The organism is Bradyrhizobium sp. S3.7.6, from assembly GCF_054061875.1.
This window is the reverse complement of record NZ_JBSSEQ010000004.1, coordinates 438,108-493,597: the sequence shown is the minus strand read 5'-3', so window position 1 is coordinate 493,597 and position 55,490 is coordinate 438,108. Positions and strand designations below refer to the sequence as shown.

General features: G+C 60.9%; 52 protein-coding genes and 12 pseudogenes. 26 read left to right on the top strand and 38 right to left on the bottom strand.

The genetic code is table 11. From position 1 onward, the window contains the following. Positions 1-833 precede the first annotated feature (833 nt). The 8 genes and pseudogenes from tnpC to ACVJ5M_RS48025 all read right to left on the bottom strand — a co-directional run bounded on the left by tnpC (position 834) and on the right by ACVJ5M_RS48025 (position 8,453). Positions 834-2,312, bottom strand: coding sequence for an IS66 family transposase (tnpC, locus tag ACVJ5M_RS48060; RefSeq protein WP_456679822.1), 1,479 nt, complete (start codon positions 2,310-2,312; stop codon positions 834-836). Positions 2,313-2,434: 122 nt separating this feature from the next. Continuing rightward, a complete protein-coding gene (gene tnpB / locus ACVJ5M_RS48055) occupies positions 2,435-2,791 on the bottom strand; it encodes an IS66 family insertion sequence element accessory protein TnpB (protein ID WP_063980520.1) in 357 nt (118 codons plus the stop codon). After that, complete coding sequence (gene tnpA, locus ACVJ5M_RS48050; protein ID WP_085398190.1) at positions 2,788-3,219, bottom strand: IS66-like element accessory protein TnpA; 432 nt, start codon at positions 3,217-3,219, stop codon at positions 2,788-2,790. Before tnpA ends, tnpB begins: the two co-directional genes overlap by 4 nt. 886 nt (positions 3,220-4,105) lie before the next feature. Further along, positions 4,106-4,624, bottom strand: a complete 519-nt coding sequence (locus tag ACVJ5M_RS48045) for a DUF4231 domain-containing protein (protein ID WP_354100744.1) — start codon at positions 4,622-4,624, stop codon at positions 4,106-4,108. Beyond that, a pseudogene (locus ACVJ5M_RS48040) lies at positions 4,621-5,012 on the bottom strand (TIR domain-containing protein). Before ACVJ5M_RS48040 ends, ACVJ5M_RS48045 begins: the two are co-directional and overlap by 4 nt. 375 nt (positions 5,013-5,387) lie before the next feature. After that, positions 5,388-5,702 (bottom strand): hypothetical protein, encoded by a 315-nt coding sequence (locus ACVJ5M_RS48035; RefSeq protein WP_201266096.1) that lies wholly within the window; start codon positions 5,700-5,702, stop codon positions 5,388-5,390. A 1,949-nt stretch (positions 5,703-7,651) separates the two neighbouring features. Further along, positions 7,652-7,915, bottom strand: coding sequence for a hypothetical protein (locus tag ACVJ5M_RS48030; RefSeq protein ID WP_245343917.1), 264 nt, complete (start codon positions 7,913-7,915; stop codon positions 7,652-7,654). Positions 7,916-8,126: 211 nt separating this feature from the next. Further along, positions 8,127-8,453, bottom strand: coding sequence for a hypothetical protein (locus ACVJ5M_RS48025; RefSeq protein ID WP_161495732.1), 327 nt, complete (start codon positions 8,451-8,453; stop codon positions 8,127-8,129). Between the two features lie 348 nt (positions 8,454-8,801). Here ACVJ5M_RS48025 and ACVJ5M_RS48020 point away from each other — a divergent pair. Both ACVJ5M_RS48020 and ACVJ5M_RS48015 read left to right on the top strand, forming a co-directional pair. Continuing rightward, a pseudogene (locus tag ACVJ5M_RS48020) lies at positions 8,802-8,924 on the top strand (DUF6538 domain-containing protein); the annotation flags it as partial. A gap of 50 nt (positions 8,925-8,974) precedes the next feature. Next, the gene (locus ACVJ5M_RS48015) at positions 8,975-9,313 is read left to right on the top strand and encodes an ATP-binding protein (protein WP_144030584.1); all 339 of its coding nucleotides are present in this window, start codon (positions 8,975-8,977) and stop codon (positions 9,311-9,313) included. Between the two features lie 247 nt (positions 9,314-9,560). Here ACVJ5M_RS48015 and ACVJ5M_RS48010 read toward each other — a convergent pair whose 3' ends face one another. The 3 genes from ACVJ5M_RS48010 to ACVJ5M_RS48000 form a co-directional block, all read right to left on the bottom strand. Next, complete coding sequence (locus tag ACVJ5M_RS48010; RefSeq protein ID WP_354100731.1) at positions 9,561-9,971, bottom strand: response regulator; 411 nt, start codon at positions 9,969-9,971, stop codon at positions 9,561-9,563. Positions 9,972-10,339: 368 nt separating this feature from the next. Beyond that, positions 10,340-10,660 carry a hypothetical protein gene (locus ACVJ5M_RS48005; protein ID WP_085398565.1) on the bottom strand — a complete coding sequence of 107 codons (321 nt, stop codon included), beginning with the start codon at positions 10,658-10,660 and terminating at the stop codon, positions 10,340-10,342. Between the two features lie 25 nt (positions 10,661-10,685). Further along, a complete protein-coding gene (locus tag ACVJ5M_RS48000; protein ID WP_085398573.1) occupies positions 10,686-11,783 on the bottom strand; it encodes a DUF1236 domain-containing protein in 1,098 nt (365 codons plus the stop codon). Between the two features lie 199 nt (positions 11,784-11,982). Here ACVJ5M_RS48000 and ACVJ5M_RS47995 point away from each other — a divergent pair, with 199 nt between their 5' ends. After that, a complete protein-coding gene (locus ACVJ5M_RS47995) occupies positions 11,983-12,210 on the top strand; it encodes a hypothetical protein (protein WP_085398566.1) in 228 nt (75 codons plus the stop codon). Between the two features lie 264 nt (positions 12,211-12,474). Here ACVJ5M_RS47995 and ACVJ5M_RS47990 read toward each other — a convergent pair whose 3' ends face one another. The 3 genes and pseudogenes from ACVJ5M_RS47990 to ACVJ5M_RS47980 all read right to left on the bottom strand — a co-directional run. Beyond that, a complete protein-coding gene (locus ACVJ5M_RS47990) occupies positions 12,475-12,987 on the bottom strand; it encodes a PRC-barrel domain-containing protein (RefSeq protein ID WP_456679806.1) in 513 nt (170 codons plus the stop codon). Between the two features lie 137 nt (positions 12,988-13,124). Continuing rightward, positions 13,125-13,424, bottom strand: a pseudogene (locus tag ACVJ5M_RS47985) (glycosyltransferase); the annotation flags it as partial. A gap of 85 nt (positions 13,425-13,509) precedes the next feature. Next, positions 13,510-13,932: pseudogene (locus tag ACVJ5M_RS47980) on the bottom strand (glycosyltransferase); the annotation flags it as partial. A gap of 385 nt (positions 13,933-14,317) precedes the next feature. Here ACVJ5M_RS47980 and ACVJ5M_RS47975 point away from each other — a divergent pair. Next, entirely contained in the window at positions 14,318-14,830 is a 513-nt protein-coding gene (locus ACVJ5M_RS47975) for a phasin family protein (RefSeq protein WP_085398568.1), read from the top strand. A 162-nt stretch (positions 14,831-14,992) separates the two neighbouring features. Then, complete coding sequence (locus ACVJ5M_RS47970; protein ID WP_085398569.1) at positions 14,993-15,952, top strand: alpha/beta fold hydrolase; 960 nt, start codon at positions 14,993-14,995, stop codon at positions 15,950-15,952. Positions 15,953-17,463: 1,511 nt separating this feature from the next. Here ACVJ5M_RS47970 and ACVJ5M_RS47965 read toward each other — a convergent pair. After that, entirely contained in the window at positions 17,464-17,676 is a 213-nt protein-coding gene (locus ACVJ5M_RS47965; protein ID WP_028154346.1) for a cold-shock protein, read from the bottom strand. A 552-nt stretch (positions 17,677-18,228) separates the two neighbouring features. Beyond that, positions 18,229-18,408 (bottom strand): hypothetical protein, encoded by a 180-nt coding sequence (locus tag ACVJ5M_RS47960; protein WP_028154347.1) that lies wholly within the window; start codon positions 18,406-18,408, stop codon positions 18,229-18,231. 572 nt (positions 18,409-18,980) lie between these two features. Here ACVJ5M_RS47960 and ACVJ5M_RS47955 point away from each other — a divergent pair. Continuing rightward, positions 18,981-19,603 (top strand): annotated as a pseudogene (locus ACVJ5M_RS47955) (response regulator transcription factor). 402 nt (positions 19,604-20,005) lie between these two features. Beyond that, positions 20,006-22,015 (top strand): response regulator transcription factor, encoded by a 2,010-nt coding sequence (locus tag ACVJ5M_RS47950; protein ID WP_354100719.1) that lies wholly within the window; start codon positions 20,006-20,008, stop codon positions 22,013-22,015. Positions 22,016-22,861: 846 nt separating this feature from the next. Here ACVJ5M_RS47950 and ACVJ5M_RS47945 read toward each other — a convergent pair. From ACVJ5M_RS47945 to ACVJ5M_RS47930, 4 genes and pseudogenes are all read right to left on the bottom strand, one after another. After that, positions 22,862-23,154: pseudogene (locus tag ACVJ5M_RS47945) on the bottom strand (hypothetical protein). Between the two features lie 218 nt (positions 23,155-23,372). Further along, the gene (locus ACVJ5M_RS47940) at positions 23,373-24,992 is read right to left on the bottom strand and encodes a DHA2 family efflux MFS transporter permease subunit (RefSeq protein WP_085398142.1); all 1,620 of its coding nucleotides are present in this window, start codon (positions 24,990-24,992) and stop codon (positions 23,373-23,375) included. A gap of 227 nt (positions 24,993-25,219) precedes the next feature. After that, positions 25,220-25,423 carry a hypothetical protein gene (locus ACVJ5M_RS47935; protein WP_201266103.1) on the bottom strand — a complete coding sequence of 68 codons (204 nt, stop codon included), beginning with the start codon at positions 25,421-25,423 and terminating at the stop codon, positions 25,220-25,222. Positions 25,424-25,508: 85 nt separating this feature from the next. Continuing rightward, on the bottom strand, positions 25,509-26,153 hold the full coding sequence (locus ACVJ5M_RS47930) for an LLM class flavin-dependent oxidoreductase (protein ID WP_085398619.1): 645 nt from the start codon (positions 26,151-26,153) through the stop codon (positions 25,509-25,511). 82 nt (positions 26,154-26,235) lie between these two features. On the opposite strand from ACVJ5M_RS47930, the gene ACVJ5M_RS47925 reads away from it, so the two are divergent. Together ACVJ5M_RS47925 and ACVJ5M_RS47920 are read left to right on the top strand one after the other, a co-directional pair. Further along, a complete protein-coding gene (locus ACVJ5M_RS47925; protein WP_144030593.1) occupies positions 26,236-26,511 on the top strand; it encodes a hypothetical protein in 276 nt (91 codons plus the stop codon). Positions 26,512-27,044: 533 nt separating this feature from the next. Continuing rightward, positions 27,045-27,605, top strand: coding sequence for an SDR family oxidoreductase (locus tag ACVJ5M_RS47920; protein ID WP_283808539.1), 561 nt, complete (start codon positions 27,045-27,047; stop codon positions 27,603-27,605). A gap of 85 nt (positions 27,606-27,690) precedes the next feature. Here the strand turns inward: ACVJ5M_RS47920 and ACVJ5M_RS47915 are convergent. Together ACVJ5M_RS47915 and ACVJ5M_RS47910 are read right to left on the bottom strand one after the other, a co-directional pair. Continuing rightward, positions 27,691-27,816 (bottom strand): annotated as a pseudogene (locus tag ACVJ5M_RS47915) (SOS response-associated peptidase); the annotation flags it as partial. Then, the gene (locus ACVJ5M_RS47910; RefSeq protein WP_231145702.1) at positions 27,785-28,045 is read right to left on the bottom strand and encodes a PAS domain-containing protein; all 261 of its coding nucleotides are present in this window, start codon (positions 28,043-28,045) and stop codon (positions 27,785-27,787) included. The pseudogene ACVJ5M_RS47915 and the gene ACVJ5M_RS47910, both read right to left, overlap by 32 nt. Before the next feature lie 525 nt (positions 28,046-28,570). Between ACVJ5M_RS47910 and ACVJ5M_RS47905 the strand changes: the two are divergent. From ACVJ5M_RS47905 to ACVJ5M_RS47890, 4 genes and pseudogenes are all read left to right on the top strand, one after another. Further along, positions 28,571-30,781, top strand: a pseudogene (locus ACVJ5M_RS47905) (ATP-binding protein). A gap of 286 nt (positions 30,782-31,067) precedes the next feature. After that, positions 31,068-31,292, top strand: coding sequence for a hypothetical protein (locus ACVJ5M_RS47900; protein WP_212479737.1), 225 nt, complete (start codon positions 31,068-31,070; stop codon positions 31,290-31,292). A 217-nt stretch (positions 31,293-31,509) separates the two neighbouring features. Continuing rightward, a complete protein-coding gene (locus ACVJ5M_RS47895; RefSeq protein WP_085398621.1) occupies positions 31,510-31,872 on the top strand; it encodes a PRC-barrel domain-containing protein in 363 nt (120 codons plus the stop codon). A gap of 77 nt (positions 31,873-31,949) precedes the next feature. Continuing rightward, positions 31,950-32,327 (top strand): response regulator, encoded by a 378-nt coding sequence (locus tag ACVJ5M_RS47890; protein WP_085398616.1) that lies wholly within the window; start codon positions 31,950-31,952, stop codon positions 32,325-32,327. Between the two features lie 482 nt (positions 32,328-32,809). Here the strand turns inward: ACVJ5M_RS47890 and ACVJ5M_RS47885 are convergent, their stop codons facing one another. Then, the gene (locus ACVJ5M_RS47885; RefSeq protein WP_341850589.1) at positions 32,810-33,031 is read right to left on the bottom strand and encodes a hypothetical protein; all 222 of its coding nucleotides are present in this window, start codon (positions 33,029-33,031) and stop codon (positions 32,810-32,812) included. A gap of 151 nt (positions 33,032-33,182) precedes the next feature. Here ACVJ5M_RS47885 and ACVJ5M_RS47880 point away from each other — a divergent pair, with 151 nt between their 5' ends. Beyond that, the gene (locus ACVJ5M_RS47880) at positions 33,183-33,365 is read left to right on the top strand and encodes a hypothetical protein (RefSeq protein WP_144030591.1); all 183 of its coding nucleotides are present in this window, start codon (positions 33,183-33,185) and stop codon (positions 33,363-33,365) included. Positions 33,366-33,531: 166 nt separating this feature from the next. Further along, positions 33,532-33,699 (top strand): hypothetical protein, encoded by a 168-nt coding sequence (locus ACVJ5M_RS47875; RefSeq protein ID WP_212479338.1) that lies wholly within the window; start codon positions 33,532-33,534, stop codon positions 33,697-33,699. A gap of 14 nt (positions 33,700-33,713) precedes the next feature. Here ACVJ5M_RS47875 and ACVJ5M_RS47870 read toward each other — a convergent pair whose 3' ends face one another. Then, positions 33,714-33,950, bottom strand: coding sequence for a hypothetical protein (locus tag ACVJ5M_RS47870; RefSeq protein WP_354100545.1), 237 nt, complete (start codon positions 33,948-33,950; stop codon positions 33,714-33,716). Between the two features lie 54 nt (positions 33,951-34,004). Further along, positions 34,005-34,145, bottom strand: a pseudogene (locus tag ACVJ5M_RS47865) (DUF6538 domain-containing protein); the annotation flags it as partial. A gap of 1,887 nt (positions 34,146-36,032) precedes the next feature. On the opposite strand from ACVJ5M_RS47865, the gene ACVJ5M_RS47860 reads away from it, so the two are divergent. The 4 genes from ACVJ5M_RS47860 (at position 36,033) to ACVJ5M_RS47845 (ending at position 37,863) form a co-directional block, all read left to right on the top strand. Further along, entirely contained in the window at positions 36,033-36,347 is a 315-nt protein-coding gene (locus tag ACVJ5M_RS47860; RefSeq protein ID WP_354100528.1) for a hypothetical protein, read from the top strand. Positions 36,348-36,371: 24 nt separating this feature from the next. Beyond that, positions 36,372-36,620 (top strand): alpha-ketoglutarate-dependent dioxygenase AlkB, encoded by a 249-nt coding sequence (locus ACVJ5M_RS47855; RefSeq protein ID WP_456679821.1) that lies wholly within the window; start codon positions 36,372-36,374, stop codon positions 36,618-36,620. Next, on the top strand, positions 36,620-37,567 hold the full coding sequence (gene ligD / locus ACVJ5M_RS47850; protein WP_162479118.1) for a non-homologous end-joining DNA ligase: 948 nt from the start codon (positions 36,620-36,622) through the stop codon (positions 37,565-37,567). Before ACVJ5M_RS47855 ends, ligD begins: the two co-directional genes overlap by 1 nt. A gap of 116 nt (positions 37,568-37,683) precedes the next feature. Then, positions 37,684-37,863, top strand: coding sequence for a hypothetical protein (locus ACVJ5M_RS47845; protein ID WP_354100529.1), 180 nt, complete (start codon positions 37,684-37,686; stop codon positions 37,861-37,863). Positions 37,864-37,922: 59 nt separating this feature from the next. Here the strand turns inward: ACVJ5M_RS47845 and ACVJ5M_RS47840 are convergent, their stop codons facing one another. Both ACVJ5M_RS47840 and ACVJ5M_RS47835 read right to left on the bottom strand, forming a co-directional pair. Further along, on the bottom strand, positions 37,923-38,459 hold the full coding sequence (locus tag ACVJ5M_RS47840; RefSeq protein WP_354100530.1) for a DUF4142 domain-containing protein: 537 nt from the start codon (positions 38,457-38,459) through the stop codon (positions 37,923-37,925). 342 nt (positions 38,460-38,801) lie between these two features. After that, positions 38,802-38,981, bottom strand: coding sequence for a hypothetical protein (locus ACVJ5M_RS47835; RefSeq protein ID WP_162479121.1), 180 nt, complete (start codon positions 38,979-38,981; stop codon positions 38,802-38,804). Between the two features lie 91 nt (positions 38,982-39,072). Between ACVJ5M_RS47835 and ACVJ5M_RS47830 the strand changes: the two genes are divergently transcribed. After that, a complete protein-coding gene (locus ACVJ5M_RS47830; RefSeq protein WP_354098933.1) occupies positions 39,073-39,327 on the top strand; it encodes a hypothetical protein in 255 nt (84 codons plus the stop codon). Positions 39,328-39,366: 39 nt separating this feature from the next. On the opposite strand, the gene ACVJ5M_RS47825 is transcribed toward ACVJ5M_RS47830, so the two are convergent. Together ACVJ5M_RS47825 and ACVJ5M_RS47820 are read right to left on the bottom strand one after the other, a co-directional pair. Further along, positions 39,367-39,879: an NUDIX domain-containing protein gene (locus ACVJ5M_RS47825; protein ID WP_354098934.1), complete on the bottom strand. Its 513-nt coding sequence runs from the start codon at positions 39,877-39,879 to the stop codon at positions 39,367-39,369. Next, positions 39,880-41,589, bottom strand: coding sequence for a PHP domain-containing protein (locus ACVJ5M_RS47820; protein ID WP_354100531.1), 1,710 nt, complete (start codon positions 41,587-41,589; stop codon positions 39,880-39,882). It lies immediately after the preceding gene. A gap of 168 nt (positions 41,590-41,757) precedes the next feature. Between ACVJ5M_RS47820 and ACVJ5M_RS47815 the strand changes: the two genes are divergently transcribed. The 3 genes and pseudogenes from ACVJ5M_RS47815 to ACVJ5M_RS47805 all read left to right on the top strand — a co-directional run. Then, positions 41,758-42,504 carry an ImuA family protein gene (locus tag ACVJ5M_RS47815; RefSeq protein ID WP_354100532.1) on the top strand — a complete coding sequence of 249 codons (747 nt, stop codon included), beginning with the start codon at positions 41,758-41,760 and terminating at the stop codon, positions 42,502-42,504. Between the two features lie 7 nt (positions 42,505-42,511). Next, on the top strand, positions 42,512-43,930 hold the full coding sequence (locus tag ACVJ5M_RS47810) for a Y-family DNA polymerase (protein ID WP_354098937.1): 1,419 nt from the start codon (positions 42,512-42,514) through the stop codon (positions 43,928-43,930). Further along, positions 43,927-45,536 (top strand): annotated as a pseudogene (locus tag ACVJ5M_RS47805) (PHP domain-containing protein); the annotation flags it as partial. The gene ACVJ5M_RS47810 and the pseudogene ACVJ5M_RS47805, both read left to right, overlap by 4 nt. Here the strand turns inward: ACVJ5M_RS47805 and ACVJ5M_RS47800 are convergent. The 5 genes and pseudogenes from ACVJ5M_RS47800 to ACVJ5M_RS47780 all read right to left on the bottom strand — a co-directional run. After that, positions 45,537-45,668: pseudogene (locus tag ACVJ5M_RS47800) on the bottom strand (SOS response-associated peptidase); the annotation flags it as partial. A 25-nt stretch (positions 45,669-45,693) separates the two neighbouring features. Beyond that, positions 45,694-46,376, bottom strand: a pseudogene (locus ACVJ5M_RS47795) (MEDS domain-containing protein). Positions 46,377-46,530: 154 nt separating this feature from the next. Continuing rightward, a complete protein-coding gene (locus tag ACVJ5M_RS47790) occupies positions 46,531-48,477 on the bottom strand; it encodes a PAS domain S-box protein (protein ID WP_456679805.1) in 1,947 nt (648 codons plus the stop codon). Positions 48,478-48,675: 198 nt separating this feature from the next. Further along, on the bottom strand, positions 48,676-48,990 hold the full coding sequence (locus ACVJ5M_RS47785) for a hypothetical protein (protein ID WP_354098939.1): 315 nt from the start codon (positions 48,988-48,990) through the stop codon (positions 48,676-48,678). Positions 48,991-49,059: 69 nt separating this feature from the next. Beyond that, on the bottom strand, positions 49,060-49,257 hold the full coding sequence (locus ACVJ5M_RS47780) for a hypothetical protein (protein WP_354100534.1): 198 nt from the start codon (positions 49,255-49,257) through the stop codon (positions 49,060-49,062). Between the two features lie 148 nt (positions 49,258-49,405). Here ACVJ5M_RS47780 and ACVJ5M_RS47775 point away from each other — a divergent pair, with 148 nt between their 5' ends. Both ACVJ5M_RS47775 and ACVJ5M_RS47770 read left to right on the top strand, forming a co-directional pair. After that, positions 49,406-50,101: an HAD family hydrolase gene (locus ACVJ5M_RS47775; RefSeq protein ID WP_354100535.1), complete on the top strand. Its 696-nt coding sequence runs from the start codon at positions 49,406-49,408 to the stop codon at positions 50,099-50,101. 153 nt (positions 50,102-50,254) lie between these two features. Beyond that, positions 50,255-50,620, top strand: coding sequence for a hypothetical protein (locus tag ACVJ5M_RS47770; protein ID WP_354100536.1), 366 nt, complete (start codon positions 50,255-50,257; stop codon positions 50,618-50,620). A gap of 657 nt (positions 50,621-51,277) precedes the next feature. Here the strand turns inward: ACVJ5M_RS47770 and ACVJ5M_RS47765 are convergent. Beyond that, entirely contained in the window at positions 51,278-52,177 is a 900-nt protein-coding gene (locus ACVJ5M_RS47765; protein ID WP_354100537.1) for a LysR family transcriptional regulator, read from the bottom strand. Between the two features lie 130 nt (positions 52,178-52,307). On the opposite strand from ACVJ5M_RS47765, the gene ACVJ5M_RS47760 reads away from it, so the two are divergent. Beyond that, positions 52,308-52,814, top strand: a complete 507-nt coding sequence (locus ACVJ5M_RS47760; RefSeq protein ID WP_354100538.1) for an SgcJ/EcaC family oxidoreductase — start codon at positions 52,308-52,310, stop codon at positions 52,812-52,814. Positions 52,815-53,195: 381 nt separating this feature from the next. Here ACVJ5M_RS47760 and ACVJ5M_RS47755 read toward each other — a convergent pair whose 3' ends face one another. From ACVJ5M_RS47755 to ACVJ5M_RS47745, 3 genes are read right to left on the bottom strand one after another with little or no spacing between them, the layout of a single operon-like run. Further along, positions 53,196-54,029, bottom strand: a complete 834-nt coding sequence (locus ACVJ5M_RS47755) for a hypothetical protein (protein WP_354100539.1) — start codon at positions 54,027-54,029, stop codon at positions 53,196-53,198. Then, positions 53,990-54,751, bottom strand: a complete 762-nt coding sequence (locus tag ACVJ5M_RS47750; protein WP_354098946.1) for a relaxase/mobilization nuclease domain-containing protein — start codon at positions 54,749-54,751, stop codon at positions 53,990-53,992. The genes ACVJ5M_RS47755 and ACVJ5M_RS47750 overlap by 40 nt, the downstream gene beginning before the upstream one ends. A gap of 58 nt (positions 54,752-54,809) precedes the next feature. Continuing rightward, entirely contained in the window at positions 54,810-55,211 is a 402-nt protein-coding gene (locus tag ACVJ5M_RS47745; protein WP_456679820.1) for a plasmid mobilization protein, read from the bottom strand. Between the last annotated feature and the right edge of the window lie 279 nt (positions 55,212-55,490).

Sequence of the window (55,490 nt, the reverse complement as noted above, 5' to 3'; positions counted from 1 at the left end):
TGCGGCCGGTAGTGGTTCGGGCCATAATAGTCACCGGCGCTGTTTTCGGGCCGAGGTCCTGACCAGTCGACGACTCGAACCCGCGTGCCGGAAAGCTGTTCGACTTGCTTTTTACACTCTTTGTCCCCCGCTTCGGCCGGCGTTCCTTCGATGGGCCGCAGGGTCAGGTAGCGAGCAGTCCATAGCAGGACGATGGTTGCGCCTTGCTGTGTGGCTCCGCATCTTGGCGAGCCGTATTGCGGGGCCAAGATGTATGACGCCGCCTAGTGCGCTGCTGTGGGGCGGACTGCCTTGCCTCCGCATCGATGCTAGCAGCAAGCTCGCATGGTTCACTGTCGATGGTGTCAACTTCTATTGATCGAGCGGAACGGCGCGGACGGCTGCTAACGTGGCTGCGGGCTCGGACGGCTTTGACTTCGCTACGGCTGTGTCCGCTTCGACGTTTTATGCAGCGGTCGGGGCCATCGACAACACCGAACAGGGCTACACAATCCAAAGCGCGTTGCCGGCGGGTTGGACCATGCCGTCCGTTTATAGGCTGTTGTAGCCACGAGCGTTGGTCCGATCAAACCGATACGCTTCCGGCTGTCACCGGGCCTTGGAGCGGCATTGTCGGGTTTGCCGGAAAGCGACGTGCGGAAACGGCTTTATAGTCTTTGCGACACGGGTCGTAGGCGCGTCTCACTGCTAAACTTAGGCCTTAGGCTCGTCCGGAAAATCGAAGCTGAGAAAAATGAGGGTGACCGCTCCGACGATCAAGAGTACGACGCACAGCGCCGCGATTCCGTAGGGCCACACTTAGGTCTCCGTTGGAAAGAACGTAAGCGTCGTTATCAGGCCACAGCTTTGAGGAACTGAGTGCGGTAGGCCCAAGGCAATAGCTGGTCGATGTCGCGGTTCGGATGACCACTGACGATCCTGGTCAGGACGTCGGTGAGATAGGCAAGCGGATCGACGTCGTTGAGCTTGCAGGTCTCGACCAGGGACGCGACGACCGCCCACTGTTCGGCACCACCGTCGGATCCGGCAAACAGCGCGTTCTTGCGACTGAGCTTGATGCCGCGGATCGATCGTTCGGCCGTATTGTTGTCGAGCTCGATGCGACCGTCATCGATGAAGCGCGTCAGCCCCTGCCAGCGCGAGAGAGCGTAGCGGATGGCGGCGGCGAGCTTGATCTTCTGGCTGATGAGAGCCAGCTTGGCGCGTAGCCAAGCCTCGAATGCATCGGCCAGCGGTCGGCTTTTCTGCTGACGCACGAGACGGCGCTCCTCCGGGCTGCGGCCGCGGATCTCCTTCTCGATCGCGTAGAATGCGGCAATGTGCTTCAGCGCCTCGCTTGCGATCGGCGCGGGGCCCGCCGTCGCGAGTTCGTAGAAGTTGCGCCGCATGTGCACCCAGCAGAAGGCGAGCTCGACCTCGCCGCGCTCGGCAAACTTTGGATAGGCGGTGTAGCCATCGACCTGCAGGACGCCCTTGTAGCCGGCAAGATGGCTGAACAACCGCTCGGCCTTGCGGTCGGGTGCATAGACATAGGCGATGCCGGGCGGATCGAGGCCGCCCCAGGGCCTGTCGTCGGCGGCATAGGCCCAGAGCTGGCCGGTCTTGGTGCGCCCTCGACCGGGATCGAGCACCGGCACCGTCGTCTCGTCGGCGAACAGCTTGGACCTCGCTCGAAGCATCGTGAGAAGGCGCTCATGCAGCGAGCGCAGGTGGAAGGCGGCATGCCCAACCCAGTCCGCCAGCGTCGATCGATCGAGAGCGATGCCCTGGCGGGCATAGATCTGGGCCTGCCGGTAGAGCGGCAGATGATCGGCATATTTGGACACCAGAACCTGGGCGACCGTGGCCTCGGTCGGCAGGCCGCCCTCGATCAGCCGGGCCGGAGCCTCGGCCTGCACGACACCATCCTCGCAGGCACGACAGGCGTATTTGGGACGCCGGGTAACGACAACGCGGAACTGCGCCGGCACCATGTCCAGCCGCTCGCTCTTGTCTTCACCGATCCGATGCAGTTCGCCCTGGCAGCAGGGGCAGGTCTTGTCGTCGATGTCGACGACGACCTCGATCCGCGGCAGATGCGCCGGCAGTGCCCCGCGGTTGACGCGGCGCTTGCGCGCCCGTTCCGCCCGACCTTCCGGGGCGGTCTCGTCCTGACCGGCCTCGGCAGAGGCCGCGACCTGCTCGACGTCCTCGAGGCCCAGCAGCATCTGTTCCTCAGGAAGCGGCTCCGCCCTCCGGCCAAAGCGATGACGCTGCAATTCCTTGATGATCTGGCGCAGCCGCTCGCTCTCGTGCCGCTCGGCAAGCAGCATCGCCTTCAGCGTCTCGGGATCATCAGGAAGGTTATCGCTCACGGGCAAATCAGAGCATATTCGCGCCCGCCTGACGACGTACTCGATGCCTCTGATTCACTTCGCCGCAGCGCGGCCCACAATTATCCGGCTTGCGTCGGGACGACCGTCTCCCGTGCCGCGTGGACACGCCGCCAATCGAGCCCTTCGAGCAGCGCCGACAATTCTGCCGCTGACAAACGCATCACGCCATCCTCGATCTTCGGCCAGCGGAAGACGCCTTCCTCGAGCCGCTTGGCGAACAGGCACAAACCCGTACCATCCCAGAAGATCAGCTTGATCCGGTCCGCGCGCTTGGCACGGAAGACATAAACAGCACCCGAGAACGGATCGGCCTTCATGTGCTCGCGTACCAACATAGCAAGCCCTTCCATTCCCTTGCGGAAGTCGACTGGCTTGGTTGCCACCATCACCCGGACAGTGCCGGACGGGCCGATCACCGGCTTGCCTTCAACGCATGGACGATGGCCGCAATCATCGCCACGTCCGCGCCTTGGCCGACCCGGATAGTGACGCCTTCGGCTTCGATCTCGATGCCCCCAACATCCGGCTTGGCCTTCCGTCGCGCTGTCTTGCGCTCACGGCCCGCAACCGCGACCGGCGCCATGGCGTCTACCACCGCAGGTACAAACTGCGGATCGTTAGCCATCGGCGCCGGCTGCCGGCGCGCTTGCCGGCGCCAAGTGAACACTTGTGGTGGGGTCAGCCCGTGTCGCCGGGCAATCTCGGAAACGACCGCGCCTGGTACCAGCGTCTCCTCGACAATCCGGGCCTTGTCGTCCTTGGAGAACCAACGACGTCGTCCCGTCTCCGTGATCACTTCCAGCCGGCGCGCCGTTACATCCGACTTAAGCGTATGGTCAAACATAGACACAAACCGATCCCTTCAAAGAGATCGTGAAACTCGCCTATCCCATCTGCCCCGAAAAGGTGGGAGCGGAACGACGCTTACGAAAGAACGAAGCCGACGCGCCGAGTATAATGGCACGCCGGCGTCGCCATGCTGAATCCGGACAGGGCAACTCGTCCGGTGACGACAGCGTAATCGGGCAACCGACGAGCGCAATCGAAGGCTGAAATTAAGCTTGAGCGGTAGGGTAAACGCGGACGCTAGGTTTCAAGTGGCCGGATAAGCCAGATCGCCATCCGGATCATCAAATCTCGTCGTCCAGCTCGACGCTAAGCTGGACCAATTCCAAAGCGACATGAATCAGGCCGCCGCCATCGCGCCAGGAGTTTCAAAAGGCGGGCTTTGACCTGATTACCGACGTGGAGAACATAGATCCCGAATCTTATCTGCTGCTGCATGGAAATCCAGCGTCGTAAACGCTTCGATGGACGCCACGTTGTAGGCGGCCACGCGATATTGACAACGGTCGCAGCAAGCGGCGTGACGCAGCGCGTCGCGTACGTGTGGCCTGAAGATCAACCCGGCAAGAGGATTGAGCCGGGGCCGATAGATTGGTCCGCGTGGCAGGCGGCGGGCGGCGATTGGTAACGCGGGTGGCCTGGCGCGGCTGCAGACATCGCTGCCAACCGCGAGTTGCACGATGCGAGCGCGACAGTAGGGCGCAAGCACCGCGAACCGCAATTATGCTTTTGCCGTACCGATCACATAGCGAATCTTGCCTGCGATAGGCTGCGATCGGATTACGTTGAAGATGGTGTTTGGGTCTTCCTTTAACATTTCGATATGTTGAGAACGGAGCGTAATAGTTCCGTCTCGGAAGGGATGTTCACCGGCAGTAAGACACTTAAGGTCGGTAAGCCGTAACTCCATGTTGTTTCCTCGTTCTACTCGGTAGCTTTGCATCGGTTTTGAGAATTACCCCGTCTGTTGCTGAGGTAGGGTCGTACTCCTGCCGAGTTATCCATTTCGCGTGCTCTGTTGAGACCAAAGACTCAACCCGTTCAACAAGAGCTTTGTGAGCTTCGATGTCGTTCATTCCGTCGTAAGATCCGGACCTCGCAATGAAAGAATATTTTTCGTGGCGAAGTGCCTCGCATGTTGAGCGATACGTGATCCAGTTGTGCTGCCATTGGTTCAGTTGCTGTAGGCCTTCGAGCAGCACTGCACCGGCTCCTATCGTTGCGGTCACCCAGCCATTGGCCAGCAAGGCTGTGATAGGAACCAGGCCGCTCAGGACAAATTCACACAGCTTTACTCGCTTAAACCAGCGCTGCGCAGTCCCAGACTTCGAGTCATACCACTCGATTTGCTGCTCGAGTCGCAGATAACCGGAATTCGGCTCGTCGTCGGTGGACGCTATCATTTTGCCTCGATCAGTCTCGCCAGATGATCATGATCCCACAGATACCACGGAAGGCCCAGCTGCTTTGCCAAAGCCGGCAGCCGAATGGTCTCCGGGCCGTTCTTGAGTCCCATGAAGATTAACTTGTTGCCCTTGGCGAAGCTCGTCTCCAACTCCCAGTCGACCCATGCACTTGAGTACGTGAGCGCGCTCACCATACAGACGGTAACGGACGTCCGCGCGATTTTTTCGCGAATTTTCGATTTGATGTAGCGTTCTGGCTGTCGATCGCGGTCTGCACCGACTCATCGTAAAATTCGATATCGAACTTGTCGTTCGCGGCCAGCAGACGCAGCCCATTGACCTGTGACTTATCTTCGTGGCGAAAGCTTATGAATACCCGTTTCATACTGCACCCCTGATTCGCGTGGTGGCGACGGTACCGCAACCTTGGCGCGCGCTAAATAGTCCTACGATCAATTAGGGCGCCGCCTTGCTCCGACGCAGCGGAGGATGGGCGGAAAGGGGATCGATCTGGCGGGGTAGTCGAGCGCGTCCAGGTTCGCTCGCGCTGAGGTCTACGGCAACAAATCTAAAATGATTTTAGATTTCAAGCGCTACCGCTCTCTACGCACTCGCCGCCCCGTCAACACCGCCAGAAATCCGTGAGCAAGTCGAAGTGCAGAGGGCTGGTGGCAAACCGGCTAGCAAACCAAATTCTTCCCATCGAGAAGAATTAGCGGGCGCCACCGACGTCGGCCTCACGCAAGGAGTGGCGCGCCCTCTAGTCCTCCCACTTGCTCCTTGGTGGTGGGACGATGCGAAACCGCGACGGTGGCGTATTTTCAGGAATGCTGCCACCCAACGAAATATGCTGCCAACCGTAAAAGAACGCGACCACCGCTGGCCAGAATCTGCCACCCATTAACTCGCTGATCTTGGGCAAGCCCTCCTTGGTCTCCAGGACTTTAGCGATGCGCTTCCAGTCTTTGGCGCGATCACCGAGCACAGCCCGCGCTATCTGCGCTTCGCTGGGGTAGAGGGGCAGATCGTGGATTGGCGCGCGCGGCTTGCGAGGCGATTTTTCGTTTTCGTTCATTCGTATCTCCATCCACTCGCCATCTTTGCCGCGCCAAATTCGGTCCATGACCGATTCGATCGACTGGAATGACGACACGCCCACGGCGCCTGTCGGTGATCGCAAAACTTGCATTCCCAGACGGCGGCATGACGGCGAATAGCCTTAGGCGCGAGGCTGAGCGCGGGCGGCGGTGCCGCAGAGCGTATGCCGGGAAGGACTTCACGTCGTTCCAAGCCATCGCTGAGATGCGCAAGGCGTGCCGGGTAGAGCGGAAGGAACTACCCAGCTTTCCCCACGGGGCGTTTTCGGTAAAGCGAGCGGGGGCGGTAGATGGCGGCGGAGGAAGACACGTCCAAGCTAAACGCGCTGCGCAAGCAGCTATCGAAGAGGACCAACGTCTAGCCGTAAAATCCCACGATAAAACGGGTGGCAAAGAACGCCCCAGCGGCGACGGCCACTGTCGCGCCGATCGCAAGCATCACCCTCAAGCTCTCGTCCATGGTGCCTCGCATGCAGAACGGCCCCCGCGGGGGCAACGCGGAGGCCGCTGTTGAGGCGCCTCAGGCCGGGGAAACCTGAAGCAAGAGAGAAATCTCTGGCCCGCAGGATGGTTCCTCTGCCTTTGACGGCGAAATGCGAATCAGCTCTCGGCGCTAGGGTATCTTGACGCGCAGGGCAGCGAGGCCTGCTGGCGTGATCCGGTTAGCTCCTGCCGTGCTCCCACGTTCAATCCAGCTCTTCGACAGCATGTTTGCGATGGTGCGCTGACCGGTGGGCTCAAGGGCTCTCAGTGTCAGCTCGCGACCCGCGCGTAGTTTTTGCAATGCATCTCGCTCCGAGCTGGTCGGCAGATGACTGGCACGCGCTGGCATCTATTTCTTGGCCTTCAGTCCGATCTCCACCCAGCCGGCGGGATGGCCTCTGCCCTTGGCTACGGCGCCAGTCGACTAATTCCTTGGCCATGTCGGGCTGGATACGGACCATAACCGGGGCCCCGGTCACAGCAGGCCGCTTCTGTGGAAGCGTGCGATCATTGGTTGTTTTCTTCATGGAATCATGATGCCACGAAATCATGTCCTCTGAATGCTCGCGGGACGGGGGTAGGGAAATAATACCAATGACTAATCTTAGCGGCGGCGCCACCATCAAAATCGACCCATCCAGACCTTTCTTTGCGAAGACCTTTATTCCGGGCTAAGAGCTAAGGGCTGCGACCCCGTTGTTCACAAGGGCGGTCTTCACGTCCTTCTCAAGGGGGCATCCACAGACAGCCTAAACACGTGGGCCGCGAGCCACGATCGGGACGGTTCGCTCCGGCGAGAACACGCACGCGCTGCGTGGGCGAAGCGAACTTCGGATGATGAGGTGATTCTGCTTGGCGCGCGCCAGTAGGGCCGTTGACCGCGCCGCCGTAGCGCCTCACCCGCGAGGGTGGGGCGTCCCCGCTGCAACGCGCATTAACCGGCGGCTGAGCTGAAAAGCTAAGCCGAGGCGGTTTGCGGGTGTTGCGTTCGATGAACGCGAAGCGAGAGCTTCAACTTCGAAGCTTCCACCATGACAGCACCTTCGCTCCGGCCCAGTTTAGCGGCAATCTGGCCAACTGGCATCTTCCCCGCCAGGCTCTTGAGCTCGGAGATATCTTCTTCACTCCACCGCCGATGTGACTCGGGCATCTGCGATACTCCTCCTGCAATACCTCCCATCACCAGGCTGAAGGTTAAGCTCTTCGACACGCTTAGCGCGCCCTACTCAAAAGGGATAATCGAAATCACGTCCCGTGTGAGTAAATGAAAGGCTCCTGGGAAAGCGGTAGCGGGCAGCGAGAACCAATGTCAGCGCCTGACTCGGTTTAGCGAGTGCGATCCAAATTTGCGTTGTTGTGTCGTCCGCCGTCACTTGAACGACCGAAAACGAATTGCCAAACGACTCTGCCATTTCGTTCAATGCGGCAACTAGCGCCCTGGTTTCTAATCCGAGGCGACTCGATCTCGCTTTGCCGGTCCTCCTACCTGCATATTCTCCAGCGCGGTTGGCGGCTGCAGACCGGGAGAGGTCAACCATTCATTGATGTTCGCGGCAGTATCGGCCTGGCGGGCTCGTCTGAGGTAGAGCTCCCGCTGGGGGCCGGGCGGCAACTGTGCTGCGGCCTCCTTGAAGCGCGCAGCCTCTTCGGCCAGTCGCTCTTCAAATGTCTTAGCATGTTTGGTTCGGTTACGACGCTTGATGGTCATGGCTCTACTCCCTTCCGGTGAAGGCGGGAGCGCTGACCGGGCGCTCTCGTCATCGACATGTTGACCCATAATCGTCAGGTTGGCGCAGTGTTCCAACCGCACACGGCCTCCCGCTTGGCGCCAGCCGGTAGCAATCCTGCGGTCTGGCGGGCGCTCTACTTCCCGCCGTTCATGGCGTGCGCCATAGGGGCTGGGCCGCCTCGCAAATGCCTTAGCTTGGCGGGCCTCCACCGGCGCGCTCTCGCACCTCAGCTTTGGTGATTGCCTTCGTCAGCGCCTCCCAGGCAGCGCCATGGAAGGATGTCTTGTCGTCGCCATCGTATTCGAGCTGGCGAAGGGCGATGCGACAAGCAGCGAGCAGTTCGCGCTCAAAGCGCCGTGAGATCAGCCATTGCGGCGCTCCCTCACGCTGTGTGCACTGTGTGTGCACAAGGCAAAATTGCTTTTCGACGGAGCGAGGAAAATCAAAGCTAAGTCTTTGATTTGGCTTGGTGAGCGCGCTGGGGCTCGAACCCAGGACCCCGTGATTAAAAGTCATGTTCTCAGGTAGAATTCCTCGTGCACCCGCATCTGACCTGCAGACTGACCGGCTGCCGAGATAGCAACTACACTGCAGTCGCTCGCAAGGGAAGGCCGGCGAGGAGGCGCCCGTACCGCGTTAGTGGGCCCAAAACTACGGTCGTGATGCTGCGAAGATGACCGGGGTAAGGACCGTAGTTATTGCCCCTAGGCGCAAAGAAACATGCGTCAAATCAAAGCGATTGACAGGACTCCCTCTCCGCCACGGACCCTCCGAAACCGCTGAAACTCCCGCTTAACCTATAAAATAAGGCTTTCCGAAAAAGTCCGGTGGTACACGCAGGTGGTCACCGTGAGCCGTTTTCGCATGATCGAGCCGTGGGTAAATCCGCGTTCAGAGTTCTACTGGTTTCGCCGCCGCGTGCCCGTGGCGTACCGCGGATTCGGCATGCCGGCCGAGATCAAGTTTAGCTTGAAGACCAAGGATTGGGACGAGGCTGTCATTCGCGCGGCCGAAGCCAACGTCAGGATCGAGCGGGAATGGCGCTCCACCCTCGTGGGCAGGTCCCCGGACGAGATCTGGGTGCGGAGCTCGCAGGCGGCCTCGATCGGGCTGATCGTGAACGAACTCGTGACGAACTGCTTCAAGTACGCGTTTCCGGAGGCCGCCACGGCTCGGTGGAGGTCGAGCTGCGGGCCAAGGAAGGCCAAGTTCTCGTGTCGATTAGGGACGACGGGATCGGTTGCTCCGCGGAAGCGAAGAGCGGACTGGGCACCCGGCTCATCAACCTCCTCGCCACCCAGATGAAGGGAAGGGTCGCGAGAAAGCCCCTTCCGCAAGGCTGCGAGGTGCAGGTCTCGATCGCGCTCGATACCTGAGAATGGCGAAGTGTTTTCGGATTTCAACTGCAACCATGGACGGGCTCTGACGTAGACGAGTGTCGGAGCCTGCGAGAACACCATGGTCGATCGGTTGCCAAAACACCTCGAAGAACTGGACCGATTCCGCAGGCTTCGCGGAGACGACCGATCCTCTGGCCGCACGGCTGCTGCAGGACATCATAGCCGAACTCGAGGCAGATCTTAATCCGCCCCCACAGGCGAGCGGCTCGAAGAGCGATCGCACCTAGTTCCCATGCTCCGCGACAGCCGCCTGGATCGCCCGGTCAAGATCATCCACATGGAAGGGCTTGCGCAGCATGGGCCTATTCTTGAAACACTCGGGTACATCGGCTTCCCCATAGCCGCTCGCGAAAACGAACGGCACAGCTCTCTTCGCGAGAATCTCCGCCACCGGCAGGCTCGTCGATCCTCCGAGGTTGATGTCGAGGATGGCGATATCGAAGCCCGAATCGTGCGCAAGTCGTAGCGCGTCCTCGATATGCCCGGCCTCGGCGACGACGGCGTGTCCGAGCTCCTCGAGCATGTCGACGAGCATCATTCGGATCAAGGCTTCGTCTTCGACAAGAAAGATCTTCCGGGGAGATTCACGTGGATCCTTGGAGGGGCCGATGTCCGCGCAGTCCTTCGTCCGCATGCAACGCCTCGATGGGCCGCAGATGATGTTTTTGGACGAGGACGACGTCCGGATTAAGTGCCTCGGACGCTCGCTCCCCCCGCAGCGGCGACGGTCCAGTCGCCAGAGGGAAAAGGGGTAAACGACCTCGACCGGGGTCGAGGTCGCCAACCTATTGGCTAGGTTTCGCTCCCGGCTGGGGCTTGGGGGGCAAGGGTGCCGAGAGCAGGGATTCGACGCGGTGAAGTGCCGATCGTTCCCTTGCGGAGCGAAGCAGCGCTTGCAGCACTCCTTCGTACGCGTGATGAGCAGGAGCGCCGCGCGAGTTGGCGCGGCAGACTGATAAATCCGAAAGGCGCCGCCCCGAAGGGCGGCGCCTGAAGCATCGATTACCAGCGGCCGGTACCGAAGCTGAAGCCGATGCTCGGCCCGCCTCCGTAATAGCCGTACCCGCGATCGTAATAGCCCGGACCGCCGTAGGATCCATAGCTCCTGCGCACGACGTAGCTGTCGTCGTCGCCGTAGTAACGCTGCACGTAGCGGGGGCCACGGGTGCGGAAGCAGCGGCCGTAATCGTTGCAGACCAGGCGAACTTGGTCGACGTTTGCCGCTTCCGCCGATCCGACCGGGGTGGGATTGAGCGGAGCTGCCGAGGCCGCCGACGCCAGCATGGCGGTGGCGGCGAACGCTCCGAGAGCAATAGTCCTCATGTTCGCTCTCCTTCGTGTGACGAGATCAATCGATCTCTTCGATGACGCGACGTTCCTGCGGGTCGACGATGTAGGTGCGTCTATCCCGGTTGATGTACCGGTACTCCCGCAGGCTCGGGGCCTCGCGATAGACCTCCTCCGGGAAGGTCTCGACTTCCACGTCTTGCGGCAGGCGCTCGCCCCTCCGGATCTCGGTACGCACGGTGCTGCCGGTGGTCTGCCGCTCGCGCTCGACAGGACGCGCCTTGGCGTGCTTGCGGACGACTTCGCGATCGCGATCGCTGAACGTCACCTTGCGCTGTTCGGTGCGCGCCGGCGCGGCCGCCGTCGAGCGGCCGGAGTACGGGAGGACCGCGACGATCTGATAGCTCGAAGGCTCCACGATCACGATCTCATCCTTCACCAGCACGAAGTTGTAGCCTCTGTACTGCGGCACGACCTCGACGACCTCGGCAGGAAGCGGCTGCAGGCGGACATCGCGCGGCACCGCCGTGCCCACCGACAACGAGAAGTTCACGTTGTTGAGGGGTTGCACGTTCAGATGCGAAATCGACGTGCTGATCCGGGTCCGCTGCTGATCGTTGATGTTCACCGACGCGTTCACGTTGGTGTTCGAGGAACGATCGGCCGTATTCTGCTGATTGTTCGGCTGCTGCGCCGTGTTGGTCGAACCGCTACCCGTGGGCGACTGCGCCTGGTTGGTGCCCGAGGTGGGCGGATTGGCGCTCTGCGTCTGGGTGTTCGTGTTCGAAGGAGAATTGGTCTGCGCCTGGCTCGAAGGCGTAGTGGTCCGATTGGACGGCTGATTGGTCTGAGCCTGGTTGGTCGAGTTGTTCGAGGCCGGCGCCTGCGTGGTGTTGGTGCCCGAATTGGACGACCGGCCTGCGGCGCTCTGACCGGTCGAGGACGGAGACTGCGTCTGGGCCGAATTCGCCGAAGGATAGGCGGGCTGTGCGGATCCCGAGGATGAATTGGACGGGGTCGAAGAGGACGGCGTCGTGGATGTGGAATCCTGCTGACGCGTCGGCGGATTGGAGTTCGACGTACTCGGAGAGGACTGGGCAAAAGCGGAAGTCGCGATCGCGACTGCAGCGGTGGTAGCCAACAATAAACGCTTGTTCATCTGAACCTCCTTAATGCGGACGTCGAACAACCTCGGGCGGGACGCTGGGTTCCATTCCGGGAAAACTAGGCAATTCCGCGAGTTCCGTGTTTTCTGTTGTCCCGAAATGGTGCAGATCGCGAGAGTGGGAACTTCGGTCGCGCGGCGTCGTTGGCAATGACTACTTACGAGTTATTTTTCACTTTGAGGAGGACACACCATGAAGAAGCTTATCCTGTGCGGCGCTCTTGCCGCCTTCGCCCTCGGCACCCAGGCGGCCAGCGCCGCCGAGTTCTACATCGTGCGCGACGCCACCACCAAGAAGTGCACCATCGTCGACAGCAAGCCGACCACCACCACCACGACCGTCGTGGGCGACGGCGTCTTTAAGACCCGGGTCGAGGCGGAGTCCGCGGTCAAGACCACGAAGGTCTGCACCGAGCAGTAATAGCCGCGACGGCGTCAAGAGCCGTCTCTCAAGCGTTCTGACAGCGATTGGAGGAGAAAATGCCCGTACTGATTTTTTGGGCCGTTCCAGCCGTCCTGGTTGTTGGCGGCGTCGGCTATTTTCTGGTTCACATGCACTGAGCGGAAACCCCGTACGGATGAACGGCCCGCCCATCTGGGCGGGCCGTTTTTCGTTGCAGCACGTCCGTACACAAAAAAGGGCCCCGTAGTTGGGGCCCCAATTCGCCGAGAGCACTCGTCGCCCTTAGTTGTAGTCGGAATATTTGAACTGCGGGAGTGCCTTCAATTGCTCCTTGTTGCCGCTCATGACGGCGTGGTCAGGGACCCAATCCTTCGCGGTGCGGTTCGTCGTGGTTGTGGACGCGGTCCCGGTCGTGGTGGTCTCGCGCGACGTGGTCGAAGTGCCGCTCGAGCTGGTCCGGACCGGCTCTTCGACGAACTTCAGCTTGTCCATGGAGATGGCGATATCGTGCTCGCCCATGCCGAGGAAGCCACCGATGCCGATGACCACCGCGTTGATCTTGCCGCTCTTGTCGACGAGCAGTTCGTTGATGTCGCCGAGCTTCTCGTTGGCTTCGTTGTAGACATTCAAGCCCATCAGCTTCGAGGCACGCCAATTTCCCTTGAGCGCCATCTTATCGGCCGGCTGAGCGGTCGCCGCCGGCGCGGCGCGATCGGCGGGCTGTGTGGATTGTGCGAAAGCAGCGCCGCCGATCACGGCAGTGCCAAGCAAAGCGACGGCAAGAAAGCTTTTCATCGATGATCTCCTCCAACGTGACGCACCCGTTGGGATGCCGGCCTCAACGCCCCTAATTACCGCTTGTTCCCGATGCGGAACGGATTGCCAAGGATTCGATCGCGCCTGTCCGGCAAACTAGCCGCGGAACAGATCTCTCACGCGAGGCGTCCTCCGCGAGCGACCAGGTCGCGATATCGGGTCTCGTAGTCCTTCGCCATCCGACTTGCGGCGAAGCGCTCCTCGAACCGGGCGCGCACCACTCGTCTGTCCAGCCGGCCCAGATCTTTCACTGCCCTGATCGCCTGCTCCTCACCGTCGACGATGAAGCCCGTGACGCCATCCTCCACGACTTCCGGGACCGAGCCTGATCGATAGGCGATCACGGGTGTCCCGCAGGCCATCGCCTCGATCATGACCAGACCGAACGGCTCGGGCCAACCGATCGGAAACACCAGGCCCGCCGTTGGGCGGCTTTTCTTTTTCTACCGGCCGGCCCGGTAGAATGAAGACGCCCACTTACCTCAGGGCGTTTGATCGCAGAAACCGAGCGCGGTTTGGAGCCGCAGCCGATCTTGGCGCCCGACTTAATTGCTGAGTTGTCTTGTTTGACCGTGGTTTGAAGCCCGTGACGCCGTCTTCCACGACTTCCGGCACCGATCCGGAACGGTAGGCGATCACGGGGGTACCGCACGCCATCGCCTCGATCAAGACGAGGCCGAACGGCTCAGGCCAATCGATTGGAAACAAGAGCGCGGCGGCGCCGGCGAGGAACGGCTGCTTGCGAACCTCGTCCACCTCGCCGATAAGCTTGATCTCTTCGCCGTCGAACTTGGGTTCGAGCTACTTCTTGAAGTAGGCCGTTTCCGCGCGGGGTATCTTGGCTGCGATCCTAAGTGGCATCCCGACGGCGCGTGCGATGCGTATGGCGTCTTCCGGCCCCTTCTCCGCCGTGAGCCGTCCGAGTTCTTCGGTATCGCTTTCGCGCTCCTCCCATCTCCTGTGCAAATGGCGCTCCAGCAGACAGCGTCGGCACTGCGCGCTCGCCGGATCTCGACATCTTCTCGCAAGCGCTGGCCGCAACTTAAAGCGGTCTTAGGAGAGCACAACGAGCCGAGAGCTAATTGTTCTCAGGCCGACGCCCGTTGAGCATAGGTCTGGAAGATCGCCAGCTAGACGTTTGTTGGTTGGAGTTGCTACCTGAAATCATCGTCCACATCGCAGAGCGTGCGATTGATCTCAGTTCATGCGGGACTCCAAAATGCGCGGGTTTGGAACGCCACATCACAAAGCCTGTTGTCGGTTCAGAAATGACCGTTGTGGTCGCAGCCCCATATTCTTGGAGCGTCAGATGAGCAAACGCAAACCGGCACCAGCGTCAAAGCGCGCCCGCAATCCGAAAATGACCGCGCGGGCCCAACGGAACACGCAGGCCATTGCTAGAAGCCCGAAAGAGACTTTTCTTCGCTCTGTTGCGGCAGTCTCGATTGAACCGCCTCTTAAGCTTCATGATGATCCTAGACACGAGGCTCCTATCATTGAGTCTCGGGTGGATGCCTTGCCAGAGGACCTCAGTCAGAGAATGATTGATAGCGATCCAATGAAAGGCTTTGCGGAAGCCACGGCAAACATGCAGGCGTACCAAGCAAAGCTTCTTGAGATAGCCCAGGCCAACGTGCAATTTGCTTTTGATTTCGGCCTGAGACTTGCGATGATCAGGTCACCAACTGAACTTTTCGCCGTCATTACGGAGTTTACAAGCAGACGGGTCGATATGTTCGGGCAGCATTCGAAAGAATTGGCGGCGTATCCGTTCTGGCGCATCAAGCCGCCCCGAGAGCTCACGGCTCTGGCCGGACGATAACTGCAAGCGGTACCCGCTGCGGCAAAGGATGGACGCAAACGCGGATCACGCACGCGCCGATCACGTTGCGCGGCTCACAACGAGGGAGCGGAATCAGCAGCCCTTAGCGGGCTCGGTGCCGCCAATGCGAGGGACCCACGATCAGGAATGTAGGTTGACACCATGTCCACAACTGAAGCCGTTCTGCTGATCGTTTTTGCGGGACTTGTCGTTCTGATCCTCGGCAACATCGCGTTTCAGGTGACAGCGGAGCGAAAGAATCCGCCTATCGGCGTCATTACCGATTGCGACGGAGTGCGCCTTCACTATATCGAACGGGGCGATGCCGCCGCGCCTTGCGTGGTCCTGTTTCACGGGAACGGCACCATGATTCAGGATCTCGTCCTAAGCGGTTTGGTCGACCGTCTGGCCCACAACTATCGCGTCGTTTGCTTCGACCGGCCAGGGTTTGGCTACAGCGACCGTCCGCGCACGCGCATCTGGACGCCCACAACGCAAGCTGCCTTGTTCGCGAAGGCTCTTGATCAGCTTGGGGTGCGCAATCCCGTGGTGCTCGGCCACTCCTGGGGAACGCTGGTGGCGATCGCGCTGGCGCTGCGAAGCGGTTATGCCGTGAGTGGGCTGGTGCTTGTGTCCGGCTATTATTTTCCAACCGCTCGGACGGACTTTTGGCTCATGTCAGCTCCGGCGCTGCCGCTGCTCGGCGATCTGATGCGCTACACTATCTCGCCGATCATATCGTGGGCCATTATGCCGAAGCTGATGCGCACCTTGTTCGCGCCGCGTGCCATTCCGCCGGAATTCAAGAATGAATTTCCGATCTCGTTGGCTCTCCGGCCCAAGCAGTTGAGGGCGGCCGCCGAGGAGAGCGCGTTCCTTATTCCAGCTGCTGCGCAGCTGCAGCTTCAATACCGGGGCATCCGGTGTCCGGTTAGGATCGTGCATGGAAAGGCTGACCGGCTCATCGAGGCCGACCAGTCGCGCCGCCTCCACGCGGTGTTGCCCCGCTCCCTGCTTCATCTGGTCGAGGATGCCGGTCACATGGTTACCTATGCAGATACGCCGGGAATAGCGGATGCCGTAGCGGCGCTGGCGCTCCCCTCACCGGTGCGGACCGCATAGGCTTTCTTGCTGCAATGCGGGCGTCCGAAAGGGCCCGAGACATGCCGGTCCGGTCTGACGATGTCCGTTATCCGGTCAGACCAGAAGTCGCCCGCTCAGGGACAAACCGACGCGATTGACCGTGCGCCCCGAGGGCGCGAACTATCAGTAAGGGAGGGTCTCACCCGGATAATGTCGATTGGTCCGGAAGCTGGCAGGCGGCTCGGTCGGGTAACTGGCTGGGTCGGAGCCCTGCGACAAAGGCGGCCTTGGGCCGCTGAGCGATCCGATGGGCCGTAACAAAGTGAAGCCTGAGCAGGCCTCGAAAGTTCTAATGCGGATGCCGACCCTCCGGTCATTTGGGGAAGGCCGCACGTGTGGGGAAGCAATTGACACGCGCACCCACGCGATCCGCCGGGGTAGTGGGCACGGCACGTCGGAAGGGTAGTTCGCAGTTACAGGGGGAGATCCGTCGCGGACGAGGGTAGCGGCCTCAACATCGCATCAGGCGGTGGTCACGGTGGGAGTCGGACAGGGCAGTAGGAGCGTTGATGCCGGGTAATGCCGGTGGAGCAAAGGGCCCCGACTTCTGGTGCGCTTTTGAAGATGGTGAGGTGACCTGACAACGCCTGATAAGATCCGGAGCCTTCAGAGAAAGCTCTACTGTAAAGCGAAGGCGGAGCCCACCTTTCGCTTCTATCTGCTCTACGACAAGATCTGTCGCGACGCATGGTTCATCGCTCGCGAGCCTTCAACCGGTCATCGTCACGGAAGAGGGCCCGAACAGCAAGCATTGTTGCGATTGATCGGAACGCTGGTCGAGGTACCGCCTTTTGTTTAGCAGAACTCAGCAGTTCGCAGGTCATGGCGCTGGCCGACGTGTACGCCTTTAGTGCGGCAAGCGCGCAGCTCGTGGCTGCGAGCGTTCGAACTTTACGAGTCTGAGCGTCAGACCGACATTGGCCGCGCCTTTGTCACACCTCGTGCCTTTGAGGGGGCTTTGCGCGCCGCGCTCGCAGGACATTTTCGCGATCGATCAACCGATCTCCTGCTTTGCGCTAGTCCTACCACGTTTGTTGAATTGCACGGCCGCCCAATGCACACACGAATCGTTTCGTAAAGAGGTTGAACAGGCCGCATCAGGCCGAGGGGGCGAACTGACAACAGGCAAAGCATCCGCGGCAGCGGGGTACTCATGAAGTCTGTAAACATCGCCCGCAGTTTAGATCTTCAAACAGCCTTTGCTGCTCCTTCGCCAGGATAAAACTAGGAGTCAGCCATCCAGCGATCGGGGAAGCGAATACCAACCTCTACGCTCTTGACCTGGCTTAGCGAATCCAAACTGCTTTGTCGGCTCTTCTCTCGGCGACCACGCGCGATGATTTTTAAGCGAAGCCGCCGACGAGCTTGCTTATGCATGGCTTTGACCGGTTCAATCAAAAACCCCGCTCCCAATGATTTGGGAACGGGGCATGACCACAAGCTCTGCCAGTACATCCGTGGCGAAAGCGACAGGTCTGTCGTGCTCTTACTTAAGCAGCAGCACGAAGATTTTCGGCGGCGGACTTGCCCGTACGACGGTCTGCGACGACGTCATAAGACAGCGTCTGACCTTCGCTGAGAGTGCCCATACCGGCGCGTTCGACCGCGCTGATATGAACAAAAACGTCGTTGCTGCCGTTTGTCGGCTGGATAAAGCCGAAGCCCTTTTGGGTATTAAACCACTTCACTGTACCTGTGTTCATCAGATCGTCCTTTCGTAAACGCGCAGGATCTGGCGCGCGGAGTTGCGGCCAGTCCGGTTAGTCGATGTTGGAGAATGTCTGAAACGTGCGCGCCGTCAGGAGTTGAGGCGAAAGCGGAACAGTTGTTCGGCCAGTATCGATATCTGAAACAATACACCAGCAGTTGAGAGACTTCAATAAGAAAGCCAACGGTGCTTTTCAACACGGTTGGTGGATTTGTTCCGAAACTGGTGACTGAATTGCGGGAACGACCTTGGGTGCTCGGAAATAGAGCGGCTCCTCGCCTGCACGACAAAAGGAGTCGGCCGGGGCCGGGGGCTTGAAATGCTTCCGCGAGCTTCACTTTTTGCGCACTTTCCTGCATAGTTCGGCATGGCAAAAGTAAAAGTGAGTTTCAAACCGGTCCGTAACTCTGAAGGCGACTGGGCTATCATCGCCGAGTACCCAGGCGCAGAACCCCGAGAAATTGACGATTGGATGAATGGAGAGCGTCGGATCGCATGGCTCCGATCCCAGGGTTACGCGAAGTGACATGATGGCTCCTTCCTCCAACTATCTTTGCAGCGTGATACGGCTCTGATCAATGAGTGCAAGGATCCAGTAATGACCGAACGGAAACGCTCCGCCCAGCAGCAGGTAGCCTTCGAGGCGGACCGCAAGGCGCAAAACCCAAACGGAGCGCGGCAAACGATTGCGGACAGTCAGGCCGATCCAAAGTTTCAGGAAAACCACAGACGTCTCAGAGCGGAGCGGTTAGCGCGAGAGATCGAGGGCAAGGCCGGCAGGTGAGGCTCTTGAAGTTCTATCGGGGATGTTCTTCCCGGTGGTGCGGATTTCAGGAGAGTGCCGCTTCGACGGTGTGAACCTAAGTAGTCGCAAATGGAGAAAGCCCGCTCGTTCCGGTGTCATGTTGAAGAAGTGAAAGCCGGCTTTGTAGGAGCCGTGCACAACGCTTGATGAACGTGTCCTCGATGACCGGCCGGCGGAGCACGCCGTGCGGCGAAGGCAGCTGGAGACGGACCGCGGAAGAAATCTAGTAAGCGAGAGCGAGAATCCTCGTCGGTGCATCGAGCCCCGAGGGTCTCTAGAATGAAAGCCTTTCTACACCGCCTCCTGACGATCAAGTCCGACTTTCCAATCTGGGTACGCTAGGCGACGGCGGTCGCGGCCATTCTGGCCGCCGCCTACCTCTGCTCCATCGGTTGGATCGCCCGACGTCACGCGCGGACACAGAACCCTTTCCAGGGCTCGCGACGTTTGCACAACTGGAGGAAGTGAGGACGTGTAATGAGGGCCAGAACGACATGCGGATACTGATCGTCGACGACCATCCCGTTGTCGTAACGGGCTGCCGGGCCTTGTTCACTTCGGACCCTTCCGTCGAGATCCTGGAAGCTTCCGATGCAAAGGACGGCCACCGTGCGTACTTGCAGAAGCATCCCGACGTCACCGTGGTTGACGTGACGCTTCCCGACCTTACCGGCTTCGAATTGACCCGGCGAATCCGCAGGGATGATCCCGCCGCCAAAATAGTCATGTTCACCGTGAGTGAAGATCCAGCGTTCGTGGTGCGCGCTGTGGAGATGGGCATTCAGGGATATGTCTCAAAGGGCGATGATCCCCGTCTCCTGCCAAGGCCATCCGGAAGGTTGCAGCCGGGGAGCGCTTCGTCTCACCGCGTCTGGCTGAAGCGACGACCTTCGCGGGCGCGGCGATCAAGGCCAGTCCTTTGACGCAGATGAACCCACGCGAACTCGAGATCCTGAAGCTTTTGGGTCGCGGCGACCGCATCTCAGAAGTCGCGTCCGAACTCGGCATCTCCTATAAAGCCGTTGCCAACACGACCTCCATGCTGAAGTCCAAGCTCGGCGCTAAAAATCACTCCGACCTCGTCCGGATTGCAGTCGAGATCGATTTGTACCGGTGAAGGGTCGTCGACTGGGATCCTGTTTTTCGGCCGCTTTCGCGCAATAACGACATCGGAGAGAGTTCTACTCATCAGTGCCATCGAGCGGTACGACCTCTGGACGGCTAGGGCGATCCATATGGCGCTATCCGGACGGACTGATTGAACTCATCGTCAGAAACGTCCGCACGAACTCCATTATGATAACTAGGAACCCAATCGGCCGAGCGGAGTTAAATCGCCGCTTCTCAGTTGCGTTGCGAGGCCGAGCGAAGGAAGCCCATGCGTCGCGTTCGACTTGTGATAGCAGATCGACGTCCCATTGTTCTGCAGGGTTTTGCATCGCTGCTCGTAGCGCAGCCCGATTTCGAAGTGGTTGCGTGCTGTCTTGATGGAGTTAGTTGCCTTGCGGCCATTCGGAGCTTGACGCCCGATGTGGTGTTACTGGAGGACGGGTTCACAGATGTAACCGCCTCCGACATCCTCGCCGTCATGGACGACGAAGGCCTTTCCTCCCGGCTGGTGTTCTTTACTGCTACTGTCGCCTGCGGCGATCTTGCCAGGGCACTGGCGACCGGTGCTTGCGGCGCGATTTCGATGAACGCCCAACCAGAAGCGCTGGTCCAGTCCCTGAGGCTGGAAAAACCGGGGTCCGACTTGGCTAGGGTCGGTAACGAAGCTAATGGGATCGCCTCGTTCGGCAATAACGTTCTGGCGGTTCTGACCGTCAACGAGCGGACGATCATGGATCTCGTCGCCGAAGGTTTGTCGGACAGTGAAATTGCTCGGGTGCTCGGTGTCTCTCTCGAGATCGTCAGGATTCACATCGACCACGCGCGACAGAAGCTCGGAATCAAAAGCCGGACGGAGCTCGCCGCGCTGGCACTGTCGCGCCGTTATGGCGCGATGAGTATCCTGGCAGCTGCGATCTTGGCAGCATTGGACGATTCGCCCTGTCACGCCGCAACCGAAAGTTTCACGGTCATGGCCGAAAACGGGTGTGCGGAGGTCGTCACCATCAAAATCAGCCGCAAGGAAGCAGTATCAGGTGGGACCCTGGCCAGAGGCGCGACCAAGGACCGCGCCGGCGCCGCAACTGGGTCATCGCCGACCGGCAAAATCGTCGATCCCGTGGCCGAGATTGCCGCGAGCCTATTTACGCAGGTAACACTCAACGCGCCGAGGCCGGGTTCGAGCAGCTACAGCATCTTCATGGTTGCAGCTTTCGCCGCCTTGATCTACGAGGTCGATGGTGCCAACCACGCCGTGCAGGCGTTCGATTTCGGCGATGACATCGTCACTTCATCTACCGTAAGCGACGCCAATGGACTGGCATCCGCACTTCCCGGGTTCGCAAATTTCGGCGGCACGGCCGTGTACGATGGGGCGTTCGCATTCGAGTTCGCTCAAGGCGATACAATCGCCACAGGCGGCAGCGAGCTTAATGTCGGCAATGCCCATGCGGAGGGTGGCGGCAGCGACCGAGAAATCACTATTCCCCGAGGTTCCGGGACCGTTGACGTTGTTGCGGCGGCCACGAACGAAGCCTCGCAGCGTGACCCAACGCAGACAGGCCGGGATAACGGGTCCAATCAGGATCGATCGCAATCGGACTTGCGCGCTTCCGACAACAGCTCCGAAACCGCTAAGCGCGAGGCCCCGGGAGACGATTTAAATCACGGCCAATCGCAGAAGGCCCTGCATGAGTCCGACCACAGCTCCGGAGCCGCCAAGGGGCACGCCAAGCATGAGGCCGCGGGAGACGATTTAAATCACAGTCAATCGCAGAAAGCCCTGCATGAGTCTGACGCCGGCTCCGGAGCTGCCAAGGGGCACGCCAAGCATGAGGCCTCGGGAGACGATTTAAATCACGGTCAATCGCAGAAGACCCTACACGAGTCCGACAACAGCTCCGGAGCCGCCAAGGGGCACGCCCAGCATGAGACCGCGGGAGAACATTCGAATCGCGGACAGGCGCACGGCGATTTGCAGGCTTTCGAAGATGGCTCCGCGGCCGGCAAGCAACACGCACAGCATCCACAGGCAGGTGATTTAGATACTGCCAAACCGCAGCGGGATATACCAACGGCGTCCGCAAATTCTGCCAACGATGCACATTCGGCATTGAAGATTGCGACTGCAGGAAAGAGTGGGCCCTCTTCCGGCAGCGCAGATCAGGCCAAATCAGCGGTTGGCACCGAACTTGGCGATTCCTTTCATTTTAAAAATGGCACCGACAATACGTTTTCAGACATGTATGACCTACAGCAACTGAGCCACGGAAATGGAAAAAACCATGGAGATAGTCAGCATGCTGTTGCACGCGAGGGGCCGGAGCCGGTCCAGGATGCTGACGGGATTGATATTTCAGATGCGCACCACGATCACTCAGGGCACGCCAATCTCCATGCGGCTCACGATTTGATTGTGTAGCAATTACTGATCGAATGGGCCGTGCTGCCTTCAGAACAGCAAGATCATCCGTGTCGGCCAAGTCGGCGTTCACCGCAGCATTCGAGCATCCCCTCGAGGCGCTCGCGACGCCATCAAGGCGATCCAGGACAAGACCGAGGTATCCAGGGTCGTAGAGGAGCTGCTCGATGGCTGACGGGACCTACAAGCTGAAGGAGTGGCCGTCGCCTCGGGACCTCTCGGCGCTCCCGCGACATCACCCGGCTGCTATATTCCTTGACAAGCTCAGACAACGCCCACTGAATGCGGGCATTAAAGGTCAGACCAGATGGTGAGCGACGGCTTGAACAAAGGAGTGGTAGGCGGCACCAGCGAAGCTGGTGGCACATCGGCTGATAGCGCGGATGCTTCGTCGCGACCCTTCGTTGGTGGAGAGGGCGAAGGCCGCTCATGGCCGCCAGGCCAACCAGTTCGCGCTGGCCTTCGTACGCGAGTGGGAGGACCAAGGACCTCCTTGCGCTACAGCTCGGCGAGCGCGCATCGAACCTCATCAGCCGTGACCGCGAGATGGTGCGGCTCGGCTGCGCAACTGTTCTCCGTTCTATCTTGCTGAGGGCGTGACTTAGGCGACTACGACGCCAGGCTCCGCCTCAGAAGGGCGGCGCGACGCGTCGCCAAGCGAGCATCTGGAGCTTCACCGAAGGACCGGCCGGACGAGGACACAGAGAGCATCAAATGGAAAACCCCGCCGTCCGCCGGCGGGGTTTTTTTGTGTCCTACGAAAGTAGAGGGCGTTTAATTAGGGGCGTTTTATGCTCGTCGCGCGCAGCGCGGAAAGGGCCTCTCCGAGAGCGGGCTTTTCCTAGGTCACCAGCTACGGGTCCCGAAGCTGAAACCGATGCTCGGGCCGCCGTAGTAGTATAGCCGCGGTCGTAGTAACTGGGCCCTCCGTAGTACCCGTAGCTGCGGCGCACGACGTACCCGTCATCGTCGCCGCCGTAATAGCGCTGAACGTAGCGGGGGCCACGGGTCCGATAGCAACGTCCATATTCGTTGCAGACCAAGCGGACCTGGTCGATGGCGGAGGCTTCCGTCGACCCGGCGGCGGTCGGATTGAGCGGGGCGGCGACCGCCGCCGATCCCAGCAGCGCCGCGGCCACGGCGCTGGCGGGCGCTTTTGGTCGATCCTGAGGTGGATGCGAGTTTTTGGATTTGCTTCATGGTGGGAAAGCGCCAGCGGGCAGGGTGGTCGGTCATGAGGCATTAGAACATAACAAGAACAATTGAGTCGAGTCGCAACTCACGGACGCAGCGGGGAAAACCGTCGACGCTAACGGCGTCGCAACCGATGCGCTCGGCCCTCAGAGAATGGCGCGGCCTAATGCCCCCGCGCCGGCGCGCCGAGGTCGATCGGGCGCAACACGGCAGCAGTCGGAATCATCAGCACGGCAATGATCGCGAGCATCCAGAACACGTCGATATAGGCGAGGAAGTCGACCTGCTGCTGCAAGGTCTTCCCCACCCAGGCGATCGCCTCCGCGGCCGCGTCGCTCGGATTCGAGCCCTGGGCCTGGAAGTAGCGTGTCATCGCGTCGATGGTCTGCTGATAGCCGAGATCGGACGGCGCGGCATGCTCGATCAGGCGGCTTTGATGGAATTGCTGGCGCTGCGCCAGTACCGTCTGCGCCAGCGCCACGCCCATGGAGCCGCCGATATTGCGAGCAACGTTGATCAGCGCTGACGCCTGGTTGGTCTTGTCAGACGGCACGCCATCATAAGACGCGGTTGTTACCGGCAGGAACAGGAATGGAAGCCCAATCGCGAGGAAGACGCGTGCCAGCGCCGCGTAGCCATATGTAATGTCGCCGTTCAGCCCGGTCAGATGCCACATCGAGAATGCAACCACCGTGGCGCCGAACATGATGAGATATTTCGGCTGCACCGTGCTGACGAGCCGGCCGACGACCGGCATCAGCATCAAGGTGGCGATGCCGCCGGGCGATAGCGCAAGACCGGCCAGTAGTGCCGTGTAGTTCAGCTCGGTCTGGAGCAGTTGCGGCAGGATCTGTGTGGTCGAGATCAGCACCGCACCGGTGCCGAGCATGACCAGGAAGCAAGCAGCGAATTGCCGCCGGCCGAGCAAGCGGAGATCAATGATAGGCTCTTCGCGTGTCAGCTCCCACGGGATCAGTGCAAGCAGCGACACAGCTGACAGCACAGCGAAGAAAATGATCATATTCGAGCCGAACCAGTCGTTGCGCTGGCCCTCATCGAGCACGTATTCGAGCGAGCCGAGCCCGATCGCGACCAGTGCGAAGCCGATATAGTCGACCTGCACACCCTTGCTCAGCAGCTTCTCCCGCTCCTCCTCCGCGCCCGACGGCTCTTTGACCAGCGTGCCGACCAGGAACAGCGAGAGCAGCCCCATGGGGACGTTGATCAGGAAGACCCAGTGCCAGCTGTAGGTATCGGTGATCCAGCCGCCGAGCGTCGGGCCGATCACCGGCGCGACGACCACAGCGACGCCGTAGATGGCAAACGCCTGTCCGCGCTTCTCCGGCGGGAAGGAGTCGGCGAGGATCGCCTGCTCGCTCGTGGCCATGCCGCCGCCACCCAGACCTTGCAAGATACGGAAGAGCACCAGCGATTGCAGATTCCAGGCGAACCCGCACAGCAGGGAGGAGATCGTGAAGGTTGCGACGCAGATCATGTAGAAGCGCTTGCGGCCGATGACGGTCGACAGCCAGCCCGAGATCGACAGTACGATGGCGTTGGCGACCAGATAGCTGGTGATGACGTAGGTGCTCTCGTCGATGCCGACCGCAAGCCCACCGGCGATGTGGCGCAACGCGACATTGGCAATGGTGGTGTCGAGCACCTCCATGAAGGTCGCGATCGAGACCACGAAGGCGATCAGGTAGGGATTGTGCCCGCCAGCCGCCGAGCGTTCCGGCGACCAGCCACCGGCCGATGCGCCGTCTTGCGTGGTGTCCGTCATCGCACCCGCGTCCGGCGATCGCCGGCAGTTGGTCCATGTGCTCCTTACGCGGTTGCGGTATGCTGTGCAAATCGAGGAAGAACTCCTCGTGGCGGCGTGGCGTGGACACAAGGATATGCCGGGCTTCACCGATGCCGACATTTGTGAAGCCGTGGCCGACATTTGTGAAGCCGTGAATGACGCCCCTTGGAATTATCACGCGGGCGCCGGGGCCGACAATTTCGGTCTTATCTGCCGATGAGATACTTTAGTTGCCCCTCGATTACCATAAAGAGCTTGTCTTCGGTCGACGAGATATCAGCAGGCGCGCCGAAACCAGGCTTGATAGTCATGTCGAGGACAGTGAACGGGCTGGGGAAGGGGTTGATGATCTTGGCGGTTATTCCTGCGAATTCCGTCGTTTCAAATTCCGTGGTGACACCAGGTTTCATTTTAGCTCCAAACGTCAGCAAAAGGTAGCAATTGCCTGCCGAGAATTTTGTGGGAGATGTCGACGAATTCGGAACTCCCACATGCTCAGCCAGTGGTTGATCTCGCGGGCTCACGGGTGATGTTCCTGCAGATGCGGGCAACGATCTCGTAAGAGCGGCGGGCAGCAGCGGGGTCGCGGATCAGCGTGACGACCATCAGTTCGTCGGCCAGCGTCTTTCGCACCATTGCCTCGATACCGGATCGCACCGTCTCCGGCGAGCCCACGATAGCATAGGGCAGGTCTTGCTCAGGCGTTGCCGCTGCAGTGGGTGTCGTGACCTTGTCCGTCGCCAATGGCACGCTTGTCTTGCGAAACCACTGCATCAGGATCGGCCGGATCGATGCCAGCAGATCCTGGGCTTGAGTATCGGTCTCCGCAGCAATGATGAAGGCGGAAACCATCGTATAGTCGCGCTGCAGGGTTTTGGAAGCTCGGAAATTCTTGCGATAGGTGTGCAAGGCGACCTGCAGGTCATCGGGCGCAATATGGCTCGCGTAGGAGAACGGCAGGCCAAGCGTTCCGGCCAGCGCCGCCGACGATGTTGACGATCCCAGAAGCCACACTGGAACATCGAGACCTCGCGCAGGGACGTACGCAGCGTCGTCCGCCTGCCGCTCACCGAGCAGCGCCAGAAGCTCGTCGAGGTCGCATTTGAATCGATCGCGCGCATCGGGCGGCTTGCGTAGCATCCGGAATAGTGCTCTCGCGACGCAGGCTGTCGATCAATCGCTTCAGGTCGTTGGATACTCGGGCTATCTCGGCGAATGGGAGTTGACCGCCACCGTCATGGAAACCACATCCGGCCATACAAAGGAATACACCGGGCCATTAACGATGAAGCACATCGGTGTGTGTACTCAGGATGGTCCGGAAGAAAAGACTGGTGAAATGCGTTTTCAGATATCGGCCTCATCATCCCAATTGAACGCGACAGTCTCGGTTGCCGGCGTCGAATGCACCTACAGTGGGCGGCTGTCAGACTCCTATACGGGCGCCATGAAATGTCCTGATCGTCAGGCGGTTCCCCTCAAGCTGTGGCTGAGATAATCGCCTGTCGAGAAACGCTCACCTTCACTACCTCCGGCAGCTAGGAAGGATGGTACGCTGCGGCCTCGTTGATCTCCTGGGGCGTCATGGCTCGCGCGATGTTCCGCATAAGCTGGCTGATTTCTTGCGGCGCTCGCTCGAGGCGCGTAGTTGCGCCTTCACGTGGCCTCCGATTGTCCCTCCAGCTTACCCGCCTTATTTGTCGAGGCTGCCGTGTCACGCAGGGCGCGATGCCCCGCTGCGGTGCGCCGTAGGCGTAGTAGGCCGCGAGATCGGCGATTGGTCCGTCAGGTTGACCGTGACATCGCGGCGTTGGTGAGGGCTCCCGAGCGGAAGTCGAGCAGCTCCTTGTAGATCAGGCTGGCGTACTGGCTTCGACGACTCCGCGCGGCTGATGCCCGTCGGACCGTGGCAGATGGCGCAGGCTGCGCGAGCGTGGCTCCGCGCCGAAGCATTCCTCGCTCGGCTTAGCCAACATAGTCGACGCCGGTTCAGGAGATGGTGTGCCGTTGGCGTCCGATTTCGAGCCGGTAATCCGCCGATGCTCTAAGCTATCTTGGCGTCGGGCCACGCAATTCGGGAGGCTCGATATGGCCTTCAACAACGCGGGCATCCAGGCGCCGCCGAGCGATGCGGCGGACGAGACCGCGGAGAACTTCGATCGGGTGAACGGAATAAACCTTCGCGGAGTCTGGGCTTGTATGAAGCACGAATTGCAACAGATGCGGACGCAGGGAAGAGGAGCCATCGTGAATTGCTCGTCGCTCGGAGGTCTCGTCGGATTACCAAGCCGCGCCGCCTATCACGCCTCCAAGCACGGCGTCATCGGACTGACGCGGAGTGCGGCGATGGAGTACGCGCCACGCGGCATCCGGATCAACGCGATCTGCCCCGGCACGATCAACACACCGATAGTCTCGGACATGCTGGCGGAGCAGGCCGACGCAATGAAAGAAATCATGCGCGACCAGCCGATCGGACGGCTTGGCGAATCCGATGAGATCGCAGCCGCCGTTCTCTGGCTGTGCAGTCCCGGCGCCAGCTTCGTCCTCGGCGTCGCGCTACCGGTGGACGGCGGGTTTACTGCCCATTGAACACCACGTCGGCTTGCTGAGCGACGACATGGACCTTCCGCTGGCGCGGCGGGCCGGCTTGCCTGGTTGTCGTCTTTCTCGTCGGTCACGCCGCTGACCCGGCGGGGTCTTCCTTCATGCCGCGGGCGACGATCCGCAGCGTCCCGTCCGGAAGCGGGCGCTGCAGCTTCAGCGCCTCGTCAGCGGGCGCGGTCATCCAGGTCTCGACTTCCGCAGTCCTGCGCGCTCGCGCCGAGGAGAGTTTCGAGCGCCCTGTTCGCGTAGCAGATGCGCTGGTCGCCGCGGAAATGTTTCGAGACGACGATGGCGATCGGGATGTAGTCGAGGAAGCGTTTGAATTCCTCCGTTTCGATCGCCTTCGAAAGCTCGGCCGAGTCGAACAGATCGTTGATCTGTTGGGCGGTTTCGGACGGCTCCGGACCAGGTTGCTCGGATGACATCGTCGGCCCTTTCTTCAAGCTTCGTGGCCCGGCAGGACCGACCGTCTCCCGGCCAGCCTTTACCCCGCGGTCCGACGGGGAAGAGGCAATGATGGCACATGCAAGTGCCTCGGTCCCCTCCGGATTAGTGAGACGTCCGCCCGGCCCGATTGGCATGCTGCTCGGGCGATGAGGCAGACCAGGCTGACCGACGGGCCTAGTCCTCGCCGATGCCTCGGTCCGAGCGGCCAGAACGTGTCGCGTGCCCTGCTCGTCGGTTGCGCCGAAAGGACCGATGTCCGCCCGAGCGGGGTTTGTTCCCGTCCCCGTGCGGCCGAGGCGATTTTTACCGGCCGCGGCGCCTGCTGCGCCATGGGAACTCGCCGCTGGCGCGGCGCGTTGGCCAAGGGTAATTCCTTTCGCCGTCGGGGGCCGTCAAATCACGTCGAGCAACTGACGCCGGCCTTTTGGTCGCGTTCGTCTGGAGCATTGGTTCGGTCGGGTCAGTCCGTCCGGGCGCTGCATCCGCAGGTGTCAGGAGCATCTATGATCGAAGTCGACGACCTTGCGAGCCGACCGGGTCAAATCTCGGCGGCACAGTGGCGCCAGATCGTCAACGGGGCGACCGAGACGGCCATCATCAGCACGGACGGCGAAGGCATCGTCACCAGTTGGAACAGCGGGGCAGCCCGCATTCTGGGCTGAAGCGAACCCGAGATGCTCGGCAAGTCTCTGGCCCGCATCTTCGCCGACGGGGACGGACAGGCGAGGCTTAGCCAGGAGATCGACGATGCGGCTGCCCGCGGCAGGGGCGGCGGCGAGGAAGGATGGCGCCTCCGCAAGGACGGGAGCCGCTTCTGGGCGGTCGGCGAACTGACCCCCATCCGCGAGGGCGGAGAGATCGTCGGCTTCGTCAAGATCCTGCGCGACCGCACGGTCCAGCGGGAGACCGAGGACATCATCCGCGAGGAGCGGCACGCGCTCGAAGTGCTCAATCGCGCCGGATCCGCTCTTGCGGTCGAGACCGATCTCGAGCGCCTGGTGCAGATCGTCACCGACGCGGGCGTCGAGCTGAGCGGCGCCGAGTTCGGAGCGTTCTTCTACAACCGCACCAACGACGCTGGCAAGAGCTACATGCTCTACACGCTTTCGGTCGCTCCGCTGGAGGCCTTCTCGAAATTCCCGATGCCGCGAAACACCGGAGTATTCGCGCCGACGTTCAACGGCGAAGGCATCGTCCGTTCCGACGACATCACCAAAGATCGTCGTTACGGCAACAACCCGCCGCATCGAGGCATGCCCGAAGGCCACCTGCCGGTGCGCAGCTATCTCGCCGTTCCCGTGATCTCTCGGACCGGCGGCGTGATCGGAGGATTGTTTTTCGGCCATGCCAAGGCGGGCGTGTTTTCGGAGCGATCGGAGCGGGGCCTCTCGGGTCTTGCGGCCGAAGCTGCGGTGGGGATCGACAATGTCCGCCTGTCGCAGGCCTCCCAGCGCGAGATCGCGGAACGCAAGCGCGCCCAGGAGGCGCTGGTCGAGTTAAATGCCACGCTGGAAAAGCAGGTGCTTGAGCGCACCGAACAGCTCAAGCGCAACGAGGAGGCGCTGCGGCAGTCCCAGAAGATGGAAGCCGTGGGGCAGTTGACGGGAGGCATCGCCCACGACTTCAACAACCTCCTGCAGGTGATCATCGGAAATCTCGACACCCTGCAGCGCAATCTTGGCCCCGAGTCTCCTCGCCTGCAGCGCGCCGCACGTCACGCGATGAACGGCGCGCAGCGGGCCGCCTCGCTCACTCAGCGCCTGCTGGCGTTCTCGCGCCGTCAGGCGCTCGATCCCAAACCGGTCGACGTCAACGTTCTGGTCAACGGCCTTTCCGAAATGATCCATCGCACTCTCGGCGAGACCATCGCGGTGGAGACGGTCCTCGGCGCCGGTCTGTGGCGGGTGGAGGCCGATCCGAACGAGCTCGAGGCCGCCATCCTCAATCTCGCCGTCAACGCTCGGGATGCGATGCCGAACGGGGGAAGGCTGACGCTCGAGACCGGGAACGCCCACATCGACGAGGCCTACGTGGCTGCCCACAGCGAGGTGGTGGCCGGGCAATACGTCGTGATCTCGGTCAGCGACGCGGGCGTCGGCATGGACCCGCAGACCGTGGCGCAGGCGTTCGAGCCCTTCTTCACGACGAAACCCGTAGGCAAGGGCATGGGACTCGGACTGAGCCAGGTCTATGGCTTCGTCAAGCAGTCGGGCGGGCACGTGAAGATCTATTCGGAGGTCGGGCAGGGTACCACGGTCAAGATCTATCTTCCCCGGCTGGCAGGTGAGGCATCGCATGACGCCGCACCTGAAGAGATGCTCAATCCGGAGGCCGGCCAGGAAGAGACCGTTCTGGTCGTCGAGGACGACGAGGAAGTCAGAGCCTACTCGGTCGAAAGCCTGCGCGAGCTCGGCTACCGTGTGCTTGAGGCCCACGACGGACCGGCGGCACTGCGGGCGCTGGATCGCCAGCCCCGAGTAGACCTACTGTTTACGGACGTGGTCCTGCCGGGCGGCATGACTGGCGCACAGCTCGCAGCTCAGGCCAGAGCCGTTCGGCCTTCCTTGAAGGTTCTGTTCACCACCGGATACGCCCGCAACTCGATCATCCATCACGGTCGCCTCGACAAAGGCGTGCAGCTGATCGTCAAGCCCTTCAGCTTCAACGAGTTGGCCGCCAAGGTCCGCGACGTGCTGGACCAGGTCGAAGAATAGGGCGAGTTGAGAGCCATTTGGTCCCATTTGGAAGGCCAAGTTGTTCTGGGGACCGGTGTGCCCTTGCCGCGACATCAGCGACGTCGCCACCGGAACCCGCCATCCGTAACCGGCCGGTCGGAACAATTTCCCGGCAAAGCCTTTGACTCGTTGGACCACCGCCCGCCGTTTGAGAGTACGGCGCCTGTAGCGGATAGCCAAAGGCGTAATGCCCGCTGTTCAATAACATGCGCTCGCGCGGATAGCCAAAGGCGGTGGTCCCGTTCCGCGCGGTGAGAGAACCAGCTTGAAGAAGCCGGCGAAAACCCGCGAGGAACTGGAGTCTGCCATCAGGCTGGAGATGGAAGACATCAGCGACTGGCCGACGGACCTGGCGATCTCGGTCGTGCCGCACGAAGATTCCTGGAAAGTCGAGATCATGAGGGACGGGCCGCAGCGGGACGCGGATCGTTGCGAGATGATCGAAGCAATAGCCGACAGGCTGCGCATCCAGTTCGATCTAAAAGCCTGACTACCGATCCCGGCCCTCATCGACACCTTTGGACACCGCTTTCATCCGGCCAGGCCTTGCTGCTGGATCTGCCGATGTGTGTTTCCACGAGACCCAGCTCCACCAGCCGCTCCATCTGGCGGTCGCTGCCGACGGCGTGAACGCCGCCGCCGAGGCGTCCGCCAGGAACGGAGCCGTCGTCGTCCCGTTGACTCCAGAACAACAGAGGGAGGTCAACATGGCCATGGAAGATCGCGAGACCTTCAGCCTGATCGGGAGCGACAAGGTCGAGGGCACGAACGTGTACGGGGCCGACGGAGAAAAGGTCGGCTACATCGAGCGCGTCATGATCGACAAGGTCGGCGGAAAGGTGTCGTACGCCGTGCTCAGCTTCGGCGGCCTGCTCGGCATCGGCGATGATCATTATCCGCTGCCCTGGCAGGCGCTGAAATACGACACCAACCTCGGCGGTTATGTCACCGGCATCGCCCAGGACCAGCTCCGCGGCGCTCCCAAATACGCCGACGAGAGCAGTTGGAACTGGAGCGACCCGGCGACCACGCGCTCCGTGAACGCCTACTACGGTGTGCCGGTGGCTTGAGGCCGCACAGCACCCGCGGGCCGACGCGCCCGCCGCCACGCGAGACGACCGCATCGGTCGCCGAGGAGACCTGAAAAGTGAGTAATGCCGTTCGTGTTCTGGTCGTGGAGGATGAAGCGCTGATTTGCAGCTTCGTCGAGGACGTCTTGTCCGGCGGCGGTTTCGAGGCCTGCTCGGTCCATACGGGAGAGGCGGCCCTGTCGACCTTTCGCGACGGCCGCGAAGGGTGTCGGGCGCTGCTGACTGACGTCAACCTGGGTGATGGCATCAGCGGATGGGAGCTGGCGCGGCAGATAAGGGAAATCACGCCTGGCTTTCCCGTGGTCTACATGACGAGCGCCAGCGCGCCAGACTGGAAATCGCAAGGCGTCGATGGCAGCCTCCTGATCGAGAAGCCCTTTGCGCCGGCGCAATTGGCTGCCGCTGTCTCGCAGCTACTGGATACCCGAGCCTAGCCGGGTCGAACCGGGATCGTTGTGAGACTCCGATCCTTCGATCAAGCCCGCAATGGTGGGCGGCGGATCAGCGGATGGTCGAGCGCGCCGGCGATGCCTTGGCCTTGCATGCGGCCGCAGCGCAAGCCTCCGCTACCGCCATCCAGTCCCGCAGCAGGCCTTTGTCCTCCTTCGAAAAGACGCGCGGCGCTTGAGATCCTCCAGCGTTTCGCCGGGATGGCATCGCTCGAAATCCTCGCGGATCAGGGACTCAAGGTAGGTCCGGTCCCAGGCGCCGCCTGAATCGAGATGCTGGCGTGAATTCGGTCCCCATGATTGTCTCTCGGCGCATGCAGTCGAAGGCGCCCGGATGCGGCACAACGGCAAGAGCGATTGCTTGGTTCACGAAGGGGGCTGCCCGTGTCGACGATGACGGACGGCGTCAAGGCCGCCGTCGGGCCAAGTGAGAGGCGCGCTCCAGCCGCCAAGAACGAGGAGGTCCCTCAGGCCTCGCCAGACACGGGTATGGCCGTGGCCGGCGGGACGATGCGCAGCGGCGGCAACGGACGCTCGGCGGACCGGGACAGCGGAGAAGGCTTGCCGCCCTTGGCTTCGTATCGCTCCGCCAGCGCCAGCAGTCGCCGCCTGATGAAGGGGTCGGCCCTTCCGGCCAGTTCGCGCACGCGATGGGCCATCGCCCGGTAGAATTCCTGCTCCAGCGCCATGACGCGTCACTCCACCAACCCTACCGACGGAAGAAGTTGATGACATCGGCGGCGGCAGCGTCAAGCGGCGTCGTTCGCTGCGGCGGCTCCGCGATTTCCCTTGAGCGAGCGCTCGCTGCGGCACTAAGGTGGTCGCGGTGGGGAAATCCAGATGTCCGAGCTGCACCTGATCAGGAAGCGGTGTCCGCACTGCGGGAGAGCGATGAAGCTTGTCTCCGAGCCGACGGACCGGGGCGGCGAGCGATACGTCTGCCCCGCCTGCGAGGAGGATCCGCTGCACAACCCCGCCGCCCAAAAATGGGCGGACAGCCCGCTGCGCCCGCCGGACAAGTAGCTTCCCAAGAATCCGGCCTTGGCGCCGAGGCCGGTTGTCCATCCGTCTTCCATTCAGGGTCTGTGGCCATCCAGCCTGCGGTGGGCGATCCGTAGCCGGCCACAGCACTGGCAGGATCGTCGCGGGCGCACCACTCGTTTGTAGATGCCAAGCATCGGGAGGCGCGATGTCGACGGTCGCAAAGCTGCTCGCGCGGAAGCAGGCGCTCCTGGAGCGACTGGAGAGCGATCCTGGGCCCAACGAGCGGGAGGAAATCCAGGCATTGCTCGCCCAGATCGAGACCGCGCTGAACTTGCTAGAGCCGGGAGATGCCCCCGGTCCGGGCGACGAGTGAAGCGAAGTCGCCCGTCAGAGCGCGCTCAGATCGTCCGGCGCCTCGCCGAACTTCCGGAGCAGCTTGGCGTCGCCGAATTCTCCGATCGCCGGATCTCCGGTGCGCCTGAACGCGATGGCGCCTACATGCCCCGGCTTGCGCGAAAGCGCCTCTGCCCGCATCACAGCGGCGTTGGCGCTGAAGCATTCCGTCGCCTCGCCCGGTGCGAAGGGACGAACGGCAAAGCGAACATAGTAGGTCACTTCAGACATCGGTCTCGTCCTTGCATTTGCGCGCAAGCCGGCCGCGCGCGTAACCGCGCCGATCTTGATGAGCGCCTTCCGTTCGTCTTTGGTTCCGAGGCTAGCCCAAACCTCGGTCTTGCCGACCAGACGGCGCAGCGCGAGCGGTACTTTCTTCCGGATCCAGTAGAAGTCGGAGGTCGGGCGTTTTCGCGGGGTCGGCATCTTGAGCGTCGGCATGGTGGAGCACCTCGGTGTAGCACCGGCCGTTCAAGAACCCCTGAAATCGAAGGATAAACTTGTAAACAAGGCGTCTCCGGGCCGCTAAGGGAGAGAGTCCCTCCCTCTCCGCCAGATACCTGTTTCATGCTGTTTCACCGAAAATCATGAAATTGCAGAAAGTCCTTTTGTTTCAATGGTTAACTGTTTTTCTTGTCTCAGCAAGCGTTACTGATTTTCAGCACGTCAATCTGTTCCAGTGGGGTAAAAGGTGGGGTAAGCCCCCAACCGGAAGCGCCCTATGGCCCGCCAAATCGACCCGCTCTCACCCTCACAAATCGACTCCAAACCGCCCGGCCGCTACGCGGATGGCAACGGGCTGTATTTAGTCGTTGATGCACTTCGACCCGGTACTGATCCCTCTCAGGGACGCGCGCTGATGCGTCTGAGGCTGGGCGCGTCATTCGATGCACGACGGGACAGACGCGCACCACGGGCGTCCCCTGCGGGTCACCGCATCGGTGCCGGGTCCTTCTGAGAGCGTGAATTAATGGGGGACCGCGCGACGGCACGTCGTGAAGATATTTAACCCGGGTGTTATCCAGATTGCGTTGCGGAGGCGGTGCTGCCTAAGAATGGGCCGGGGCCTTCGAGGTTTGCCCTTACGAGCTTGGGCGTCGGGAAAACTCGGCAAAAGCCGCGATGTTCCTGGCGCCGATCCGGTCGGCAATCGAGCCTTGTCCCTGCCCGGCGGGTGTGAGTTCCGACAACCGTAGCGAGCAGATTGCGGACGAACTATTCCCAGCGACCACTCAGCTTGGTTCGCGCGGCGATCGTCGTCTCGATTTCCTAAATCATGTCCCGGAGCCGTTCGGCAAGCCGTTCGAATAGGGCGCGCGTCTGCCTGTCTGGCGCAGTTCTCGCCAATCGGCCGCAATACTCTGCCTCCGCCCGAAACTTATCGAGCTGGGCCATCAGTTCTTCCATCCCGCGACGTCCCACCCAAGCGATCCAATGGGCGGAAGATGTAGCGCCCAGCGACTGGGGCGGACACTTGGGAAATTTCCCAGGGTCCGAGCTCTACGGTTTGCGCGGCAGAAGAAAGATTGCGGAGGCGGTGCCGTCTAAAAAGGAACCCCGGCTTTGAAGCATGAGCCGGGGCCTTGAGGCTGCCCTCACGGCTTGAGGGTAGCCGGAAAACTTGGCAAAAGCCGCGATATTCCCGTGCGCTCGGGATGGACCGCCGTGACCGAAACGACATTAGGCAAGACGCGCGGCAGCCACGGCATCTTCCATTCCGTGCTTTCCGCAAACATCCTCTGCATGTCGACGCAGATATGAACCGCGTTCTCTCCGGGTGTCCCATAGCGGAGCTCATCATTCTTTGACATTGGCGCCGTCCTCGAAAGTGAGCTCCAACGGAGCGGCCCGGTCTTGGTTCCTGCCTGAAAGGGTTGCCGTCAGCAACCCGGCTAGCCACGCGGCAATGAGCAGGGGAAGCAGTCAAGGGTGCGGCGACGCACCGCGCCCCGCGCGGCTTGCCCTTTACGGCTGAAGGGGCGGTAGCCCCGTTTACGCGCGAGGGATCGTCACCGCATGGCCGGGACGAAGACCCGGGCGCGGGACTGCCAAGGAACGCGCTAGAGCCCGGCCGGCAGCGCAGCAGCGGACGCGCCACAATGAGGAACCGGGAGCCTTTGGGGAAAGTTGGTAAACCGGAAAATGAAGCTGGGGAGAGCACATGACGCGAATTGCGAAAGGGTGGGCAGCAGCGAAGCGTCAGCCGGTCGCTTTCTCAGGCCCGCCGCCGGACCGCAAAGAAAAAAGTGAATGGGGGGCAGAGTGACCGGGGCGACCGCGAGCCCGTCACCTCCGAGGCGCGGAAAAAAACGAGTGCCCGCAACTAACCCGACACTCGATCTCTTTGGAGCCGGTCCCCTTCCTGAAGGTATGAAGTATCAGCCAGAGTTTCTCTCTGCTGATGAAGAGCGTGCGCTTCTAGCCGATATCGAGACGCTTCCATTCAAGGAATTTGAATTCCGCGGGTTCACCGGCAAGCGCCGTACCGTTTCTTTTGGCTGGCGCTACGATTTCAATGGCGGTGGTCTCACCAGAACTGATGACATGCCTGAATTCCTGACCCCGGTTCGGGCCCGTGCCGAGGCATTCGCCCGCATTGCGCCCGGCCGCTCCAGCAGGTTCTCGTGACCGAGTACGCGCCCGGGCGCCGGGATCGGCTGGCATAAGGATCGCTCCGTCTTTGGCGATGTTGCCGGCATTTCCCTGTTGTCGTCCTGCACCTTCAGGCTGCGCAGGCGAACGGCAAAGTCATTCGAGAGGAACACTCTCGTTGCCGAGCCGCGCTCCGTCTACCTTCTCCGCGGTCCGTCGCGTACCGAATGGCAGCACAGCATTCCCGGTGTCGAAAGCCTGCGCTACTCGGTCACGTTTCGTAACGTGATCGAAGAAGGTGAATCCTAGTGGCACGCGTATCCACATTGCCGAAACGGCTCCAGCCCATGCTCGCGACACTGACCGACGCGCCGTTCGATGATAAGGGCTGGATATTCGAGGACAAGTATGACGGCTTCCGCATGGTCGCAAAGATCGACGGCGGCAAGGTTACTCTCTACAGCCGCAACGGCAAGATCATCAGCCATAGCTATATCGAAGTCGCAGAGGCGCTCGAAGGTATAAAAGGCGATGCCGTCATCGACGGAGAACTCGTGGCGATCGGCAAGGACGGCGTATCGCATTTCCAGCTCCTGCAGAATGCGCTGCGCCATGAAGCAAAGCTGCAGTACTTTGCCTTCGACCTGATGTTTCAGGATGGAGAAGACCTTCGTGGCCTGCCGCTCACGGAGCGGAAGAAGCGCCTCAAGGTTATCCTGCCGAAGCACAGGCTGATCGGGTTCAGCCGCGATCGGAAGACCTTCGGCATGAAATTCTTCGAGGAGGCGGAGCGCAAAGGTCTTGAAGGCATCATGGCGAAACGCGCCGACAGCAAGTACCTGTCAGGCGCGCGAACCGGCGACTGGCTGAAGATCAAGACCTCGAAACGCCAGGAAGTGGTGATCGTGGGATTTACAGCGCCGCGGAGGACAAGACCTTTTTTCGGGGCGCTGACACTCGCGCTGCGGGACGGCAACGGCTGGCGCTATATCGGTCATGTCGGGACGGGCTTCAGTCATGAAACACTCGAAGAGCTCCACAAAAAGATGATCAGGCTCACGGCCGCCAAATCTCCCTTCGGAAAAAAGGTGAAGGACGAAGCAGTCACTACCTGGGTCAAACCGCAACTCGTCGCCGAAGTGAAATTTACCGAGTGGACAAGCTCAGGCGAAATGCGGCACCCCGTTTATCTCGGCCTGAGAAAAGACAAGCAGGCAAAGGACGTCGTCATGGAGCGCGAGAAGCCGCGCGGGTGACGCGGCATATCAGCCCGGTTTGACCGGTGAGCACCCTGGTCTCGTTAAGTCCAATGAATAGGAACGAGCACCTTCGCGCATGATTGTCATCATCCACGAAGTGAAAGGATGTTCACATGGCAGACGAGCAGAATCCCAACAAGCAGCAGACCCCTGGACAGCAGAACCAGCAGGGCAATCAGGGCGGCCAGCAAGGTCAGAACCCGAACCAGAAGCCGGGCCAGCAAAACCAGGACCCGGGCAAAAATAAGCAAGGCGGCGAACAGAGCGGCCAGCAGGGCGGCCAGAAGCCGTAAGGTATAAACAAAAGCCCGGCTTCGGCCGGGCTTTCCGTTTGAGTTGTGATCGCCTGGACCTATTTACGATTCTTGTCGAGTGCCTGCGCCATGTCGAGATGGTGCTTGAGCGCCGGCAGCGTTTTGCCTGCCCAGTCCTTCAGCTTGGCATCGTCGCCGCCATTCGCATAACGCTCGAACAGCGACACCGCATCCTTGTGGGCGCTCACTTGCATCGGATCATATTCCGACGCGAAATCTTCGGGCTTGGTGTCGCGAAGCTTCGTGATCTTCTTCTGGGAAGCGTCATCGAGCGAAGCCGGGATCGCCGCTTTTAGATTGTCGGGGACCATGGATTTGAGTTCGCTGCTGGTTTTGGTGTGATCCATCACCATCATTTCAGCAAACTTTTTCTCGTCGGCGTTGCCCTTCTGCTGCGCGATCTTCGCTGCTTCGATCTCCGTCATGTCGCTCATGGCAGCTTCCTTGATGAAGTCTTCGGTCTTCGGCGCAATTCCAAGCGCGGAATTGACGCCCGTCTTCTCGCCGACCGACTGCGCGAGGGAGGGCGATGCAAAGACTGCGAGCACGGCAAATGCTAGGGCTGCGTTTTTCATGAAGTTATCCTCTGAAGGTTATTCGCGATCAACCTTCGCTTGCGATCAAAGTTCCTGGGCACAAAGGAACGGCCACGAGCACGACCCCGGCCCGAGAGGAGGGGGGCCGGGGCCGCTTGCCCGGGCAATGAGCATGCCGACGTTCCGGCATACACTGTCAATGCCAGGGCAAGCTGTGCCGTTCCTAAGTGTTCAGTCGTCGGACACAGGACACACGCTGTGTGCACTTTTGGACCGAGATGCGCGGGGACATCGATCATCATGGGGCGCGAACACTTCCGAGCTCGCCAAGCTATCGTGCCGTGCGAAGCGGGAGCGCGCACGCGCGCTTACCAATGCCTGTCACGCGGACCAGCGGTCCTGCTCTTCCCGGTGAGCCTGCTCGTTCAGTTTCTCAGCGAGCTGATCCGCGAGTTCTTCCGTGTCGGCGGTCGCTATCGGCTCGCCTTTTTGCGTCTTTAGCTTTTGCTTGTCTGCTTCGATCGGAAAATCATCGGGAGTTAAAGCGGGTTCTTTGCTCATGTCACCCTCATGGGGCTCGCATCTGCAGACGTAGGAACGTTCGGTCTCAAGGCGGGTTGCAAGCGAAGTTCAGTATGGAGAAAAACCAGCGATGAAGGTAGCGAAGATTACCTTGATCGCGGTCGCCGGCCCTGGGCGCGACGATGAAGGAAAGACAGTTTATAAGACAGGAGGCCTGACTATGCGGCGGCTTTTGGCACGGCCCTGGACCGAAGATGAAGAGAAGCGGCTGAGGCAAATGGCGGAAAACTGGAATGAAGACTTCCCTTATCGCCCGCAAACTCAAACGTCCGGTCGGCTCGATCTACACCAAAATGGCCAAGCAGCAACGACAGCCAGGGCCTGACCAGCTTCTGTCTCCCGCCGGATAACGGCGTCTGGGTCCTTATTTAGCGCGAGCATCCCCGCTTTTCGACGCCGACAGTACTTCGTTCAGTCGGTCGAGGAATACGGACTGGCCTTTCAGAATTCGTTCGCGGGCTGCTTCTGTTTGAAACCACGATGCCCGGTCAAGCTCGGGAAAATTCTGGTACTTGCCCGAACGCGGGGGCCATTCCATCTTGAACGTATTGCTCTTCAGCTCTTCAGGATTCCAGTCATCCTCTGCGGCCCAGACGTGTACGGTCTTGCCGCCCGGCTGCTTCGCGTGGCCAAGTGCAATGAAGTCTCCGCCCGGCCTGTAACCTGTTTCCTCTTCGAATTCTCGTTTCGCTGCGCCCAGCGGAGCCTCGCCAAGAGCAATGAGACCCTTGGGGATTGTCCAGGCGCCGTGATCCTTTTTCTTCCAGAAAGGTCCTCCGGGGTGTCCAAGCAGGACTTCGACATTCTTGCCGCTCCGGCGGAAGAGAAGAACGCCGGCGCTTGTCTTCGGCAGCGATATTGCCCGGATGGCCCCCATCTATCGAACGCGGACCTCGCGGGCAGGCGCACGGCGGCGCAGGCCGCTCGCAGCAGAGCGCTTTCGCTTCGAAAGATGCGCGAGCAGCTTGGCAAGAGGCATGGCGTTCAGGACGCGGTCCGGAGGCACGCCGCCCTTGCGTGCCATCTCAACGCCCCAGTGCATGTGATCGAGTTCGCGGATGGAATGGGCGTCAGGATTGATGCTGAAGATGCAGCCATAGGCGAGCGCCTTTTGATGCCATCGCCAGGCGAGATCGAGGCGCCAGGGATGCGCGTTGATTTCAACGGCGACACCGTATTTCGCGCAAGTCTTCAGAATCTTGTCGATGTCGATTTCATATCCGGGACGCCGCTGCAGCTGACGGCCGGTCATATGCCCGATGATTGTGGTATGCGGATTTTTGATCGCCTTGAGAATACGCTCGGTCTGCTCCTTTTTTGGCGGCTTGAAGCGGCTATGAACGCTCGCGACCACAAAATCAAAGTCTTCCAGGATATGGTCCGGATAATCGAGCGATCCGTCCGCCAGTATGTCCGCCTCGATCCCTTTCAGGATGCGAAATTTATCGCCATAGCGCTTGTTGAGCCGGTCGGCCTCACGGTGTTGCGCCGCGATTTCCTCTAAGGAAAGCCCGCCCGCGTAATGCGCAGACTGTGAGTGATCGGCGACACCGTAATACTCGAAACCGCGCTTGCGCGTGGCGTCCGCCATCGCTTCCAGCGTCTCCGTGCCGTCGGACGCTGTCGTGTGGGAATACAGGATGCCGCGCAAATCCTTATCCCGGACGAGGGCAGGGATCTTACGCTTCGCGGCCTGGGTGATTTCGCCGCGGCCTTCCCGTAGTTCAGGCTGGACGAACTGCAGCCCGAGAGCCTCGTATATGTCCTGTTCCGATGCCGAGGCAATCAGCTTCCTGCCGCGGTAAAGCCCGTCGCGTTTGAGATCAAAACCCTTTTCAGCTGCAAATGTTTTCAGCTGCTCAAGATGTTCTGCCGATCCGGTCGCATCCAGTAGATACGCGCCGTAATGTTTCTTATCGGTAACGACGACCTTGAGACTTGCGCTGTCGATTTCTGCCGGTCTGGTTGCCTGCGCGACGAGCGCAAGGTCCGAGACCAGTTCACAGCCCCGCCTAAAATCGCCGGCGATTTCGACGCGTGTATATTCCGGGTGCTTCTGTTTGACCGTCTGGGCTGCATGCTCAAGAAGAGCCGCTGCTTTGTGCAGATGCAGCTGCGTCTCGCCGCTTCTCGCGATGGATAGATTCTGCAGGATTTTGGTCTGCAGGGAAGCGCCGAGGCCTTTTACGGGACGGATGCGATCCTCCTTCGCGGCGGCTTCCAGTTCGGCAAGCGAGCTTATGCCGAGCGCTTCATGAAGTTTCAGGATCTTGTCTGGACGAAGTCCCGGGATAGCGAAGAGCTCAAGCACTCCTGCCGGGACTTCCTTGCGCAGCTTCTCAAGGCTTGGATGGGTGCCGGTCCCGTAAAGCTTCGTCACGATATCTGCGATGGCGTCGCCGATGCCCGGGATCGAGGTGAGAGCGCCAGCCGCAATGAGGCGGCCAAGCGGCTGCGAGAGCGCGCCGAGACTGTCGGCCGCGCGCAGGTAAGCTTTCGCGCGATACGGGTTGCCGCCGCGCAGCGATGTGCGTTGCGCGTACTCCCTCAAAAGACTGGCTACGGTTGGCGGGTCGGTCTTGGCCATGACTACCAGTCAAACGAGGCGCGGCGATCCCGGTTCCTGGATTTCAAAAAAGCGCGGCCGACGAACGCGAAAAATCCGAGCGCAATCAACGCCCAACCAATTTTTCATTGACTCCAAGGCAACCAAGCGTGTTCACTATTTGTTTTAGTATAAGAGGTACATAAAGTTATGGCAAGTGCGGCCAATTCAACATCGATTCCATTGGCCGAGCTTCGCCGGATGAGGGAAGCTGCCGGAGGCGCGTCCTCGCAGCAGCCGGTGCTTCCTTTCGAGATAGCAGGCATCGATCAGGCTCTTCCCGGCGGGGGCCTTCCCCTCGGTGCCGTGCATGAATTCAGCGAGGATGGTCCTCGCGGCCATTACGCCGCGTGCGCGGTGCTCTTCATGGCCGGCATTCTCGCGCGCCAGCCCGGGCCCGTTCTCTGGTGCCTTCATAGCCGCGACCTATTTGCACCCGCGCTCGCGCGCGTTGGTCTTCATCCTGACCGGATCATATTCTGCGAGACGTGGAAGGATGCCGAGATCCTTCCCGCAATGGAAGAGGGCCTGCGCATGCCGGGCCACGGGGGCGTTGTCGGTGAACTTAACCGCATGTCACTGACGCCGTCGCGGCGGCTGCAGCTCGCCGCTGAAGCCTCAGGCGTTCCCTGTCTCATCCTCAGGCGTTCTGCCGAACACCTGAGTGAAAGCAATGCCGCACTGACGCGCTGGCGGATTTCGCCTGCGCCCTCAGGCAGACAGGATGGAATACGGATGGGCCGGCCGCTCTGGCGTGTCGAGCTTTTGCGATGCAGGGGCGCATCGCCGAACAACTGGACTGTGAAGGCATGCAATGCGGAGGGTCGTTGCGCTCTTCCTGCCGACGTTCCCGACCGATCAGATTCGGCGGCGGAGCGGCGGCAATCCACCGCGTAAGCGGCCCATGGTCATCGCGAAGCAGGAAAGCAACCGCCGCATCTTGACGTCGGTTGACGATGCCGCGCGCAAACTTAAACTGTCGCCCGGCATGACCGTCGCGCATGCGCAGACGCTCGTGCCGGATCTTATTGTCAAAGACGCAACACCGGAAGAAGACAGCGCTGCGCTGACAAGGCTTGGGCACTGGTGCACGCGGTATTCGCCGCTCGTGACACCGGTTGCGCCGGACACGATCTTTATCGACGTCGCGGGTTCCTCGCACCTCTTCAAGGGCGAGGCGGCACTGCTCAAGGATTTGCATACACGGCTTTCATCCGCCCAACTTTCCGCTCGCGCCGCCATAGCCGATACGCCGGGCTGCGCCTGGGCGGCTGCGCATTTCGGGCGTGAGGAGAATATCCCGCCGGGGCGCAGCGCAGACGCACTGGGCGGCATGCCTGTCGCCGCGTTGAGGCTTGGCGAGCGGGATATTATCGGCCTGCGGGAGGTGGGCGTCGAGCGCATTGCCCAGCTTGCGGCCCTGCCGCGCGCCTCGCTGCGTCAGCGTTTCCCGGGTGATGTGCTGCTGCGCTTCGATCAGGCCATGGGGACGGCGGCCGAGGTTCTCGTTCCGCTTATCCCGCGCGAGGTGCCGCGCATGTCGCTTAAATTCCTGGAGCCTATCGGCAACCCGCACGATCTGCAGCGTGTGCTGGCACTCCTGTGCGAAAAACTTATCGCCGATCTTGCCGCGCGCGGCGTGGGCGCACGCCGTCTCGATATGGTGTTTCAGCGTGTCGACAACGTCGCGCAGGCGATCCGCATCGGAACGTCAAAGCCGAACCGCGATGTAAAGCACCTGACGAAACTGCTCGCGGAGCGCCTCGTTCTCGTCGATCCCGGCTTTGGCATTGAAGAAGCCACTTTGACGGCCTCCTGGGTCGAGGCGCTGACGGAACGTCAGACCGTCGGCTGCCATGTCGCGGATGAGAAAGGGGAGGTCGATGTCAGCCAGCTTGTCGACACGTTGCGCGTCCGCCTTGGCAACGAGCGCGTATTCCGTCTGTGTCCCGTTGAAAGCGATATTCCTGAGCGTTCGACCCGCCGCGTCGCACCGACAGCGAAAACAGATGGAGCAATCTGGCCGCGCGATCTGCCCCGCCCCGCGCGCCTGCTGAGCCCGCCCGAACCCGTCCATGCCGTCGCGGAAATTCCCGACAGCCCACCGCGTTTTTTCGTCTGGCGCAAGGTCCGGCACAGGATCGCCCGTGCCGACGGTCCCGAGCGTATTCTCGGCGAGTGGTGGCTCTCGGATCAGGAGGTCGGCCTTCAGCGCGACTACTATCGGGTGGAGAATGACGCGGGCGAGCGCTTCTGGCTCTTCCGCGATGCTCCAGCTGAATCCAATGGTCGCTGGTGGTTCCACGGGCTGGGGGAAGCATGAGCTATGCGGAGCTGCAGGTCACGACGCACTTCTCGTTTCTGCGCGGCGCGTCGAGCGCGGAAGAGCTGTTCTCCACCGCGGCCAATCTTGGCATCGAAGCCTTGGGTATTGTTGACCGCAATAGCCTTGCCGGCATTGTCCGCGCCTATGAGGCCTCGCGCGTTACGGGTGTGCGTCTTATCGTGGGATGCAGGCTCGATCTTGAGGATTTTCCCTCGCTCCTCGTTTATCCGACAGATCGCAAGACCTATGGCAGGCTGTGTCGCCTCCTGACCATCGGCAAGGCGCGCGCAGGCAAGGGCAAGTGCTCTCTCTTCTTCGAGGACGTTGCCGAATGGAGCGAAGGCCTGATCGTCGTTCTCGTGACGGATAAGCCGTCGGACGATCTGCTGCCCCAGCTTCAGCGCATGAAGTCGGTATTCAAGGACCGCGCATATTGCGCCCTGACTCGCCGCTTTCGTCCGGACGACGCGGCATATATGCAGGATGTTGCGAATACCGCAGCAATGGCGGGCGTGCCGACGGTTGCAACCGGCGACGTGCTTTACCACGTGGCCGGAATGCGCATGCTGCAGGATGTCGTCACTTGCATCAGGCTTAAGACAACCATCGACAAGGCGGGCTTTCTGAAGGAGAAGCACGCCGATCGTTTCCTCAAGGAGCCTCATGAGGTCGAGCGGCTTTTCTCGCGCTTTCCGGAAGCGGTTGCCCGGACCGGGCAAATTGCCGAAAGATGCAAATTTTCTCTGGATGAGCTGACCTACAGCTATCCGGCGGAAATGCTACAGGATGGGCTGCCTGCGCAGGACAGGCTCGAAAAGCTGACTTGGGAAGGGGCCGCGCAACGTTACCCTGAGGGCGTACCCGATAACGTCGCCATGCAGCTGCGGCACGAGCTTGGGCTCATCGAGCGGCTGCAATACGCGCCGTATTTCCTGACGGTCGAGTCGATTGTGCGCTTCGCACGCTCGAAAGGAATTCTGTGCCAGGGGGGGCTCGGCGGCGAACTCCGCCGTATGTTTTGTCCTTGGCGTACGTTTCGTGTCGGAGGAAAGGCGTGAGCCTCCCGATATCGACGTCGATTTCGAAAATGGCCGGCGCGAAGAGGTCATTCAGTGGATCTACGAGACCTACGGCAGGACGCGGTCCGCCTTGACTGCGGTCGTTACGCGCTACCGGGCCCGCGGCGCCATCCGGGAAGTCGGCAAGGCGCTAGGCATACCCGAAGACGTTACCGGCGCGCTCGCCCGCATCACCTCTCAATCTGTCAGACCGTCGCCTGCAGCTGACGTTAAAGCTTGCCCGCCAGTTGATGGGCACGCCGCGCCACCTTTCCCAGCATCCGGGCGGTTTTGTGCTGACGCTGGACCGTCTTGATGAACTCGTTCCGATCGAACCTGCCGCTATGGAGAACCGGCAGGTGATCGAGTGGGACAAGGACGATATCGACGCGTTGAAATTCATGAAGGTCGACGTGCTGGGGCTTGGCATGCTCGGCTGCATGCGGCGTTCATTCGAGTCTTTGAAAGCATCGAAGAACATCGACTTAAACCTTGCGAGTATCCCGGCGGAAGACCCGGCCACCTATGAAATGATCCGGAAGGCGCTCGACAACGGCGTTGGGCTCCGTCGTAAGAAAGCCGTACACCAGATGCGGGCCAGGGACGGGCTTTGATTTGGGACCGCGCTCGCCCCTGAACTCCGTCCAGATGCCGGCGAAGGCGAAGAGAGGCCTGTCAGGCTGGCTTGGCAGATTGCCCGAGTTATCCAGGAGGATGCTGAATAACCGCCCGCTCCAGCGACTGGCGGAGGTCCCCTTCGTGGGTCAGATCCTGAACAAGGCCGTGTGAGTTTGGTTTTCCATTCCTCGAACCGGTTTGCGACGCCGTCTCCGCGCGCGCGGTCGGCACCGTCAGATCGTGGCGACCCATGATTTCAAAAATTGAGCCGTCAACTTTATCGACGCAGTAATTGCACATGCAGATCATGCGTCGGCCGCGAACCGCTTTCTGAACGAGCGCCTCGTAATCAAGAAAATCCGGCAATTGCTCGCTTGAGACCCAGGCGCAGTTTCCGCTCGTCCTGAGACCGCTATAGCCCGCTCCGAGAGCGTTTGTTCACGCTGCACGAGGCCGCTGACGAGCTCGCGGGGCTTTAGCTTTTCCCCGGCTGCGTACCATTCATCGCCGTCGACGATTTCGATCTGTCTGCCGCGCTCGCGCTTGTCGAGGTCGGGGACGGCATTCCGCAGCGCCGAGCGCGCGTCGTCTGCGTTGAACGCCTTTCCGGTCACCCAGAGGCATTGTTCATTATTCCGGAGACCTGCCGTGAAGTAGGGCACGAGCAAGTCGCGCAGCTCGTCACCTGAGCCGAAGAAATGGGCGAGGTGGCTACCCCACTGAAGTTGGGGGACGGTTGGGAGACCGGATGGGGACCAGGGCTGCATTCTAGTTCATGGGCGTTTTTGAATTGGATGATCCCATTAGTAGTATCATTTTTGCGGGCTCCCCCGAAAGCATCTTTGCACTACGGGCGGTGCGCTTCGCTAGGGACGCCGGTTTCGTGAACGCCGCACCAAATTATTGAAGAAATTTCGTGGGTTAACCGGCACCCAGCAAGCGCGGGCGGACTTGCATGCGCCGTCTACAGGTCTTCAAATCGTGCTCGAAGAAGGGCTTCGCGAGACGGGGCAGGGCCCTGGCCGGCCCCTCCGGCAGTTCCGCGTAGCCGGTGGCAATGATGATCGGAAGGTTGGGCCAGTCGCTGCGGACCGCTTCTGCGAGTTCAGATCCGGTCATACCCGGCATGGCTTGGTCGGTAATCAGCAGATCTATGTCGCCCTTCTCGGTGATGAGGCCGAGTGCTTCCGCGCCGCTGGTCGCGGCGAACACCGTATGCCCGAGTTCCTCCAGCATCGCTAAAGTATTGAAAGCCACGAGCGGATCGTCATCGACACTGACGATCCTGAGAGTGCGCATCTCGGGCGCGGCGGGCGGGGAGATGCACTCCTTCTCATCCTCTTCAGAGGCGGCGACAGGCAGGCAAAGTTCGACCGTCGTTCCCTCGCCGGGTTTGCTTTTGAGATAGAGCTTGCCTCCGGACTGCTCGGTCATGCCGTGCACCATCGGCAGCCCAAGCCCCGTTCCTTTTCCGACACCCTTGGTCGTATAGAAGGGTTCGGTCGCGCGCCGCATGGTCTCTTCATCCATGCCGGTGCCGGTATCCTTGACCGCCAGGCAGACATAGCGGCCTGGTTTAAGGCCAGGCTCATCCTCCACGGAGCGTTCCCGCGCGGAGATGACGATCGTGCCGCCCTTCGGCATCGCGTCCCTCGCGTTCATCGTAAGATTGAGAATCGCGAGCTCAAGCTGGTTCGCGTCGGCCGAGATTTTCGGCAAGCCGATCGAGAAGTGGGTCTCGATATGGACGCTAGATCCGAGCGAGCTCTGCAGCAGTTCAGTCATGCCATTGACGAGTTCAGTGACGGTGATGGTCTGGAGCTTGAGCTCCTGACGCCGTGCGAAGGCGAGCATGCGCTGCGTCAGCGCCGCGCCGCGCTGTGCGCCCTGCAGCGCGTTGTCGAGAAACTGATGCATTTGAGTGTCGCCGCCGGGCAGGCGGCGCTTCATAAGCTCAAGGCTACCCTGGATGGCCATCAGGAGGTTGTTGAAATCGTGCGCAACGCCGCCGGTCAGGTGGCCGATCGCCTCCATCTTTTGCGCCTGCACCAGTGCCTCCCTGGTGCGTTCAAGCTTCTCTTCCGTTTTCTTCCGCTCCGTTACGTCACGCGTGATCTTGGCGAAGCCGAAAAGCGCGCCTTCCTCGTCCCGGATCGCGTCGAGGACGACGTTCGCCCAGAACTGCGAGCCGTCCTTCCGGACGCGCAGACCTTCTTTTTCGAATCTGCCGTCGCGTCTTGCAGTCTCAAGCGCGAGTTTTGGCAGTCCCGCGGAGCGGTCGTCATTCGTATAGAAGACCGAAAAATGCTGCCCGATGATTTCTTCCGGCTTGTATCCCTTGATCCGCTCTGCTCCAGCGTTCCAGCTCGCGACTTTGCCTTCAGGGCTTAGGAGGTAAATCGCGTAATCGGTCACGCCCTGCACCAGCAGGCGAAACTGTTCCTGGCTTCGGCGCAGTTCGGCTTCAGCTGCGCGGCGCTCGGTCAGATCGCGCGTGACTTTCGCGAATCCGGCGATCCTGCCTTCGCTGTCTTTAATGGGATCGATGATGACATACGCCCAGAACCGGCTGCCGTCCTTACGGACGCGCCAGCCCTCGGCTTCGAATTTACCCTCGCGCGCTGCCGTTTCCAGCGCGCGGCGCGGCAGCTCCGACTTGCGATCTTCCTCGGTATAGAACCTCGAAAAATGCTCGCCGATGATCTCGGATTCCTCGTAGCCCTTGAAGCGCCGCGCGCCGGGATTCCAGCTTGAAACGATGCCTGTCGGATCGAGCATGTAGATTGCATAATCCGTCACCGCCTCGACAAGCATGCGGTATCGGCCCTCAGCCGACTGTGAGGCCTCGAATTTCTTCTTACCGTCCAAAATCATTCCCTGGGTATCAGTCTCACTCAACTTTACAGCAACTTACGCCGGCAAGGTTGAAAAAAGTTCCTGACGCTTCCGCGCGGGTCTCGGAGTCTACTCATCGCATTATTCTCCTCGCCGCCACGTAGAGTCACCAAATCAGCGGGCGGCAGCGGGCCCTTTAAAATGCTGGGCTCGAGCGCCGGTGGGCTCGCGCTATTTCTCACAGTCGTTTCCGGCCTTCGGCTTCGCGCCCTGAGATTCCTGCGAGACTGTAGGCTGGCCTTGCATCTGGCGCTGGGCGTCTTGCGAAGAGGTTGCGACGTTGCCAGATGCCTTGTCCATCGTGGCGGCGGGCGGATGCGCGCCGGTTTGCGGTGCGATACCGGTCGTCGTTGACTGCGCCGTGCTGCCTGGCGTTGGCCCGGAGCCCGCGTCCTTGTCTGCCGTATTGCAGGGGCCCGCATATGCGAAGCCGGTGCCGAGGAGAAGCGCCACGCAGCCTGCGAGGAGGGGATGGATTGCCTTCATGCCAGTGCTCCACTGATTGTGAATCACGGGCAACCGCCGCTTGCCCCTCATGTTCCTAATTGGCGGCGATCATTTGGGCGGCTGCAGTCCTGGCGATCTAAGCCATCCCTCGATATGCGCGCCCATGTCAGCGTCGCGGGCTTTCTTCAGGAGCTGCTCGCGCTCCTTCCCCGCACGCATGCTGTCGGCCAGAAGCCTGATCTGCTCAGCCTGGTGAAGCACGCGCTCTTCGAGGGATGTTGTCTGCTTGGTGCGGCGACGTTTCATGGCAAACCTCCACGATTGTCTGGGCCTCTCGATAACATTTCTCGGTTTCCGCGGTTCCAATACAGGAACCTGGTGGTCGCGGCGGGACCCCTAGGAACCCATTGAAGATAAAAGGCTTGTTGCAAAACACTCAAGATGTAGGCGCCAGATGTTTTCAGGGTTCATATTCGATGTTGAGGGGACGCTTGTAGACAGCGTGCCGCAAAACCTTCGCAGCCTGCAGGACGCCTTGGAGCGTTTCGGCTGCCGGGTGCCGTATCATACGCTGCAGCTCTATTCCGGCCTTGATGGCGATCAGACGCTGCAGCTCATCCTCCCGGAATCAAGCGAGTCTGTGCGCAAGGAGATTCTGGAAGAGCAGGGGACGATTTACGAACGCGAGTATCTCGCGAGCGTCAAAGCGGTCGACGGCGTCAGGGATGTCTTTCGGGCGCTGACCGAACACGGCGGGAAGATCGCACTTGCGACCGACTGCAAGGGCATTGCCTTCAAGCGCTACATCTCACTTATGAACGCTGATGACTATATCACGGCGACCGCGTGCGGCGATGACGTTGAGCACGGCAAACCGGACCCGCGCCTTGTCGGCATCGCGCTGCGCAAGCTTGCACTGCCAGGCGCGCAGTCGGTGATGGTCGGCGATACGCCTTATGATGCCGAGGCAGGGCTCGAAGCGGGAGCGAAAGCGGCCGGCGTTCTCACCGGCGGCTTTAGCGCCGAGACTCTCTCGCAAGCCGGATGTTTTGTCGTAGCCGAGGATCTTCGAGGTCTTCTGCCTTATCTCCTGCGCGACGAACCCGAGCCGGAACGGATGCAACTGGATTGGCTGCGAAAGTCTGCGTGAACGGCAAGCTCGCGCAGGGCCGATGATGCCGCGGTGCAAACAGGCGTCCTCGCGCAGTTCCTGAAAAAATCCGTTCCTCCGAGGAAATGTCCGTGGGCTCACGAGTTGTCCCGCGAACAAAACCAGGAGGAAAAATCTATGCGAATAGCAACCTTGACGTTCTCCGTCCTTCTCGCGGCAACGGCACTGCCGGCATACGCGCAGCAGACATCTCCTAAGGCGGTCCAGGAAGAAGCCGACAAGGGAGTAAAAACGCGCAACTCCGGCGCATCCGGTGTTGTCGGCGAGCAGAAAGCGGGCTCCTCGAACATGCCGGGACAGATGGGGACGGGCGATTCATCGGCGCAGCCGACCGCGCAGAACTCGGGTACGGGCGTCAGCGGCGCGCCGGGCAACAAGAACGGTCCGCCCGCGAACGCGACGACGACGGGCACCTCAAACTCGGCTGTCCAGCAGCAGGATAGTTCGGGGGTGAAGGGGCTTCCCGGAAACAAGAGCGGTCCGCCCGCCAGGAAATAAGCTTCATCTTGCGCCTGCCGGGCGCAGCGCTGCTTTCACTGCGCCCGGACTGCACCGATGTGCTGGTAACTCTCATCGCTTCTTTCGGAAGATACAACCTCGCGGGGCAACGCGCTCAGCGGCTCTCTGCTGCTTCGTGCTGCGATCGATATCCATGGCTCTCGCGCGTTGCCGGTCTGCACGATGGTGGCCATACTTCGAGCTTTTTGAATGAAGGGCCACCGCTTCGGCGTGGTTCCGGATTTAACCTGTTCAGCGGCATCAAGCTTAATATTCGAATGAAGTTGCCGGAACGCTCGCATCGGCGAAGATGCAGCACCGGACATTGCCCTCGTTCGGGACCAGCGTGGCGAGCCGTCCGGCGATCATACTCCGCCCGGCGGCTTCGTTGTTTGGGGGGACCTGCCAACCTACACCGGGCCAGACCGGCCGTAACCCGGCCTCGGAGTAGATGCTCAGCAATCTAAAAATCGGAGTCGCCTGCAACCCGGCTAGCCCTGCGGCAATGAGCGGGGTTGAAGCGTCAAGGGCCGCCTCCGGCGGCTTGCGGAGCCGTTGACGTAAAGGGGATGCGATCCCCTCTCTTTGTGCGAGCTGGACTAATCCGATCCCGGACGACGTGAGGTCCAAAGTGCCATTGACGGACGTCACCGGCACTCATTTCTTCATTTCACCGCGCATCAGGACTGACTTCAGTTCACTGAGGCAAAACTCAAAAACAGCATTGACGCGCGGTATCCTGCGAAGGTCCCGGTGTGTAACAAGGAACATTGGATAGTCTAATTCGGGAAACGGGCCGAGCACACGGACAAGAGCGTCGTCCGCGGTTGCATACGCTGCCGGCAAGGGAGCGATACCGGCGCCAGACTTGATTGCGAGGTGCACGCTGGGAATATTACTGCATCGCACCGCGACCCTTGCCGCCGGCGCATGCATCTTCATCCACCGGGCCGCTGGTAATGCCTCGATCTCATCAGACAGTTCGACAACGCTAAAGCCTTTGATATCGGCAGGCGCGGACGGGCGACCATGGCGTTCGACAAAAGAATGGCTGGCGTAAATTCCCCAAGGGACGTCGGCAATTTTTCGTCCAACCAGCGCCGGGTCATCATCAAGGCTTCCGCCTCGGATTGCAATGTCCGCCTCCTTGGAAAGATCGAGTTTGCGCTGCTCCATGATCAACTCGACTGTGATGCCTGGATTCTCCAGATGAAAGGTATCAAGGAAGCCAGACTTGATGATGCGCTGACCCACCGTCACGTGACTCGTGAGCTTAACCAGGCCGGCCGCGCGCTTGTCGAGCGAAGCCGATTGGCGTTGCAACGTATTGACGGTCGCTTCAACTTGCTCAGCATGGGCCAACAGCTGTTGGCCATGGGATGTCAATCGGTATCCCCCCGCCTGTCGTTCGGCAAGCGAGCAATCAAGAGCCACTTCGAGAGCCCGTAGACGTCGTTGAACGGTCGATTGATTCACGCCCAAGGCTTTTGCGGCGATCCCGGTGCTACCACCGCGCGCGACCGCCAGAAAATAGCGAACGTCATTCCAATCCAACATCTGGCTATCCGCATTTTTGCCGAACCGGCGCGCAGACTTGCGGCTCCCGTGCGACCACACGCCATGCTACACCGCCTCTGCATCGGCCGAAGGCAAATGTACTGATTATTTGCTTAACGAAGGAGCGGAAATGAAACAAATCAATGCTCTTGCCGCCCTTGTTGCGCTCGGTGTGGTCACGTTTGGGACAGCATCAATGTCGGGTGCACAGCAAACCGGCGGCAACGAAGATGAATTGGAGATTCGCAAAGTCATTGTAGAAATGACCGAAGGTTTCAACAATCATGATGGAAAAGCTGCTGCGCGGATGTACGCTCCGGACGCTCGATTTGTCAGCGTCAGGGGTGATGTGATGAACGGCCAAGCCGGAATCGAGAAGGGATTGTCGGCAATACTTTCGGGCAGGGCCAAGAACGCAACGCAGCGAACGATGGATGTCACGGTCAGATTCATACGGCCCGATGTGGCGCTCGCGAATGTCACCAATGACCTGAGCGGCCTGGTTGCTCCAGACCGTCGTGCATTGCCTTCACATCAGGAGCTAAGTCTGCGTGTTTTCGTCAAGGAGGCCGGCGTATGGCAGATTGCAGCGTTCCACAATACGCTGGTTGCACCTTTCGCGCCCCCTCCTAGATGAGCGCCGTGATCGGCTCTGCTTCCAGGCACACGTCGGTATCTCTGGCTGAGTCAAGGTGAGACCTCCGCTCTCTTCTCTCTTCGCGCGAGGGATCGTTACCGGAGGCCGAAACTCGGACACGCGAGGTTCGGGGCCAAAGGCCTAGAGCCCGGCCTCGCAGCATTAAGCGGCGAGGCGCGCCATAGCGAACACTTACAACCAAACCCCAGCGCTTACGGAAACCGAAAAAATATCCGGACAGATTCGACATTTCGTTGATTTGCTGGCGCCGCGGCTACGGATGAAGCCGCACTGGTGACTGCCGGCACGCTGCTTGCTGCTTAAATCTTTCCCGACGGGGGCGCAGGGCCACGATGCGGCATGCGCCCCCGGAAGCGGGTGTTACGCCCGGTGACTTCCTGCTCGTTCAACTTGAACGCAGCGGAAAGTGGCATACCGGCGATGCCGCCGCCCTGGCTGCTGCCTTGACGCTGCAGGGGAAGCCATTTCGAGGCTGGATCGCTCGTAATCTCGATGCCATTTTCCTTCATATAGGCATAGGTGCGGGCAAGCCGTTCCACCGAAGGTGCTGTCATACCATTTCCTGAGATGCCGTGATTGATCGAATTCCTTCGCTTGGTGGCCGCGCTTGAGGCCGACGCTGAGAGCAAGCGTGATTTCTCCGTCGTAGTCACCCTGGTTATGCGCAAGCCACGTCTTATGCCAGGCTATCTGGCCAAGCTGTCTCCGCTCCAGACATCCCAACTCGTGTCTCTCAAGTCGCCTGAGAGCCGCGTAAAGCCGCTCGCAATCGGCGGCCTCATTATCATGTCGCCTTTTCATGGCGGTCTTCACCTCGCGATGAAACTCCTCCGTCGTGCGAAGCTGCTTGCGCCGCTGCTTCTCGTAGTAGCGGATAAGCTCCCTCAAAGCCGCAACCTTGCGGAGGTATAGAGCAAGCCCGGTCGCCTGCCAGTGCCGGCGCGCGAGGTGCCGCTTCTTTTCGGCAATAAACCAGGCCAGCATGACCTTGCGTTCGTGCATCTGCCGGAGCTTGATCTTCTGCCATTGGAGATCGACGGCAAGTTTCCGCGTCCGTTGGGCGCGCAGCAGGCGGTTGCGGGCTTCCTCTGCCGCTGCGTCCTTCTTCAGGTGCTCGCGCGCGGCGTCGCGCAGGGCGGCTGCACGCTGAGCCATCAATATCTTCGCGCGCTCCGCCGTTGGCAGCAGTGCCACGGCAGGTTCTGCAGTTTAGCCGCGACATCCTTTGTTTTAGCGCCTTCGATCTGGCGTGGTAGGCTGTGCACGTCGCAGGCTAGGTCCACGACAACGTAGGAGCGTCTGTCGCCTCTCGCGAGAAGGTAGCCGCGCTCTTCCAGGCTTGCCTGCAGGCTCACACCGTCATCAGACATTCGCCAGGCCTCGGTCACAGCTGCGCGCCGTTCTTCTGCCGTGATGCCGGAGGTCTTTGCCCGCTCCTTGTCGGCGCGGGTAGGCGCCTTTGTCCGGGCGGGATCATCGAAGCGGGCGGGGCCACGATCTTCTGCGAGCCCCGCCGGGAGCACCAGGCCGAACTCAGCCGCGAGCTCCTGCGCGCATTTGCGCAGCTTCTGGCGGTCATGGCCGAGATGAATGGCTTTCATCCGCTCGATGTCGATGCGCGACCACACGACATGGCAATGGTGCCGCCCGTTCTTCACGTGAAAGAGCACGATACGGGGTTGGCCGGAAAGGCCGAGGCGCTCTTCCATCAACTCCAGCACCCGCATGAACTGCGCGCGGGTGAGGGGCCGGGGCGGGTTGATAAAGGCGGCGTAGATGCCTTCCTTCGCGCGCGTGCCTGCGCACAGCGCGTCCATTTCGGTGAGGGCGCCATCGATATCGGTCGCGACCGTGCCGGATACTTCGGCGAGCTCGATCGTCTCATTATCGGCGGTGTTCTGCAGATGGCGGGGCAAGCCAACGGGTATTACCGGTCTGCAGCCCCGAGATAATCATTGAAACCGCCCGCGCACATTAGTGCCGCGCAATATAGCCATGGCTGGAGCCTGTGAGCCCGTGAGGCGAACTTCCCGGGTCATGGCTTGCGCCCCAGGGCGGTGAGACACAGAAGGCGAAGCTCCGAGAGATCGGCAAGCGCCGTCTCGACCGCTTGCGCGTCCGCAAGCGTGGCCGCGCTCCTGAAGGCCGCGGCCAGCTGGCCGATCCTGCCCAGCAGCAGCGCGACGTCCTCGTGGTTCGAGGTCGGGCGCCTGGTGCGCGCGGCATGGGAAAGGCGAGGGCGGTGTTTCTGAGGAAGGTAGCGACCGGTACGCCCGCTGCACTAGCTTTTGCGCATACAAGGGCGTCTTCGAGCGGGGTGAAGCGGACAGTGTGCCGCTCGTCTCGCTGCCGTGTCTCGCTGCCGCTCTCCGCCATCGCACCTCCCATGCCATGGTGACTCCCGGGCCATGCCCGGTCGTGGTCGCGAGGGGCGCGAAAGCCCCTCGTCGGCGGGCGTGCATAAGAGCAGCGCTCGCCGCAGGCGGTGTCCAGGGGCGGCCATGAGCCCTTGGTCGTGGGTCCAAGGGGCATTGAAGGCCCTTTGCCGGATGTCCGTGAAAGTTACGCTAGTCACGGCACGCAGATCATCCGGGGCGCGTCCAAGGCCGCCTGTGCCATGGTCGCAGGGTGCGGGATCGAAAGTCCCGCGTCGCC

Coding starts and splice junctions, on each gene's coding strand:
- tnpC (WP_456679822.1), bottom strand. CDS start 2,312: ATGCTGCTTGCCGAGCGGCACGAGAGCGAGCGGCTGCGCCAGATCATC.
- tnpA (WP_085398190.1), bottom strand. CDS start 3,219: ATGTTTGACCATACGCTTAAGTCGGATGTAACGGCGCGCCGGCTGGAA.
- ACVJ5M_RS48045 (WP_354100744.1), bottom strand. CDS start 4,624: ATGATAGCGTCCACCGACGACGAGCCGAATTCCGGTTATCTGCGACTC.
- ACVJ5M_RS48035 (WP_201266096.1), bottom strand. CDS start 5,702: ATGAACGAAAACGAAAAATCGCCTCGCAAGCCGCGCGCGCCAATCCAC.
- ACVJ5M_RS48030 (WP_245343917.1), bottom strand. CDS start 7,915: ATGACCATCAAGCGTCGTAACCGAACCAAACATGCTAAGACATTTGAA.
- ACVJ5M_RS48025 (WP_161495732.1), bottom strand. CDS start 8,453: ATGACTTTTAATCACGGGGTCCTGGGTTCGAGCCCCAGCGCGCTCACC.
- ACVJ5M_RS48015 (WP_144030584.1), top strand. CDS start 8,975: ATGGCGCTCCACCCTCGTGGGCAGGTCCCCGGACGAGATCTGGGTGCG.
- ACVJ5M_RS48010 (WP_354100731.1), bottom strand. CDS start 9,971: ATGCGGACGAAGGACTGCGCGGACATCGGCCCCTCCAAGGATCCACGT.
- ACVJ5M_RS48005 (WP_085398565.1), bottom strand. CDS start 10,660: ATGAGGACTATTGCTCTCGGAGCGTTCGCCGCCACCGCCATGCTGGCG.
- ACVJ5M_RS48000 (WP_085398573.1), bottom strand. CDS start 11,783: ATGAACAAGCGTTTATTGTTGGCTACCACCGCTGCAGTCGCGATCGCG.
- ACVJ5M_RS47995 (WP_085398566.1), top strand. CDS start 11,983: ATGAAGAAGCTTATCCTGTGCGGCGCTCTTGCCGCCTTCGCCCTCGGC.
- ACVJ5M_RS47990 (WP_456679806.1), bottom strand. CDS start 12,987: ATGAAAAGCTTTCTTGCCGTCGCTTTGCTTGGCACTGCCGTGATCGGC.
- ACVJ5M_RS47975 (WP_085398568.1), top strand. CDS start 14,318: ATGAGCAAACGCAAACCGGCACCAGCGTCAAAGCGCGCCCGCAATCCG.
- ACVJ5M_RS47970 (WP_085398569.1), top strand. CDS start 14,993: ATGTCCACAACTGAAGCCGTTCTGCTGATCGTTTTTGCGGGACTTGTC.
- ACVJ5M_RS47965 (WP_028154346.1), bottom strand. CDS start 17,676: ATGAACACAGGTACAGTGAAGTGGTTTAATACCCAAAAGGGCTTCGGC.
- ACVJ5M_RS47940 (WP_085398142.1), bottom strand. CDS start 24,992: ATGACGGACACCACGCAAGACGGCGCATCGGCCGGTGGCTGGTCGCCG.
- ACVJ5M_RS47935 (WP_201266103.1), bottom strand. CDS start 25,423: ATGAAACCTGGTGTCACCACGGAATTTGAAACGACGGAATTCGCAGGA.
- ACVJ5M_RS47930 (WP_085398619.1), bottom strand. CDS start 26,153: ATGCTACGCAAGCCGCCCGATGCGCGCGATCGATTCAAATGCGACCTC.
- ACVJ5M_RS47910 (WP_231145702.1), bottom strand. CDS start 28,045: ATGTCATCCGAGCAACCTGGTCCGGAGCCGTCCGAAACCGCCCAACAG.
- ACVJ5M_RS47895 (WP_085398621.1), top strand. CDS start 31,510: ATGGCCATGGAAGATCGCGAGACCTTCAGCCTGATCGGGAGCGACAAG.
- ACVJ5M_RS47885 (WP_341850589.1), bottom strand. CDS start 33,031: ATGGCGCTGGAGCAGGAATTCTACCGGGCGATGGCCCATCGCGTGCGC.
- ACVJ5M_RS47880 (WP_144030591.1), top strand. CDS start 33,183: ATGTCCGAGCTGCACCTGATCAGGAAGCGGTGTCCGCACTGCGGGAGA.
- ACVJ5M_RS47875 (WP_212479338.1), top strand. CDS start 33,532: ATGTCGACGGTCGCAAAGCTGCTCGCGCGGAAGCAGGCGCTCCTGGAG.
- ACVJ5M_RS47870 (WP_354100545.1), bottom strand. CDS start 33,950: ATGTCTGAAGTGACCTACTATGTTCGCTTTGCCGTTCGTCCCTTCGCA.
- ACVJ5M_RS47845 (WP_354100529.1), top strand. CDS start 37,684: ATGGCAGACGAGCAGAATCCCAACAAGCAGCAGACCCCTGGACAGCAG.
- ACVJ5M_RS47840 (WP_354100530.1), bottom strand. CDS start 38,459: ATGAAAAACGCAGCCCTAGCATTTGCCGTGCTCGCAGTCTTTGCATCG.
- ACVJ5M_RS47835 (WP_162479121.1), bottom strand. CDS start 38,981: ATGAGCAAAGAACCCGCTTTAACTCCCGATGATTTTCCGATCGAAGCA.
- ACVJ5M_RS47830 (WP_354098933.1), top strand. CDS start 39,073: ATGAAGGTAGCGAAGATTACCTTGATCGCGGTCGCCGGCCCTGGGCGC.
- ACVJ5M_RS47825 (WP_354098934.1), bottom strand. CDS start 39,879: ATGGGGGCCATCCGGGCAATATCGCTGCCGAAGACAAGCGCCGGCGTT.
- ACVJ5M_RS47820 (WP_354100531.1), bottom strand. CDS start 41,589: ATGGCCAAGACCGACCCGCCAACCGTAGCCAGTCTTTTGAGGGAGTAC.
- ACVJ5M_RS47815 (WP_354100532.1), top strand. CDS start 41,758: ATGGCAAGTGCGGCCAATTCAACATCGATTCCATTGGCCGAGCTTCGC.
- ACVJ5M_RS47810 (WP_354098937.1), top strand. CDS start 42,512: ATGGTCATCGCGAAGCAGGAAAGCAACCGCCGCATCTTGACGTCGGTT.
- ACVJ5M_RS47785 (WP_354098939.1), bottom strand. CDS start 48,990: ATGAAGGCAATCCATCCCCTCCTCGCAGGCTGCGTGGCGCTTCTCCTC.
- ACVJ5M_RS47780 (WP_354100534.1), bottom strand. CDS start 49,257: ATGAAACGTCGCCGCACCAAGCAGACAACATCCCTCGAAGAGCGCGTG.
- ACVJ5M_RS47775 (WP_354100535.1), top strand. CDS start 49,406: ATGTTTTCAGGGTTCATATTCGATGTTGAGGGGACGCTTGTAGACAGC.
- ACVJ5M_RS47765 (WP_354100537.1), bottom strand. CDS start 52,177: ATGTTGGATTGGAATGACGTTCGCTATTTTCTGGCGGTCGCGCGCGGT.
- ACVJ5M_RS47760 (WP_354100538.1), top strand. CDS start 52,308: ATGAAACAAATCAATGCTCTTGCCGCCCTTGTTGCGCTCGGTGTGGTC.
- ACVJ5M_RS47745 (WP_456679820.1), bottom strand. CDS start 55,211: ATGGCGGAGAGCGGCAGCGAGACACGGCAGCGAGACGAGCGGCACACT.